At 64.4% G+C, this 43,364-nt stretch carries 37 protein-coding genes and 1 pseudogene; 19 read left to right on the top strand and 19 right to left on the bottom strand.

The window, feature by feature from the left end; genetic code table 11:
- Positions 1–218 precede the first annotated feature (218 nt).
- The 4 genes and pseudogenes from LGM89_RS24600 to LGM89_RS24585 all read right to left on the bottom strand — a co-directional run.
- A complete protein-coding gene (locus LGM89_RS24600) occupies positions 219–935 on the bottom strand; it encodes an O-methyltransferase (protein WP_089498229.1) in 717 nt (238 codons plus the stop codon).
- Positions 936–1,041: 106 nt separating this feature from the next.
- Positions 1,042–1,344, bottom strand: coding sequence for a 4Fe-4S dicluster domain-containing protein (locus LGM89_RS24595; RefSeq protein ID WP_413226781.1), 303 nt, complete (start codon positions 1,342–1,344; stop codon positions 1,042–1,044).
- Positions 1,341–1,649: a hypothetical protein gene (locus tag LGM89_RS24590; protein ID WP_089498231.1), complete on the bottom strand. Its 309-nt coding sequence runs from the start codon at positions 1,647–1,649 to the stop codon at positions 1,341–1,343. The genes LGM89_RS24595 and LGM89_RS24590 overlap by 4 nt, the downstream gene beginning before the upstream one ends.
- 21 nt (positions 1,650–1,670) lie before the next feature.
- Positions 1,671–2,246, bottom strand: a pseudogene (locus LGM89_RS24585) (RNA polymerase sigma factor); the annotation flags it as partial.
- 537 nt (positions 2,247–2,783) lie between these two features.
- Here LGM89_RS24585 and LGM89_RS24580 point away from each other — a divergent pair.
- Positions 2,784–4,613, top strand: a complete 1,830-nt coding sequence (locus LGM89_RS24580) for a methyl-accepting chemotaxis protein (protein ID WP_089459776.1) — start codon at positions 2,784–2,786, stop codon at positions 4,611–4,613.
- A 49-nt stretch (positions 4,614–4,662) separates the two neighbouring features.
- On the opposite strand, the gene LGM89_RS24575 is transcribed toward LGM89_RS24580, so the two are convergent.
- The 4 genes from LGM89_RS24575 to LGM89_RS24560 all read right to left on the bottom strand — a co-directional run bounded on the left by LGM89_RS24575 (position 4,663) and on the right by LGM89_RS24560 (position 6,575).
- Positions 4,663–5,127: a GNAT family N-acetyltransferase gene (locus LGM89_RS24575; protein WP_226274185.1), complete on the bottom strand. Its 465-nt coding sequence runs from the start codon at positions 5,125–5,127 to the stop codon at positions 4,663–4,665.
- A 109-nt stretch (positions 5,128–5,236) separates the two neighbouring features.
- Entirely contained in the window at positions 5,237–5,608 is a 372-nt protein-coding gene (locus LGM89_RS24570; protein WP_226274184.1) for a nuclear transport factor 2 family protein, read from the bottom strand.
- A 75-nt stretch (positions 5,609–5,683) separates the two neighbouring features.
- On the bottom strand, positions 5,684–6,283 hold the full coding sequence (locus LGM89_RS24565) for a hypothetical protein (RefSeq protein ID WP_226274182.1): 600 nt from the start codon (positions 6,281–6,283) through the stop codon (positions 5,684–5,686).
- Positions 6,284–6,371: 88 nt separating this feature from the next.
- Positions 6,372–6,575: a hypothetical protein gene (locus LGM89_RS24560; protein ID WP_226205864.1), complete on the bottom strand. Its 204-nt coding sequence runs from the start codon at positions 6,573–6,575 to the stop codon at positions 6,372–6,374.
- A gap of 92 nt (positions 6,576–6,667) precedes the next feature.
- On the opposite strand from LGM89_RS24560, the gene LGM89_RS24555 reads away from it, so the two are divergent.
- From LGM89_RS24555 to LGM89_RS24545, 3 genes are all read left to right on the top strand, one after another.
- Positions 6,668–8,173 carry an aldehyde dehydrogenase gene (locus LGM89_RS24555; protein ID WP_226274181.1) on the top strand — a complete coding sequence of 502 codons (1,506 nt, stop codon included), beginning with the start codon at positions 6,668–6,670 and terminating at the stop codon, positions 8,171–8,173.
- A gap of 81 nt (positions 8,174–8,254) precedes the next feature.
- Positions 8,255–9,646, top strand: a complete 1,392-nt coding sequence (locus LGM89_RS24550; protein WP_226274180.1) for an aspartate aminotransferase family protein — start codon at positions 8,255–8,257, stop codon at positions 9,644–9,646.
- Positions 9,647–9,929: 283 nt separating this feature from the next.
- Positions 9,930–11,315 (top strand): purine-cytosine permease family protein, encoded by a 1,386-nt coding sequence (locus tag LGM89_RS24545; RefSeq protein ID WP_226274179.1) that lies wholly within the window; start codon positions 9,930–9,932, stop codon positions 11,313–11,315.
- A 48-nt stretch (positions 11,316–11,363) separates the two neighbouring features.
- Here LGM89_RS24545 and LGM89_RS24540 read toward each other — a convergent pair whose 3' ends face one another.
- Positions 11,364–12,383 (bottom strand): AraC family transcriptional regulator, encoded by a 1,020-nt coding sequence (locus LGM89_RS24540; RefSeq protein ID WP_089498239.1) that lies wholly within the window; start codon positions 12,381–12,383, stop codon positions 11,364–11,366.
- Between the two features lie 144 nt (positions 12,384–12,527).
- On the opposite strand from LGM89_RS24540, the gene LGM89_RS24535 reads away from it, so the two are divergent.
- The 3 genes from LGM89_RS24535 to LGM89_RS24525 are packed head-to-tail and all read left to right on the top strand — an operon-like array spanning position 12,528 to position 16,194.
- Positions 12,528–14,195: an acyl-CoA synthetase gene (locus LGM89_RS24535; protein WP_226274174.1), complete on the top strand. Its 1,668-nt coding sequence runs from the start codon at positions 12,528–12,530 to the stop codon at positions 14,193–14,195.
- A gap of 22 nt (positions 14,196–14,217) precedes the next feature.
- Positions 14,218–14,985: a 3-hydroxyacyl-CoA dehydrogenase gene (locus LGM89_RS24530; RefSeq protein ID WP_089498241.1), complete on the top strand. Its 768-nt coding sequence runs from the start codon at positions 14,218–14,220 to the stop codon at positions 14,983–14,985.
- An 18-nt stretch (positions 14,986–15,003) separates the two neighbouring features.
- Positions 15,004–16,194, top strand: coding sequence for an acetyl-CoA C-acetyltransferase (locus LGM89_RS24525; protein WP_226274172.1), 1,191 nt, complete (start codon positions 15,004–15,006; stop codon positions 16,192–16,194).
- Positions 16,195–16,295: 101 nt separating this feature from the next.
- Here LGM89_RS24525 and LGM89_RS24520 read toward each other — a convergent pair whose 3' ends face one another.
- Entirely contained in the window at positions 16,296–16,988 is a 693-nt protein-coding gene (locus tag LGM89_RS24520) for a TetR/AcrR family transcriptional regulator (protein ID WP_226274169.1), read from the bottom strand.
- Between the two features lie 356 nt (positions 16,989–17,344).
- Between LGM89_RS24520 and LGM89_RS24515 the strand changes: the two genes are divergently transcribed.
- From LGM89_RS24515 to LGM89_RS24480, 8 genes are all read left to right on the top strand, one after another.
- Positions 17,345–18,625 carry a Zn-dependent hydrolase gene (locus tag LGM89_RS24515; RefSeq protein WP_226274167.1) on the top strand — a complete coding sequence of 427 codons (1,281 nt, stop codon included), beginning with the start codon at positions 17,345–17,347 and terminating at the stop codon, positions 18,623–18,625.
- A gap of 135 nt (positions 18,626–18,760) precedes the next feature.
- Positions 18,761–20,098, top strand: a complete 1,338-nt coding sequence (locus LGM89_RS24510; RefSeq protein ID WP_226274166.1) for an NAD(P)-dependent oxidoreductase — start codon at positions 18,761–18,763, stop codon at positions 20,096–20,098.
- A gap of 64 nt (positions 20,099–20,162) precedes the next feature.
- Positions 20,163–21,479 (top strand): NAD-dependent dihydropyrimidine dehydrogenase subunit PreA, encoded by a 1,317-nt coding sequence (gene preA, locus LGM89_RS24505; RefSeq protein ID WP_089498253.1) that lies wholly within the window; start codon positions 20,163–20,165, stop codon positions 21,477–21,479.
- A 100-nt stretch (positions 21,480–21,579) separates the two neighbouring features.
- Positions 21,580–23,088 (top strand): NCS1 family nucleobase:cation symporter-1, encoded by a 1,509-nt coding sequence (locus LGM89_RS24500; RefSeq protein WP_226274165.1) that lies wholly within the window; start codon positions 21,580–21,582, stop codon positions 23,086–23,088.
- Between the two features lie 34 nt (positions 23,089–23,122).
- Complete coding sequence (gene hydA / locus LGM89_RS24495) at positions 23,123–24,580, top strand: dihydropyrimidinase (protein WP_226274164.1); 1,458 nt, start codon at positions 23,123–23,125, stop codon at positions 24,578–24,580.
- A 339-nt stretch (positions 24,581–24,919) separates the two neighbouring features.
- The gene (locus LGM89_RS24490; RefSeq protein WP_089498255.1) at positions 24,920–26,194 is read left to right on the top strand and encodes a NupC/NupG family nucleoside CNT transporter; all 1,275 of its coding nucleotides are present in this window, start codon (positions 24,920–24,922) and stop codon (positions 26,192–26,194) included.
- Positions 26,195–26,232: 38 nt separating this feature from the next.
- Complete coding sequence (deoA, locus tag LGM89_RS24485) at positions 26,233–27,549, top strand: thymidine phosphorylase (RefSeq protein WP_226274158.1); 1,317 nt, start codon at positions 26,233–26,235, stop codon at positions 27,547–27,549.
- 115 nt (positions 27,550–27,664) lie between these two features.
- Positions 27,665–28,054, top strand: coding sequence for a cytidine deaminase (locus LGM89_RS24480; protein ID WP_089498257.1), 390 nt, complete (start codon positions 27,665–27,667; stop codon positions 28,052–28,054).
- A gap of 34 nt (positions 28,055–28,088) precedes the next feature.
- Here LGM89_RS24480 and LGM89_RS24475 read toward each other — a convergent pair whose 3' ends face one another.
- The 4 genes from LGM89_RS24475 to msrB all read right to left on the bottom strand — a co-directional run bounded on the left by LGM89_RS24475 (position 28,089) and on the right by msrB (position 32,708).
- Positions 28,089–29,204 carry an aromatic ring-hydroxylating oxygenase subunit alpha gene (locus LGM89_RS24475; RefSeq protein WP_089443805.1) on the bottom strand — a complete coding sequence of 372 codons (1,116 nt, stop codon included), beginning with the start codon at positions 29,202–29,204 and terminating at the stop codon, positions 28,089–28,091.
- Between the two features lie 239 nt (positions 29,205–29,443).
- The gene (gene msrA / locus LGM89_RS24470) at positions 29,444–30,139 is read right to left on the bottom strand and encodes a peptide-methionine (S)-S-oxide reductase MsrA (RefSeq protein ID WP_089476580.1); all 696 of its coding nucleotides are present in this window, start codon (positions 30,137–30,139) and stop codon (positions 29,444–29,446) included.
- A gap of 123 nt (positions 30,140–30,262) precedes the next feature.
- Positions 30,263–32,140 carry a cytochrome c biogenesis protein DipZ gene (locus LGM89_RS24465; RefSeq protein ID WP_226205890.1) on the bottom strand — a complete coding sequence of 626 codons (1,878 nt, stop codon included), beginning with the start codon at positions 32,138–32,140 and terminating at the stop codon, positions 30,263–30,265.
- A gap of 37 nt (positions 32,141–32,177) precedes the next feature.
- Positions 32,178–32,708 carry a peptide-methionine (R)-S-oxide reductase MsrB gene (msrB, locus tag LGM89_RS24460; protein WP_226274157.1) on the bottom strand — a complete coding sequence of 177 codons (531 nt, stop codon included), beginning with the start codon at positions 32,706–32,708 and terminating at the stop codon, positions 32,178–32,180.
- Between the two features lie 978 nt (positions 32,709–33,686).
- Here msrB and LGM89_RS24455 point away from each other — a divergent pair.
- The 3 genes from LGM89_RS24455 to LGM89_RS24445 all read left to right on the top strand — a co-directional run bounded on the left by LGM89_RS24455 (position 33,687) and on the right by LGM89_RS24445 (position 35,927).
- Positions 33,687–34,721 carry a PDDEXK nuclease domain-containing protein gene (locus LGM89_RS24455; RefSeq protein ID WP_089498260.1) on the top strand — a complete coding sequence of 345 codons (1,035 nt, stop codon included), beginning with the start codon at positions 33,687–33,689 and terminating at the stop codon, positions 34,719–34,721.
- A 259-nt stretch (positions 34,722–34,980) separates the two neighbouring features.
- A complete protein-coding gene (locus LGM89_RS24450) occupies positions 34,981–35,370 on the top strand; it encodes a patatin-like phospholipase family protein (protein ID WP_256990164.1) in 390 nt (129 codons plus the stop codon).
- A 116-nt stretch (positions 35,371–35,486) separates the two neighbouring features.
- Positions 35,487–35,927 carry a pyrophosphatase gene (locus tag LGM89_RS24445; RefSeq protein ID WP_226274156.1) on the top strand — a complete coding sequence of 147 codons (441 nt, stop codon included), beginning with the start codon at positions 35,487–35,489 and terminating at the stop codon, positions 35,925–35,927.
- 30 nt (positions 35,928–35,957) lie between these two features.
- Here LGM89_RS24445 and LGM89_RS24440 read toward each other — a convergent pair whose 3' ends face one another.
- Genes LGM89_RS24440 through LGM89_RS24425 form a run of 4 tightly spaced genes read right to left on the bottom strand, consistent with a single transcriptional unit; the run spans position 35,958 to position 40,982 of the window.
- Positions 35,958–36,854 carry a hypothetical protein gene (locus LGM89_RS24440; RefSeq protein ID WP_144023149.1) on the bottom strand — a complete coding sequence of 299 codons (897 nt, stop codon included), beginning with the start codon at positions 36,852–36,854 and terminating at the stop codon, positions 35,958–35,960.
- A complete protein-coding gene (locus LGM89_RS24435) occupies positions 36,854–38,788 on the bottom strand; it encodes a hypothetical protein (RefSeq protein ID WP_144023150.1) in 1,935 nt (644 codons plus the stop codon). Before LGM89_RS24435 ends, LGM89_RS24440 begins: the two co-directional genes overlap by 1 nt.
- A 26-nt stretch (positions 38,789–38,814) precedes the next feature.
- On the bottom strand, positions 38,815–39,708 hold the full coding sequence (locus LGM89_RS24430; protein WP_089498263.1) for a hypothetical protein: 894 nt from the start codon (positions 39,706–39,708) through the stop codon (positions 38,815–38,817).
- A gap of 8 nt (positions 39,709–39,716) precedes the next feature.
- The gene (locus tag LGM89_RS24425; RefSeq protein WP_179254954.1) at positions 39,717–40,982 is read right to left on the bottom strand and encodes a class I SAM-dependent DNA methyltransferase; all 1,266 of its coding nucleotides are present in this window, start codon (positions 40,980–40,982) and stop codon (positions 39,717–39,719) included.
- A 290-nt stretch (positions 40,983–41,272) separates the two neighbouring features.
- Between LGM89_RS24425 and LGM89_RS24420 the strand changes: the two genes are divergently transcribed.
- Entirely contained in the window at positions 41,273–42,175 is a 903-nt protein-coding gene (locus LGM89_RS24420) for a hypothetical protein (RefSeq protein ID WP_144023151.1), read from the top strand.
- 192 nt (positions 42,176–42,367) lie between these two features.
- On the opposite strand, the gene LGM89_RS24415 is transcribed toward LGM89_RS24420, so the two are convergent.
- Positions 42,368–43,123, bottom strand: coding sequence for a hypothetical protein (locus tag LGM89_RS24415; RefSeq protein WP_144023152.1), 756 nt, complete (start codon positions 43,121–43,123; stop codon positions 42,368–42,370).
- Positions 43,124–43,364: the final 241 nt, after the last annotated feature.

Raw genomic sequence — 43,364 nt, 5'->3', positions numbered from 1 at the left:
TCCCATCCCGAACAGGACCGTGAAACGACTCTACGCCGATGATAGTGCGGATTCCCGTGTGAAAGTAGGTAATCGTCAGGCTCCCTAAGCCAGAAACCCCCGCCCGAAAGGCGGGGGTTTTTGCATTGGCGCGGCAGAAATGCACAAGAAATCGGAGCGGGTGGCGGTGTTCTTTAGCCCGAGACCCCACGGAAGAATCGCTTCAACGGACTCCCCACTCAAGAAACGACGACCGTAAATTCAACCCCCGATTCAAAGTCCAGGGTCGTGGTGGAAAACCGCGGATCGTTGTCGAGGTAGTGCTTGTACGGTCGAACGGCGTCCTCGGCCGTGTACATGTTGTCGGCCAGTACGACCGATCCCGGGCGCAGCAGGCGCTCGATCTGCTTGAAGAGTCTCAGATAGGCGTCGGCCCATACGTCGATAAACACCATGTCGAACGTACCGTCCAGTTCGGCGACGGTCTCGAATACGTCGCCCTCCCGCATGTCGACATAGGCATCCAGCCCCGCCGTCCTGACGTGATCGCACAAGCGTGTGAACTTGAGCGCATCGCGTTCGGTCGCGACGACCACGCCACGGCCCAACGTGCGCAGCGCCTCGGCGAAATACAGCGTGGAGACGCCGCATGAACTGCCGAGCTCGAGGATTCTGGCCGGTCGTTGCGAGAGCACCATGTTGCGCAAGAATCCGCCCGTTTCCGGCGACACGGCCAACGATAGCGGACTGCCTTCGGGGGAATCGAAGTCGTCGCTGGACAGCCCGAGCGTTTCGAGAAATCGCCCCCGCAGACGGGGCGCGATCGCTTCGTATTCCTCGGTGAGCGACAGAAAATCCTCGTTCGATCCCTGGAACTGCGCGCGGGCGCGGGCGACGATTTCGGTCCGGCTTTCTTCGTGGAGCCGCTGCAGAAGAGCGATGGTGGGTGACGCCATGTGCGTTTCCTTGAAGAGATTGATTCGGTCGACGACGTATTCAGCGGCGGCATCTCTCATCAGAGATGCCGCGCCGTCGCTCGATATACGCGATACACGGAGGTTGCTATACCGTTCGGGCGAGCGTGATTGCGCGTTCGGGGCATGCCGTCACACACAGTCCGCATGACCGGCACGCGTGCGCATTCGGCGTATAGGCGACCTTCATTCCATGCACGCGCTGCTTCAGGCGATGCATCAGATCAAGGCCGAGGTAATCGACTTTGTCGATGCGCCGGATCTCGAACACGTGCTCGGGACAAACGGCGACACAATCCCCTTTGCCTTCGCAGCGCTTCAGATCGACGACCGGCGCAATCACCCCCGGCTCCTGTTTGCAGCCGCCCGTTGATTTGTCGGGCATGTTCATTCTCCCGTGGGCCGGTGGCTGCCGGATCGCCACGCGGTCCGGAAATGCTCGCGTTCGTCGGGTGTCATGGACTCCCACTTGCGCCAGTGGCGTCGGCCGCGCCAGCCGTGATGTCCGCGGAATCCGCCGAACAGGATGCGGCTCAACACGAGCAGGCCCAGCGCATGGGCGAAGTCGATCGTACGGGCGCCGACGAATAGCGCCGGCATGACCCAGTTCCATAACATCATGACGACCCATCCGAGCACGCCCATCGCGATCAACACGAGAAGCGCCTTGCCTGCACATCTGATTCGGAAATTCATCTGTCGATTCCTCCAGGTGTTATCCAGTTCGTCATAAATGGGCTGCAGTCGGGCACGCAAATGCAAGACCGCATAGCGTTTGCGTGCGAGCAGCGTATTGAGCGCGACACCGCTTTGTGCGGCCATTTCCTTGAAGGACAGGCCCTCCAGCTCGTGTGCGATAAATACCTCCCGCTGATTCGTCGGTAATTCGTCTAGCGCATCCTGCAAGGCCTTGAGCACCAGCGTGCGCGCGTAGCGTGCTTCGGGGCCGGCATCATGCGCCGGTAGCGCGAGGTCCAGGCGATACTCACCGTTTGTGTCATCGTCGACCTCGGACAGATCGGTCAGCGGCTGTTCCTTCTTCTTGCGAAAACGGTCAACGATGCGGTTGCGCGCGGCACGGAAAAGCCATGCACTCGCCTGCTCGATTGGCGCAGGAAGTCGATACGCCTGTACGAATTCGTGAAACACATCCTGCAGGATGTCCTCGGCGTCGTCCGGGTCGCGAATCCGACGCCGGATGAAATTCACTAGCCTCGATCGTTCACGCATCACTGTCGCAGTGATGTCGCGGTCTGGGTCGGTCATCGTGTGCGAAGTGGGTGGCGATTCCATGTGCCTGAAGACGTTTCAGGCGCGCGAATATTGTGGCCAAAGAAAGAAATCTGCTGCTGAACGTGTCGGCATTGCGTAATACCCGTTACCGCCGGCCACGCGCCAAGGGGACACACATCGTAGGCGACCTATCAAGCACGCTTGCCAGAAAGGAAATGGTTACCTCGTCTCGTCCTCTTGCTTCGGTGCGCTGAATCCGGTGCGCTCCCGCAGTTGCCCATGAGGCAGTCGACCGGATCGCGATGCAGATAGGCCTTCAACCCTTCGGCGAACCGGATCATCGCTACCTTCCGCGTTTCGGGACGACCGTTGCCAGTTCTTCAGGGCTCCCTGCTACACGCCCCGGTCAGTCCGCACGGTAGCCGCTCTTGTCGGCTCGGCCGGTCCGTCTTCCCGTCCACGGTGCTGCCGATCCCGTTGGCCACACTGGTCTGGCCAGTCAGGCCTTAAGTTCCCGCAGCCGCTGTCGTTAAACAGGACGTTGCCCGCTTTCGGCGACCCCATTCATATAACGCGGTAACGGAGATCGAAGTCATCATGTTGTCCTCGATTCGTGCACGGATACTCGCGACCTGCGTCGCCATCGTGGTAACGGCGTTGGCCGTGACAGGCGGCCTGGTCTATTACGTCGTCAAGCAACACAACGACGAGACAATCGACCAGAATCACAAGTCGATCCTCGCCGGGCACGCGCTGGCGATCAACGAATGGGTGGCCAGCAGAGGCCGGGAAACCCAGGCACTCGCGGACACGATCGCAATCGGCGAGGGCGACCCGCTGCCGGCGCTGAAGCTGCTTGGGAAGTCGGGCGGCTTCGAGGTGTTGACGCTCGGCCTGCCGGACAAGACCGCGTTCTCGAACGTGCCGCTCGCGCCCGGCTACGACCCGACAGCACGCCCGTGGTACAAGCAGGCCGTCAGCGCCGGCAGCCTGGTCGTGACGGCACTCTATCGTGACGCAACGACCGGCAAGCCGGCGGTTGCGTTCGCGGTACCCGTGGTGCGCGACGGCACGGTGAAGGGCGTGCTGGCCGCCAGCCTGTTCATGGAAAGTGTGAGCTCGATCGTGACCTCGGTACACCCGACACCTGCGAGCTTCGCATTTCTGGTGGACAAGAGCGGACGCGTGATTGCGTCGGCCAAGACCGACCTGATCATGAAGCCGGCCACCGGTCTTTCGCCGGCACTTGATGCCGACCACCTCGGCGCGCTGCAAACCGCGTCCGAGCCCGTCGCGGTCGACATCGACGGCGCCACCAAGCTGCTGCGGGCCCAGCCGATCGCCGGTACCGACTGGTCGCTCGTGCTCGCGCTCGACAAGGCCGACGTGACGGCCGGCATGCGCGCGGTCGCGACGACGACGCTGGCGGCGATCCTGATCGTGGCCGTGATCGCGGCCGCGCTCGTCGGCGCGATGACGAACGCGGCCTTCAAACGCATCCTGCTGGTTCGCGACGCGCTGACGGATGTCTCGACCGGCAGCGGCGACCTGACGAAACGCCTGCCTGCCGACGGCGCGGACGAAGCCGCGCAGATCGCGCATGCGTTCAACCTGTTCGCCGAAAAGATCAGTACGATCCTGCTGCAGATTCGCGAGTTCAGCGAATCCGTCAACCTCGCGAGCGCGGAGATCGCGCAGGGCAACCAGGATCTGTCCGGGCGGACCGAGCATGCTGCATCGAGCTTGCAGGAAACCGCCGCCGCGCTCGAGGAAATCGCCGGCACGGCCCGCAACTCGGCCGATGCCGCGAGCCAGGTGAGCCGTCTGGCGGAATCGGCGTCGGACGTCGCGGTGCGCGGCGGCACGGTCGTCAGCGAAGTCGTCTCGACGATGAACGAGATCACGCAGGCGTCGAGCGAGATCGCCAACATCGTCGGCGTGATCGACGGCATCGCGTTCCAGACCAACATTCTCGCGTTGAATGCTGCCGTCGAGGCCGCACGTGCGAACGAGCACGGCCGGGGCTTTGCGGTCGTCGCGGGCGAGGTGCGTGCGCTCGCGCAGCGCAGCGCGCAGGCCGCCAAGGAAATCAAGCAGTTGATTCACTCGTCGGTCGAGAAGATCGAGGGAGGCTCGGGACTCGTCCAGACGGCCGGCACGACGATGAACGAAATCGTCGAGGGCGTGCGCAGCATCACGAGCGTGATTGCGGAAATTACCGTTGCCGCCAAGGAGCAGAGCACGGGGATCGAGCAGGTGAATCAGGCGGTGTCGCATCTCGACAATGCGACGCAGCAGAACGCGGCGCTCGTCGAGCAGTCCGCGGCGGCCGCGACGTTGCTGCGCGAGCAGGCCGCCAGACTCGCGCAGACGGTCGGCGAGTTCAAGCTCGAGGACCGCCGTGCGATGACGTCGCAGCCAGCGTGAGAAGGGCGATACCGGGTACGTCCGGCGGCGGTGCCGACGGACGCTGCAATCAGATCGTGATCCTCAAGATCGGGAAGAACCTGCCCGGCACGACGCTCGATTCCTTTTCGCCGATTTTTTCAGCGCCGAGCGCCAGATAGAACGGAACCGCATTGGGGTCCGCTTCGATCACGAAGCTTCTGATCCCTCTCGCGGCGCTTTCCCTGCGGACCTCTTCCCACAATGCCCGGGCGACACCGCGGCCCATGTGGTCGGGATGGACGAACAGCCATCCGGGCGTCGGGCGATCGGATTCCGATGACGCCCGGACCCAGAACCCGATGATTGCCGCGCCGGATTCCGCAACGTATCCGATCGACCCGTCGATCGTCTCCGGCGCAATCGTGAGATCGCTCTGCCACAAGTCGAGCCAGTCCTGCGGATAGCCCCAGTGTGCCTTCGAAATGCGAGCCAGTCGCGTGAGCGCGTCCGCGTCCGCGGTACGGGCAGCGCGTACGGTGAATGCTTGGTGCATCTCGTCTCCTGTGATGGCCGCCCCCTTAGTTGAGGTATCGCCCGGCTTGCATCGACTCAACGCCGGCTTCGCAGCTTGCCGACTCGAAGGAAGGCCAGGCTCGGCGCGGCTACGCGACCTGCGATGCATGCCCGGCGACGACGCGCCAGCCGGCGGATGATCGGTGCCAGAGCCGAGTATAGGCAAACATGCCGTCGAACGCCGTGCCGTCGAAATGGCCGGCGAGTCTCGCCTTCGTCGTGGTCAGGATCATTTCGCCGATCGCGTATGCGTGTGTTTCCTGCACATCGAGCCTGTCGAGGCGCAGCAGCTTCGCGCGATGCGCGGCCAGGTCGTCCTCCTTCGAGATGACCTGGCCGGTCGGAACGGTGAACACCAGGTCGTCGTCCAGCAACGCATCGAGCGCTTCGACATCGTTGGCCAGCATCGCGGCACGAAGCGCGATTTCGCGGGGTTCGATCGCTGTACGGATTGCATCCATTTCAGGGCCTCCCTCGTCTCTGAAGGTTTGTGGTTCAACTCATAACCGGCGAGCAACAGCAGCAACGAATACCGTCTATCGCGCGTTCGACAGCGATTGACGCCGGACGAGCATCACCACGCAGATGCCGATCGATGCGATGACGTTGACGGCCGGATAGAACGCGACCGCGACGCTCCATGTGCTCAATGCCAGCAAGGCCAGCACGTACTTGAGCACGCACAGCGTGAAATACGCGAGGCTCTCGCTCCACGGATCGCGGATCGTCTTGCGGACGGTCGGGCCGAGGCCGGCCAGCTCGATCAGCGTGACCAGACAGATCGAGAGCGTCGGGTCGTCGGTCAGCATCCACAGCGGAATGGCCGACAGGGCCGTGACCAGGAAAAACCAGTCGACGCGTGTCCAGCCGCGTTCGCCCCGAAAGAGGCTCGCCACCAGCGTCAGAAAGCAGGTGACGGCAATGGCCGCCGTGCACCACGCGGACGGCCCGGCACCCGCGACGAGCTGGCCGGCCGCCGCGATCGCCGTGACGACCGACCACACGAGCCAAGTGAACAGATGCGGGCGAACCGTGCGCCGGTAGATGGCGAGCGCATACGGAATCGCCGCCAGCAAAGACACCGCCGTTCCGATCACGCCAAAGATCGAAGCGGCGCCCTGATCGACACTCATCATCGACGCATCCTCGTTCGCGCAGGCCGACCAGTATGTGGTCGGATGGGCCGGGGCGCAATGTCGTACCGGCCAGATGTCGCAGCAGGTGTCACATCGCATCGCGCTGGAACGCCGACGCGATCACACGCAAACAAACGGCACCGGGATTGCGGCGTGGCAGGAAAACCCACTGCACGACCGCAGAATGAATAGAAATAACCTCTTCAATGAGAAGAAAAACTGTTCTTTCAAATCTCTTTTTGACGACCGACAGTTTGCCAACCGGACGACTGCGGCGATGCGCGGCGGTCATGGGCATCGGTCGTGCCCGCTGGCGTCTTTCGTCGGGTCGAGTTCAGGCGCAGAACAACGCATAAACGCCTGGTCGTCAAAACGGAGTCTCGAATGAACCCAACTTCAGCAGAAAACCATCAGCACGCGGACTGGAGACGTCTCGCGGCGCAAGTGGTCCCGAGAACGCTCGCGCATATCGGCGGGCGCGGCGTGCCGGCTCGAAGCGGCCGGACGTTCGCCGCGATCAATCCGGCGACGGAGGCCGTCATCGCGGAAGTCGCGTCGTGCGATGCACCGGACGTCGACGACGCGGTGCGTGCCGCGCGTCACGCGTTCGAATCCGGCGTCTGGTCACGTTGCGCGCCAGCCGAGCGCAAGCGCGTGCTGTGCCGGCTGGGCGAACTCATCGCGTTGCACGGTACGGAGCTCGCGCTGCTCGACTCGCTCAACATGGGCAAGCGCGTGGCCGACGCGTTCAGCATCGATGTGCCGGCCGCAGGCGCTCTGTTCAGCTGGTACGGTGAAGCCGTCGACAAGCTGCATGGCGAAGTCGCGTCGACCGACCCCGGCAACCTCGCGGTCGTCACGCGCGAACCGTTGGGCGTGGTCGGCGCCGTGGTGCCGTGGAATTTTCCGCTCGACATGGTCGCGTGGAAGGTGGCGCCGGCGCTGGCGGCCGGCAACAGCGTCGTGCTGAAGCCGGCGGAGCAATCACCGCTGTCCGCGTTGCGGCTCGCGGAACTGGCGCTCGAGGCCGGCCTGCCGCCGGGCGTGCTGAACGTCGTGCCGGGTTACGGCGAAACAGCAGGGCGTGCGCTCGGGCTGCATCCCGACGTGGACGTGCTCGCCTTCACCGGATCGACGGCCGTCGGCAAGAAATTCCTCGAATACGCCGCGCAGTCGAACATGAAGCAGGTGTGGCTCGAGTGCGGCGGCAAGAGCCCGAACCTGGTCTTCGACGATACGGACGATCTCGACCTGGCCGCCCGCAAGGCGTGCTTCGGCATCTTCTTCAACCAGGGCGAGGTGTGTTCCGCCAACTCGCGGCTGCTGGTCCAGCGTTCGATTCACGATGCGTTCGTCGACCGGCTGATTGCGCATGCCGCCGCGTTCATGCCGGGCGATCCACTCGATCCGGCGAGCGGGATAGGCGCCATCGTCGACGAGCAGCAGCATCGGCGCGTGCGCGAGTGGATCGTACGCGGCCGCCATAGCGCGACGCTCGCGATCGGCGGAGGCGCGCCGCGCGTCGACGGCAAGGGCTACTTCATCGAGCCGACGATCTTCATCGACGTGAAGCACGACGACGCCATCGCACGCGAGGAGATCTTCGGGCCGGTGCTGTCGGTGATGGCGTTCGACACCGAGGACGAGGCCGTCCGGCTCGCGAACGACTCGATCTATGGGCTGGCCGCATCGCTCTGGACCGGCAGCCTGTCGCGTGCGCACCGTGTATCGGGCCGGCTGCGTGCCGGCACGGTGTCCGTCAACACGGTCGATGCGCTGAGCGCGCAGACGCCGTTCGGCGGGTTCCGCCAGTCGGGCTTCGGCCGCGATCTTTCGTTGCATGCGATCGACAAGTACACGGGCCTCAAGACAACCTGGATCAGTTACTGATTCGACGCGGCAGGCTGCACGCGGTTGCGCCGCGCAACACGACAACGCTTTTCATCCACACAACGAACCGGAGACTCGCCCATGAATGCGCCCCACTTTCCGCATCGTACGACGCAGGACTATCAACGCAGCGACGCCGCCCACCACCTGCATGCGTTCGTCGACCAGAAGGCGCTGAACGAGGAAGGCGCGCGCGTGATGGTGCGCGGCGAAGGTATCCATCTATGGGACAACGACGGCAACCGCTACCTGGACGGCATGTCCGGGCTGTGGTGCACCAACGTCGGCTATGGCCGGCCGGAGCTGGTCGACGCCGCCGCGCGGCAGATGAAGGAACTGTCCTACTACAACATGTTCTTTCATACGACGCACCCGTCGGTGATCGAACTGTCGGAGCGGCTGTTCGCGCTGCTCGGCAATCGCTTCAGTCATGTGGTGTATACCAATTCGGGATCCGAATCGAATGAAGTGCTGATTCGCACCGTGCGGCGGTTCTGGGACGTGATGGGCAAGCCGCAGAAGAAGGTGCTGATCGGCCGCGTGAACGGCTATCACGGGTCGACGGTGGGCAGCGCATCGCTGGGCGGGATGGCGTTCATGCACGAAATGGGCGACCTGCCGATTCCGAACATCACGCACGTGGACGAACCGTACTGGTACGCGAATGGCGGCGACCTGAGCCCCGAGGCATTCGGCAGGCAGGCGGCGCTGTCGCTCGAGCGCAAGATCCTGGAGATCGGCGCGGAGCGCGTGGCCGCGTTCGTCGCGGAGCCGTTCCAGGGCGCGGGCGGGATGATTTTTCCGCCGGACGGCTACTGGCAGGAGATCGAGCGCATCTGCCGCCAGTACGACGTGCTGCTCTGTGCGGATGAAGTGATCGGCGGTTTCGGCCGCACCGGTGAGTGGTTCGCGCACCGTCACTTCGGCTTCGAACCGGACCTGATCTGCATGGCCAAGGGGCTGACCTCGGGCTACGTGCCGATGGGCGGGCTGATCATGAGCCGGCGCGTCGGCGATGCGCTGGTCGACAAGGGCGGTGTCTATGCGCACGGGCTGACCTATTCGGGGCACCCGGTCGCGGCCGCCGTCGCACTGGCCAACCTCGACGTGCTCGAGCGCGAAGGCCTCGTCGAGCGGACGAAGACGGATACCGGGCCGTACCTGCAGAACGCGCTGCGCGATGCGTTCGGCAATCATCCGCTCGTCGGCGAGATCCAGGGGGTGGGCGCGGTCGGCGCGATCCAGTTCGCGAAGAACAAGGCGACGCGCGAGCGCTTTGCGAACGAGGCCGACCTGACCTGGCACAGCCGGACGGTCGGGTTCGAACTCGGCGCGATCGTGCGTTCGACGAACGGCCGACTGATCGTGGCGCCGCCGCTGGTGATCGATCACGCGCAAATCGATGAACTGGTCGACACGATGCGCAAGGCCGTGGATGCCACCGCGCGCGAAGTGCTCGGGATCGACTGCTGATCGTTGAGCGACGCGCTTCCGTCCGATGAAAGTCGGGCGGGGCGGATCGAACCACGGGGACCGCTGCGTGCAGCCGCCGCGGCGGCTATTCGACAAGTTGAAAACTGGGCGTCGTGGCCGGTGGTCGCGATAGGGCGATGTGCCGCTGACTGCGTATTGGTAAGGAATGCAAATGGTATAGCCGGGGTATTCGAAGCACGCACGTTTTTGAGCCGGCCACGTATTCCCTGTCACCCTTCAGCCCCCGAATCCACGAACATCACAACAGAAACAAGGAGACGAAATGAGTCAGGGCGAGTCCATTGCTCATCTCGAGGAAAGCACCATCCAGCCGATTCCGCTGACCGAGCGGCACGGCAGCGCGAAGGACCTGTTCACGATCTGGTTCGGGTCGAACATCATGATGCTGACGATCGTCACCGGATCGCTCGCGACCACGGTGTTCAAGCAGCCATTCTGGTGGGCGGCGCTGGCCACGCTGGTCGGCAGCCTGATCGGCGCGGTGTTCATGGCGTTGCATTCCGCGCAGGGGCCGCAGCTCGGTGTGCCGCAGATGATCCAGACCCGCGGGCAGTTCGGGTCGTTCGGCGCGCTGCTCGTGGTCGGGCTGGTGGTCGTGATGTACGTGGGCTTCTTCGCGTCGAACTGCGTGTTCGGCGGGCAGGCGCTGCACAGCCTGAGTGCCGACATTCCGCTCGATGCGGGCGTCGTGGTGATCGGCCTGATCAGCCTGCTCGGATCGATCTACGGCTACACGCTGATCCACGCGTATGCGCGGCTGTTGAGCTGGTGCTCGGGCAGTGTGCTCGTGCTGGCGTTCGTGTGGATCATCTTCGTGCACGGACTGCCCGCCGATACGTTCTCGAAGCATTCGCTGAACCTGTCAGGCTTCCTGGGCGCGATGTCGGTCGCCGCGCTGTGGCAGATCGCCTATGCGCCTTACGTGTCGGACTATTCGCGCTACCTGCCGCCCGATACCGGGCCGCGCACGGCGTTCTGGTCGAGTTACTGGGGCTGCGTGCTCGGCTCTTTCTTCCCGATGCTGCTCGGTTGCCTGGTGGGACTCGCGACGCCCGACGGCAATGTCGTGAGCGGCCTCACGGGCCTCACGCAAGGGATCAGCGTGCTCGTGATCGTCGTGCTGTCGTTCGGCATCGCGGCCAGCAATGCGATGGAACTGTATTGCGGCGCGCTGTCGGCCATCACCGTGCTGCAGACGCTCTTTCCGTCGTGGTCGGGCAAGGCGCGTGCGCGGGCGATGACCGCGATCGTCCTGTGCGGCATCGCGCTCGCGATCGCGCTGTTCGGGCAGGACAATTTCCTCGCCGGCTACACGAACTTCATCCTGCTGCTGCTGTACGTGCTCGTACCGTGGACCGCGATCAACCTCGTCGACTATTACCTGGTGTGTCACGGCGAGTACGACGTCGATTCGTTCTTCCGGCAGGACGGCGGCATCTACGGGCGCTTCAATACGATCGCCGTCGGCTCGTATTTCATCGGCATCGTCGCGCAGGCGCCGTTCATGGCGACCGATCTCTATACCGGAGAACTGGCGAGCCGGCTCGGCGGCGCGGACGTGTCGTGGATCGTCGGTTTGTCGCTGACGTCGCTCGTCTACTACGCGGGGTGCAAGCTGTTCTCGCGGCCGCTGCAGCGCGTCGCGTGAGCGTTTCCGTGTCGGCCGGGCATTCAGTGTCGACGGCTACGTGCCGCATCATCCGCTCGCCACGCCCGGCTCTCCCTCCGCCGCATGCACGTCCCGCCGGAACGCACCCGGGCTCGTGCCCGTCCACTTACGGAATGCGCGATGAAACGCGCTCGGCTCGGTGAAGCCGAGCTCGGCCGCGATCTCCGCGACGCTGAGCGCATTGCCGCGCAGCAGCGACTGGGCCAGCGCGCCGCGCAGCTCGTCCTTGATTGCCGCGAAGCTTTGCCCTTCGCTGCGCAGCCGCCGCCGCAGCGTCGCGGGCGTCGTGCCGAGGCGCACGGCCAGCGTATCGAAGTCGGGCCACTCCGCGGCCGGTCGCGCCTTCAACTGCGCGCGCGTCTTCGCGACCCAGCCCGTATCGTGCCGGTAGCGGACGAGCAGATTGCCGGGCGCGCCGCGCAGGAAGGTCTTCAGCGCCTGCTCGGAGCGGATCGTCGGCAGCGCGAGGTATGCGGCGTTGAATGCGAGCCGGCTGTCGGGCCGGTCGAAATGCACGGGTACGCCGAAGAACTGGTGATAGTCGCTGCGCTGGTCGGGGCTCGGGCATGCGAAGTCGATGCGCTGCAGCGGGATGCGCCGGCCGATCAGCCAGCACGCGACGCCGAGCAGGATCAGCCAGAACGTCCGGTATGCGAACGCCGGGTAGGGCGCGCCCGTCTGCGTCAGCACGATCTGCGCCTGCCCGTCGGCCACGATGAGCTCGCCATGCGGCTCGTCCAGCACCACGCGCAGGAACTGCAGCGTGCGCCGCAGCGCCTTGTCGAGCGTGCCGGCGTGCAGCACCGCATGGCACAGCAGCGTGAAGCTGCCGCGCCGCATCGGGCGCGCGGCGAGCCCGAAGAATTCGTCGTCGAGCGCAGCGGCGATCGCGAGCCACAGCCGGCCGTACTGCTGCGGCGTGACGGGCTCGCGCACGGCGGCCGGCAGGCCGGCGGCGCGTAGTACGGCCTCCGTCGGAAGGCCTTGCCGGCGCAGGCATGCGAGCGCGTCGTCGACGAAATCCGGCGAAATCATCTGCGGCCCCATTTTCCTGCATCCTCCCGACATGGCAAAAGCGATCACGATTCTAGATTCGGTTTGTCATTGATTGCAATGTACGGGCTGTCTACTATCGAACTATCCCCGTCGCGCCCCTGGCTCGCCGGCGGCCATAACGCACAGGAGACACGCATGTCTGATGGAGCTACCGCCCGCGCGGTGCCGGCCTACGCCGACGCCGTGGCCCGGTTCAGTATCGAGACCGCCGCGCAGCAACTGCACGGCGACCTGGAGCGCGGCCTGAACGCGTGCGTGGAATGCTGCGATCGCCACGCATCGGCGGACGCGATCGCGCTCGACTGGATCGACGCCGGCGGCCAGCACCATCGCTACACGTTTGCGCAGATGAAGGCGCTGTCGGCCCGCGTCGCGAACCTGCTGGTCGCGCAGGGCGTGAAGCCGGGCGACGTGGTGGCGGGCCTGTTGCCGCGCACGCCCGAACTCGTCGCGACGATCCTCGGCACGTGGCGCGCGGGCGCCGTCTATCAGCCGCTGTTCACCGCATTCGGCCCGAAAGCGATCGAGCACCGGCTGCGCATGAGCGATGCACGCCTGGTCGTGACCAACGTCGCGAATCGCGCGAAGCTCGACGAGATTGCCAATTGTCCGGCCGTTGCGACGGTGCGCGAGCCGGGCGAAGCGCTGCCGGAAAACGACATCGATTTCCGCGCGGCGCTCGATGCGCAGTCCGACGCGTTCGAGCCGGTGCTGCGCAAGGGCACGGACCTGTTCATGATGATGTCGACGTCGGGTACGACGGGTTTGCCGAAGGGCGTGCCGGTGCCGCTGCGCGCGCTGCTCGCGTTCGGCGCATACATGCGCGACGCGGTGGACCTGCGTGCCGGCGACCGGTTCTGGAACATCGCCGATCCGGGCTGGGCGTACGGCCTCTATTACGCGATCACGGGCCCGCTGCTGCTCGGCCACGCGACGACGCTCTACGAAGGCGGTTTCACGGTCGACAGCACGTACGACGTGATCGAACGCCTCGGGATCACGAGCCTCGCCGGCTCGCCGACGGCCTACCGGATGCTGATGGCGGCCGGCACGGAAGCGGCGGCGCGGCTGAAGGGCAAGCTGCGCGTGGTCAGCAGCGCGGGCGAACCGTTGAATCCGGAAGTCGTGCGCTGGTTCGACGCGGCGCTCGGCGCGCCGATCTACGATCACTACGGCCAGACCGAGCTCGGGATGGTCGTGAACAACCACCACGGCCTCGCGCATGTGGTCCACGCCGGGTCGGCCGGCTTGGCGATGCCCGGCTACCGCGTCGCGGTGCTCGACGACGCGAGCCGCGAGCTCGGCCCCGGCGAGCCGGGCAACCTCGCGATCGACATCGCACGCTCGCCGCTGCTGTGGTTTCACGGCTACTGGCAGCAGGACACGCCGGCGATCGCGGGCGGCTATTACCGGACCGGCGACAACGTCGAGCTGGAGCCGGACGGCACCGTGAGCTTCATCGGCCGCGCGGACGACGTGATCACGTCGTCCGGCTACCGGATCGGCCCGTTCGACGTGGAAAGTGCGCTGATCGAGCATCCGGCCGTGAGCGAGGCCGCCGTCATCGGCGTGCCCGACGCGGAGCGCACGGAGATCGTCAAGGCGTTCGTCGTGCTGTCGAAAGACTACGACGGCACGCCGGCGCTGGCGGAGGAACTGAGCCTGCACGTGAAGCGGCGGCTGTCCGCTCACGCCTATCCGCGCGCGATCGACTTCGTCGACGCGCTGCCTAAAACCCCGAGCGGCAAGATCCAGCGCTTCGTGTTGCGCAAGATGGAAGCCGAGAAGGCCGCTCAACCCTGAACACAACCTGTACGGACTGCGAATGGATATCAAGGATCGCGTTTTTCTGATCACGGGCGCCGGTTCCGGCCTCGGCGCCGCGGTGGCGCGCATGGTGGTCGCGGAAGGCGGCAAGACCGTGCTGCTGGACGTCAACGAAGAAGCAGGCGCGGGCCTCGCGCACGAACTCGGTGGGGCCGCACGCTTCGTGAAGACCGACGTGACGAGCGAAGCCGATGGGCAGGCGGCCGTCGCCGCCGCGCGTGACGCGTTCGGCCGCATCGACGCGCTCGTCAACTGCGCGGGCGTCGCGCCGGGCGAGAAGGTGGTGGGCCGCGAGGGCCCGCATTCGCTCGACCGCTTCGCACGCGCGGTGTCGATCAATCTGGTCGGCACGTTCAACATGATCCGGCTGGCCGCCGACGCGATGTCGAAGCAGGAGCCCAATGCGGAAGGCGAGCGCGGCGTGATCGTCAACACCGCGTCGGTCGCGGCGTTCGACGGGCAGATCGGACAGGCCGCGTATGCGGCGTCGAAGAGCGGCGTGGTGGGCATGACGCTGCCGATCGCGCGCGAACTCGCGCGGTTCGGCATTCGCGTCGTGACGGTCGCGCCGGGCATCTTCGCGACGCCGATGATGGCCGGCATGCCGCAGGACGTGCAGGACGCGCTCGGCAAGAGCGTGCCGTTCCCGCCGCGGCTCGGCCGCCCGGAAGAATTTGCGGCGCTGGTGCGCCACATCGCCGAGAACACGATGCTGAACGGCGAAGTCATCCGTCTCGATGGCGCGTTGCGCATGGCACCGCGCTGACACTGGAGGAAACGAATCATGACGACTCAGGATCCGATCGTAATCGTGGGTATGGCGCGTACGCCGATGGGTGGTTTTCAGGGCGACCTGGCGGCCGCCAGCGCGAGCGACCTCGGCGCGGTAGCGATCCGCGCGGCGCTCGAGCGTGCGAACGTGCCGGCCGAGCGCATCGATGAAATCGTGTTCGGCTGCGTGCTGCCGGCGGGCCAGGGCCAGGCGCCGGCGCGGCAGGCCGCGCTGAAGGCCGGGCTGCCGCTCGCGGCGGGCGCGACCACGGTCAACAAGATGTGCGGCTCGGGGATGAAGGCCGCGATGTTCGCGCACGACCTGCTGCTGGCTGGCTCGGCAGGCGTGGCCGTCGCGGGCGGGATGGAGAGCATGACGAATGCGCCGTACCTGCTGCCGAAGGCGCGCGCGGGGATGCGCATGGGTCACGGGCAGGTGCTCGATCACATGTTCCTCGACGGGCTCGAGGACGCCTACGAGAAGGGCCGCCTGATGGGCACGTTCGCCGAGGATTGTGCGCAGGCGTACCAGTTCACGCGCGAGGCGCAGGATGCGTTCGCGATCGCATCGCTGACGCGCGCGCAACGGGCGATCGCCGACGGGCATTTCGTATCGGAGATCGCGCCGGTGACCGTGAAGGCCGGCAAGACCGAAACGGTCGTGTCGATCGACGAACAGCCGGGCAAGGCGAAGCTCGACAAGATCCCGACGCTGAAGCCGGCGTTCCGCGACGGCGGCACGGTGACGGCCGCGAATGCGTCGTCGATCTCGGACGGCGCGGCCGCGCTCGTGATGATGCGCCGCTCGGAAGCCGAGCGCCTCGGCCTCACGCCGAAGGCCGTGATCGTCGGGCATTCGACCTACGCGGACAAGCCTGGCCTGTTCGCGACCGCGCCGATCGGCGCGCTGCGCAAGCTGTCGAAGAAAACCGGCTGGAACCTGCGCGACGTCGACCTGTTCGAGATCAACGAAGCATTCGCGGTGGTGCCGATGGCCGCGATGCGCGATCTCGACCTGCCGCACGAGAAGGTCAACGTGCATGGCGGCGCGTGCGCGCTCGGGCATCCGATCGGGGCATCGGGTGCGCGCGTGATGGTGACGTTGCTGGCCGCGCTCGAAACGTATGGGATGAAGCGCGGCGTCGCGTCGCTGTGCATCGGCGGCGGCGAGGCGACGGCGATCGCGATCGAGCGCGTCGTGTAACGTATCAAGCGTAGTTCGCACGCTGCGACGCGGGCGACGGGTATCGTGCGGGAATTACCGGTGCGATACCCGTTTTGCTTTTGGCGGATCGCGTTTTCTCGCTACGCCTTCGCCTCCGGCGACACCGCCCCGCACGCGCGAATCACGAGCTGCACGACCTGTTCGGTCTTCTCGTCGTACGCCTTCTGCGTGAACGTGCGCTTGCCGCTCAGCGCGCGGATCTGCGCATCGAAATCCGCGTAGTGCTGCGTGGTGGCCCAGATCAGGTACATCAGCGCATGCGCATCGATCGGCGCGAGCAGCCCGCGCGCGATCCAGCCGTCGATGACCTTCACGCGCGTATCGAACCACGGCTTCACGCGTTCCGACAGGATGTCCTGCATGTGCTCCGCACCGTGGATGATCTCGTTGGCCCAGACCTTCGAGCCGAGCGGGCGCCGCCGCGACAGCGCCATCTTCGCGCGCACGTACGCACCGATCGCTTCGACGGGATCGTCGTCGGCCTCGAATGTCCCGGCCGCGCGATGCCAGTCCTCGAACAGGTCGTCGAGCACGCGGCGGTACAGCGCAAGCTTCGTCGGGAAGTAGTAATGCAGGTTGGCTTTCGGCAGGCCGGCGCGCTCCGCGATCATCGCGGTGCTTGCACCGTCGAGCCCGCGTTCCGCGAACACGGCCTCCGCGCAGGCGAGCAGATGCGCTTCGTTGGACTCGCGGATGTGCGCCTTGCGTCGCCGCAAAGGCGCGGGCGTTTCGTCGCTGTCGGTAGCTTCGGTTGTCGCCTCGTCATGTCTCATCGTTACCCTCGCGCGGCGGGCGTGCCGCGTTGGGCTTCATTCTAGCCGCTGATTCGCATCGAACGCACGCGCACGGATCTCGCGCATCCCTCGTCATGCTGCGTTGCGATGGCACGTTTCTCGCTCCATTCATTCACGCAAGAAAGAGATTGATTTGGTGATTTTGATCGTCTAAAACCTGTCCAATCGGACAGGATTCGGCGAGCGGCGGAAACCTTTCGACCCGATTCGTCGGACGATCTTCGCGTATGACCAGGGCATGCACCGCGCTTGGGCGGCGTTGCCCCGAAACAGGCATGACACGCACCGGCACAGACCGGGCCGACGACATCACCGACCCCACAGGAGCGATACGAATGAGCGCGGTATCGGAAACAGTGAAGCGGGCAACTTTCGACACGTCGATCAAGGTCGACGGCAAGCGGTTGTGGGACAGCCTGATGGAAGTCGCGAAGATCGGCGAGACGCCGAAGGGCGGCGTGTGCCGCCTCGCGCTGACCGATCTCGACAAGGCCGGCCGCGACCTGATCGTCGGCTGGGCGAAGGCCGCCGGCTGCACGGTGACGGTCGATACGATGGGCAACGTGTTCATTCGCCGCGCGGGCCGGGTGGCCGATGCGGCGCCGGTCGTCACGGGCTCGCACGCGGATTCGCAGCCGACCGGCGGCCGCTTCGACGGCATCTACGGCGTGCTCGGCGGCCTCGAGGTGATTCGCAGTCTCAACGATCATGGCATCGAGACCGAGCATCCGGTCGAGGTCGTGATCTGGACCAATGAGGAAGGCTCGCGCTTCGCGCCCGCGATGGTCGCCTCCGGCGTGTTCGCGGGCGTGTTTTCGCTCGAATACGGGCTGTCGCGCAAGGACGTGGACGGCAAGACGATCGGCGAGGAACTGGCGCGGATCGGCTATGCAGGCGACGTGCCGTGCGGCGGACGCAAGCTGCACGCGGCGTTCGAACTGCATATCGAGCAGGGGCCGATTCTCGAAGCGGAATGCAAGACGATCGGCGTGGTGACCGACGCGCAGGGGCAGCGCTGGTACGAGATTACGTTCACCGGCCAGGAGGCGCATGCGGGGCCGACGCCGATGCCGCGGCGGCGCGATGCGCTACTCGGCGCGTCGCGCGTGGTCGATCTCGTCAACCGGATCGGCCTCGATCATGCGCCGTTCGGCTGCGCGACGGTCGGCATGATGCAGGTCTACCCGAACTCGCGCAACGTGATTCCGGGCCGTGTGTTCTTTACCGTCGATTTCCGTCATCCGGACGACGCCGTGCTCGCGAAGATGGATGCCGCGTTGCGCGAGGGCGTCGCGCGCATCGCGGGCGAGATCGGGCTCGAAACCCAGCTCGAGCAGATCTTCTATTACAAGCCGGTCGCGTTCGACGCGGCCTGCGTGGAAGCGGTGCGCAGTGCCGCCGACCGCTTCGGCTTCTCGCATCGCGACATCGTGTCCGGTGCCGGCCACGACGCGTGCTACCTCGCGCAGGTCGCGCCGACGTCGATGGTGTTCGTGCCGTGTGTCGACGGCATCAGCCACAACGAGATCGAGGACGCGACGCCCGCCTGGATCGAGGCCGGCGCGAACGTGCTGCTGCACGCGATGTTGTCGCGCGCATGCGAGCCGGTTTCATGACGCAAGGGCCGTAGCAACCGGCAGGCTGCTCGACGCCTGACAGCCTGACCGTAGCATTCCTAACAACGACCGCCCCGACTGTGCATTCACAGCCGGCGGGGATGGCTTTGTCTCCACCCAGTCGAAGGAACGCGTATGACCACCCAGCCAACCGGCGATATCGCCGCACATCGCCTGTCGTCCACGCAACTCTCGTGCGAATTCGCCGACATCGTGCCGCTGCTCGATCCGACTGCCGCGGCGGCCGCCGCCAGCCGCTGCCACTACTGTTACGACGCGCCGTGTGTGCAAGCCTGCCCGACGCAGATCGACATCCCGAGCTTCATCCGCAAGATCGGCAACGGCAACCTGAAGGGCGCCGCGACCGACATCCTGTCGGCGAATCCGCTCGGCGGGATGTGCGCCCGCGTGTGTCCGACCGAGATCCTGTGCGAAGGCGCATGCGTGCGCAACCATCAGGATGCGCAGCCCGTTGCAATCGGCGCGCTGCAGCGGCATGCGACCGACTGGGCGATGGAGACCGGCGCGGTGCGCTTCACGCGCGCGCCCGACACGGGGCGCCAGGTCGCGGTGGTCGGCGCGGGGCCGGCCGGGCTCGCATGCGCGCACCGGCTCGCGATTGCCGGGCACCGTGTCACGCTGTTCGACGCGCGCCCGAAGGGCGGCGGCCTCAACGAATACGGAATCGCCGCGTACAAGACCGTCGACGATTTCGCGCAGCGTGAAGTCGAGTGGCTGCTGTCGGTGGGCGGCATCTCGTTGCAAACCGGCGTCGCGCTGGGCCGCGACATCACGCTCGACGCGCTGCGCGAGCAGCACGACGCGGTGTTTCTCGCGATCGGGCTCGGCGGCGTGCGTGCGCTGTCGATCGACGGCGAGCAACTGAACGGCGTGATGAACGCGGTCGATTTCATCGTGCAGGTGCGGCAGGCCGATGCGCTGGAGAACGTGCCGGTCGGGCGGCGCGTGGTGGTGATCGGCGGCGGCAATACGGCCATCGATGCGGCGGTGCAGAGCCGCAAGCTCGGCGCCGAGCGCGTGACGATGGTGTACCGGCGCGGCGTGGAGGCGATGAGCGCGACGTGGGCCGAGCGCGAGTTCGCGCAGAAGAGCGGCGTCACGCTCGTCACGCACGCGAAGCCGGTGTGCATCGCGGGTGAGAACGGGCAGGTGACGGGTGTCGAGTTCGAGGCGGCATCGGGCGAGCGCTTCACCGTCGAAGCGGACATGGTGCTGAAGGCGATCGGCCAGACGCTGGTGCCGGACGCCATCGACGCCGCGTTGCTGACCGCGGACGGCGCGCGCATCGCGGTGGACGCCGACGGGCGCACCGCATGGCCCGACGTGTGGGCCGGCGGCGACTGCGCGGCGACGGGCGGCGTCGACCTCACGGTGCAGGCCGTGCAGGACGGCAAGCGCGCGGCCGCGTCGATCGACGCGACGCTCGCGCAGCGCGACGCGAAGGCCGCGTGAGCGCACCACGCGCGTCACCCACCCCGAGCACAACGAACACGACCCCACTCTCACGGAGCCGACCATGGCCGACCTTCGCTGCACCATCGCGGGCATCACTTCGCCGAACCCCTTCTGGCTGGCGTCCGCGCCGCCGACCGACAAGGCCTACAACGTGAACCGCGCGTTCGAGGCGGGCTGGGGCGGCGTCGTGTGGAAGACGCTCGGGCTCGATCCGCACGTCGTCAACGTCAGTTCGCGCTATGGCGCGGTGCAGTGGAACGGCCAGCGCATCGCGGGGCTGAACAACATCGAGCTGATCACCGACCGTCCGCTCGACGTGAACCTGAGAGAGATCGCGCAGGTGAAGCGCGACTGGCCGGACCGCGCGCTGATCGTGTCGCTGATGGTGCCGTGCAACGAGCGCGACTGGAAATGGATCCTGCCGCTCGTCGAGGACACGGGCGCCGACGCGGTCGAGCTGAACTTCGGATGTCCGCACGGGATGAGCGAGCGCGGGATGGGTGCGGCGGTCGGGCAGGTCCCCGAATATGTGGAGATGGTCACGCGCTGGGTGAAGGAGGGCACGAAGCTGCCGTGCCTCGTGAAGCTCACGCCGAACATCAGCGACATCCGGATGGGGTCGCGCGCCGCGTACAAGGGCGGCGCGGACGGTGTGTCGCTGATCAACACGATCAACTCGATCGTCGCGGTCGATCTCGACCACATGGCGCCGATGCCGATGGTCGACGGCAAGGGCACGCACGGCGGCTATTGCGGCCCGGCGGTCAAGCCGATCGCGTTGAACATGGTCGCGGAGATCGCACGCGACCCGGAAACGCCGAACCTGCCGATCTCGGGCATCGGCGGCATCTCGTCATGGCGCGACGCGGCGGAGTTCATGGTGCTCGGCGCCGGCAGCGTGCAGGTGTGCACCGCCGCGATGCATTACGGATTCCGGATCGTGTCGGACCTGGCCGACGGATTGTCGAACTGGATGGACGAGAAGGGCTACGCAGCGCTCGACGACATCCGCGGCCGCGCGGTGCCGAACGTGACCGACTGGAAATACCTGAACCTGAAGTACGACATCAAGGCGCGCATCGACCAGGACCGCTGCATCCAGTGCGGGCTGTGCCATATCGCGTGCGAGGACACGTCGCACCAGGCGATCACCGCGACGAAGGACGGCGTGCGCCACTTCGAAGTGGTCGATTCGGAATGCGTCGGGTGCAATCTTTGCATGCATGTGTGTCCGGTCGAGCAATGCATCACGATGGAGCGTGTCGATTCGGGCGACTACGCGAACTGGACCACGCATCCGAACAATCCGGCAAGCGCGGAGGCGGGGGCGAGTGCAGGCGCGGCGGCCCCCGAGAAGCACGCGAAGAAGGCTGCTTGACGGCGTCCGGCGAGGCGGGTCATCCTGCATCGCCGCCTTTCGTTCCACCCGGGCCGGCATCGGTTGATGCCGGCGCTGACGTTTTAGTGGAGTGCGTTCGATGAATCACGCAGCGAATCCCGCCGATCCCGACAGCGCCGCGGCGCAGGGCGGCAGCCTGTACAACGACGACCTCGCGCCGACGACGCCGGCGCAGCGCACGTGGAAGTGGTATCACTTCGCGGCGCTGTGGGTCGGGATGGTGATGAACATCGCGTCGTACATGCTGGCGGCCGGGTTGATCCAGGAAGGCATGTCGCCGTGGCAGGCGGTGATGACCGTGCTGCTCGGCAACCTGATCGTGCTCGTGCCGATGCTGCTGATCGGCCATGCGGGCGCGAAGCACGGGATTCCATACGCGGTGCTCGTGCGCGCGTCGTTCGGCACGCAGGGCGCGAAGCTGCCGGCGCTGCTGCGGGCAATCGTCGCGTGCGGCTGGTACGGGATCCAGACCTGGCTCGGCGGCAGTGCGATCTATACCTTGCTGAACATCCTGACCGGCAACGCGCTGCATGGCGCGGCGCTGCCGGTCATCGGCATCGGGTTCGGGCAGCTCGCGTGCTTCCTCGTGTTCTGGGCGCTGCAGCTCTACTTCATCTGGCACGGCACCGATTCGATCCGCTGGCTCGAGAGCTGGTCCGCGCCGATCAAGGTCGTGATGTGCGTGGCGCTCGTATGGTGGGCGACGTCGAAGGCGGGCGGCTTCGGCACGATGCTGTCGGCGCCGTCGCAGTTCGCCGCGGGCGGCAAGAAGGCCGGGTTGTTCTGGGCGACCTTCTGGCCGGGGCTGACCGCGATGGTCGGCTTCTGGGCGACGCTCGCGCTGAACATCCCCGACTTCACGCGCTTCGCGTATTCACAGCGCGACCAGATGATCGGGCAGTCGATCGGGCTGCCGTTGCCGATGGCGCTGCTGTCGGTGGTGTCGGTCGTCGTGACGTCGGCGACCGTCGTGATCTACGGCAACGCGATCTGGGATCCGATCGACCTGACGAGCCGGATGACGGGCATCGGCGTGGGCATCGCGCTCGTGATCCTCACGCTCGACACGATGTGCTGCAACCTCGCCGCGAATCTCGTCGGCCCGGCCTACGACTTCTCGAGCCTGTGGCCGAAGGCGATCTCGTACCGCACCGGCGGGATGATCACCGCGACGATCGCGATCGTGATGATGCCGTGGAAGATCCTCGCGACGACGGACGGCTACATCTTCACCTGGCTCGTCGGCTATTCGGCGCTGCTCGGGCCGGTGGCGGGGATTTTGATGGTCGACTACTTCCTGATTCGCGGCACGCGGCTCGACACGCGCGAACTGTTCGACGAGCGCGGCGGCTTCAGCTACGCGCGCGGCTGGAACCGGGCCGCGCTGGCCGCGCTCGCGGTCGGCGTGCTGCCGAACCTGCCCGGCTTCCTGCATACGGCCTTTCCGGCGTCGTTTCCGAACGTGCCGGCGTTCTTCAACACGCTCTACACGTACGCGTGGTTCGTCGGCCTCGTGCTGGCGTCATGCGTGTACGGCACCTGGATGAAATGGCGCGCCGGACAGCACGCGCAGGTCGCGCGCGCCTGATGCGGCACCCGACAGTCAACGAGGAGGCAACCCCATGGCAATCCTGATTCGTGGCGGCACCGTGGTCGATGCGGACCGTTCCTACCGCGCGGACGTGCTCTGCGCAGCCCCGGAGGACGGCGGCACGATCCTGCAGATCGCCGAGCAGATCGACGCGCCGGCCGGCGCGACCGTCGTCGATGCGCACGGCCAGTACGTGATGCCGGGCGGCATCGATCCGCATACGCACATGGAACTGCCGTTCATGGGCACGACCGCGAGCGACGATTTCTACTCGGGCACGGCCGCCGGGCTCGCGGGCGGCACGACGAGCATCATCGACTTCGTGATCCCGAGCCCGAAGCAGCCGTTGATGGATGCGTTCCATGCCTGGCGCGGCTGGGCCGAGAAGGCGTCGGCCGACTACGGCTTCCACGTGGCCGTGACGTGGTGGGACGAGAGCGTGCACCGCGACATGGGCACGCTCGTGCGCGAACACGGCGTGTCGAGCTTCAAGCACTTCATGGCGTACAAGAACGCGATCATGGCCGACGACGAGGTGCTCGTAAACAGCTTCTCGCGTGCGCTCGAACTCGGCGCGTTGCCGACCGTGCACGCGGAAAACGGCGAGCTCGTGTTCCAGTTGCAGAAGGCGCTGCTCGCGCGCGGGATGACGGGGCCGGAGGCGCATCCGCTGTCGCGGCCGCCGGAGGTGGAAGGCGAGGCCGCGAACCGCGCGATCCGCATTGCGCAGGTGCTCGGCGTGCCGGTGTATATCGTGCATGTGTCCGCGAAGGACGCGGTCGATGCGATCACCAAAGCGCGCAGCGAAGGGCTGCGCGTGTTCGGCGAGGTGCTGCCGGGCCACCTGGTGATCGACGAGGCCGTCTATCGCGATCCGGACTGGACGCGTGCGGCCGCGCACGTGATGAGCCCGCCGTTCCGCTCGGCCGAGCATCGCGAGGCGCTGTGGCGCGGGCTGCAGGCGGGGCAACTGCATACGACGGCAACCGACCACTGCGTGTTCTGCGCATCGCAGAAGGCGATGGGTCGCGACGACTTCACGAAGATCCCGAACGGCTGCGGCGGGGTCGAGGATCGCATGTCGGTGCTGTGGCATCACGGCGTGAATCATGGCCGCATCACGCCGAACGAGTTCGTGCGGATCACGTCGACGAACGCCGCGCAGATCTTCAACCTGTATCCGCGCAAGGGCGCCGTGCAGGTGGGCGCCGATGCCGATCTCGTCGTGTGGGACCCGGCCGCGACGAAGACGATCTCGGTGAAGACCCATCATCAGCAGGTCGACTTCAACGTGTTCGAGGGGATGACGGTGCAGGGCGTCGCGACGCACACGCTCACGCGCGGCGCCCTCGCGTGGGCCGACGGCGATCTGCGCGCCGTGCGCGGCGCGGGCCGCTACCTGAAGCGGCCGCCGGCGGCCAGTTACTACGAGGCCGCGCGGATCGCGAACCGGTTGCGCGAGCCGCATCCGGTCGAGCGCGCCGGCTGAGCGTTGCGTGTCGCGCGGGGCGTGTCGGTTGGAACGACACGCCCCGCGCATGTTTGAGCGCGCGTCTCCGTTTGTGCCGGCACCGCGCATGCCGCCTCCCCGCATCACGCCAATGCGCTCAATATTTGGGACGAGTGAAGCGTTGATCGCGCCTTTCCAATCTCCAGGTACATAGAACAACTGAGCAAGTCGACGCAACACGCGATGTCGCGCAAATGCGACCATTTTGTTTGCGTTGTCGGCGTGCATACCGGCGAGTAATATCCACCGACGGCGTTGCGCAGGCGTGCCGGGCCGCCCGCCGAACAGTCCAACAACATTGAGAGCAAGGAGTACGAGGTGGATATTCTGCGCAGTCTCCTGGGTATGCTGTTCCTGCTGCTGGTTGCCTATCTGCTGTCGAACAACCGGCGCGCGGTGAGCGGCCGGACCCTGATCGCCGCGCTGTGCACGCAGCTGGCGATCGGTGCGCTGGTGCTGTTCGTGCCGGCGGGCCGCACGGCGCTGGCGGGGGCCGCGAACGGCGTCAATCGCGTGCTCGACATGGGCAATCACGGCATCGCGTTCGTGTTCGGCGGGCTCGTCGACAGCCGGATGTTCCAGCTGTTCGGCGACGGTGGGTTCGTGTTCGGCCTGCGCGTGCTGCCGATGATCATCTTCGTGACCGCGCTGATCGCGGTGCTGTACTACATCGGCGTGATGAAGTGGATCGTCGCGATCCTCGGCGCGGCGCTCGCGAAAGTGCTCGGCGTGAGCCGCATCGAGGCATGCTCGGCCGTGGCGACGATCTTTCTCGGGCAAAGCGAGATGCCCGCGCTCGTGAAGCCGTTCGTGCGGAACATGACGAGCGCCGAGATCTTCACGGTGATGGCGAGCGGCATGGCGTCGGTCGCGGGTTCGGTGCTGGTCGGCTACGCGGGCCTCGGCGTGCGGATGGAATACCTGCTCGCCGCGTCGTTCATGGCGGTGCCGGGCGGGCTGCTGTTCGGCAAGCTGCTGTATCCGACGGTCGAGCCGAGCCGCGTCGTGGTCGACGGGCTCGACTTCGACGACAAGCGGGCCGCCAACGTGATCGAGGCGGCGGCGTCCGGCGCGTCGGTCGGGATGCGAATCGCGATCAACGTCGGTGCGATGCTGATCGCGTTCGTGGGGCTCATCGCGCTGATGAACCTGATCGTCGGCGGCGTGGCCGCGTTCGCGGGCTTTCCGCAGATCACGCTGGTGGGTATCATCGGCCACCTGTTCGCGCCGCTCGCGTGGATCATCGGCGTGCCGTGGCACGACGCGGCGCTGGCCGGCAACTTCATCGGCGAGAAGCTGATCTTCAACGAGTTCGTCGCGTATGGCGACCTGTCGCCGTACCTGAAGGGCGGCGAGCACGTCGCGGCCGCTGGCCTGCAGGTGCTCGACCCGAAGACACTCGCGATCGTGTCGTTCGCGCTGTGCGGTTTCGCGAACTTCTCGTCGATCGCGATTCTCGCAGGCGGCTTCAGCGCGGTCGCGCCCGAGCGCCGCTCGGAAGTCGCGCGGCACGGCCTGCGCGCATTGACGGCCGCGACGCTGTCGAACCTGATGAGCGCCGCGATCGCCGGCCTGTTCTTTTCCCTGCACTGAGCCCGCAGCGGCCGTCGACCGATCGAGGAGAGGCAACGATGTTCTTACCGCAGGAATTCATTCGCCGGAAGCGCGACGGGCAGCCGCTCGATCGCGACGGGATCGCCGCGTTCGTGCGCGGCGTGACCGACGGCAGCGTGACCGAGGGCCAGGTGGCCGCGTTCGCGATGGCCGTGTATTTCAACGACCTGAGCACCGACGAACGCGTCGCGCTGACGCTCGCGCAGCGCGACTCGGGCGACGTGCTCGACTGGCGCGCGCTGGCGCTCGACGGGCCGGTGATCGACAAGCATTCGACCGGCGGTGTCGGCGATGTCGTATCGCTGATGCTCGGGCCGATGGTGGCCGCGTGCGGCGGCTACGTGCCGATGATCTCGGGGCGCGGGCTCGGACACACCGGCGGCACGCTCGACAAGCTGAGCGCGATTCCCGGCTACAACGTGGCGCCCGACACGGACGCGTTTCGCCGCACGGTGCGCGACGTCGGCGTCGCGATCATCGGGCAGACCGCGCGGCTGGCGCCGGCCGACATGCGCATCTATGCGATTCGCGACGTGACGGCGACCGTCGAGTCGGTCGCGATGATCACCGCGTCGATCCTGTCGAAGAAGCTCGCGGCCGGGCTCGGCGGGCTCGTGATGGACGTCAAGGTCGGCTCCGGCGCCTTCATGCCGACCGCGGAGAAATCGGCGGAACTGGCGCGCAGCATCGTCGACGTCGGCAACGGCGCCGGCATGAAGACGACCGCGATCCTCACCGACATGAACCAGTCGCTCGCGCCGTGCGCGGGCAATGCACTCGAAGTGGTGTGCGCGATCGACTATTTGACGGGCAAGTCGCGCCCGGCGCGCCTGCATGAGGTCACGATGGCGCTTTCCGCTGAGCTGCTCGTCACCGGCGGGCTGGCACGCGATGTCGCAGACGCGCGCGCGAAGTTGCAGCAGGCGCTCGATACGGGGGCGGCCGCGGAACGCTTCGCGAGGATGGTCACGGCGCTCGGTGGCCCCGCGGATCTGATCGACGCACCCGCACGTCATCTCGCGCGGGCGGAGGTGATCGTGCCGGTTCCGGCGCGCACGAGCGGCGTGGTGCAGCGCGTCGATTGCCGCGCGCTCGGGCTGGCGGTCGTCGCGCTCGGCGGCGGCCGCACGCGCGCGGCGGATGCGATCGACTACAGTGTCGGCCTGATGGCGCTCGCGGAGATCGGGCAGCGTGTCGAGGCCGGTGAGCCGCTCGGCTACGTGCATGCCCGCGATGCCGCATCAGCCGCGCACGCGGTGGACGCGATCCAGCGCAGCTACGTGCTGGGCGAAACCGGTGACGCGCCGCCGACCATTTATCAGCAGATCGGCTGATCGATCGTCAGGCGCGGGCATCGGCGATCACTTCACTTCACGTCACGGGTGTATCGCGACGGTCAGGGGTTGGCCGCGCCGATACCTCCCCGCACACAATCGAGGCTACGACGAGATGGAACGACACGAACTGATCGACGCGGCGAAGGCGGCGCGCGAACGCGCGTATGCGCCGTATTCGCGCTTCAAGGTCGGCGCGGCGCTGCAGGCGCGCGACGGGACGATCTTTCATGGCTGCAACGTCGAGAACGCGTCCTACGGACTCTGCAATTGTGCGGAACGCACGGCGCTGTTTTCGGCCATCGCCGCCGGTTATCGTCCGGGGGATTTCACGCGGCTCGCGGTGGTGGGCGACACGGACGGCCCAATCGCGCCGTGCGGCGCGTGCCGTCAGGTGATCATCGAGATCGGCACGCCCGACATCGAAGTGATCCTGGCCAACCTGAAAGGGGCCGTCGAGGTCACGACGGCCCATGCATTGCTGCCGGGCGCATTCCGGTTGTAACGGCGCGCGCTTCTCCAGTCACGCGCCGCACGCGTCACGCGCCGTCGCGCGCGTCGCGGATCGGGATCACCGTGCGCGCGCCGCACTGGCGCAGCAGGTCGCGCAGCTCGTTGATGACCGGAAACACCTCGTGGTTCCAGTCGGCGCCCTGGGCGTCGTGCGCTTCCTGCTCGCGCTCGACGATCCAGCGATCCTCGCGGAAGATCCGCTCGGTGAACCAGACGAGCAGCGGCCACGCGAGATCGAGCGCGAACGGAATGCCGGGCTTGTGGATCGACAGCAGTCCGAACGTGCGGTTGGTGCGCTGCTCGGCGTCGAGCGGCACGTAGACGATCCACAGGTCCATCACGAGCGTGCCTTCGCTCGAACGGATCTGCAGCGTCTGGTACGGGTAGCCGGTGCGCACCGTCATCACGCTCTTGTCGGACTGGTCGGCCGGCTTCTTGCTGGCGCCGAACACGAGCGCTTCGCCCACCGGCTGCTTGCCTTCCATCCGCGCGAACGTGTAGTCGACCTCGACCCAGTCGTCGCCGCGGCGCCGGCCCACCGAGCGCGCGCGCATCTGCCCCATCTGCTTGCGATGCAGGAACTGATGGTTCATGTCCATCAGGTTCTCGTGCATGAACGAGTAGTGGCACTTGACCTCGCGGCCGAAGCGGCGCGTCTTGTATGCGCGGTTGTCCGCCGATTCGAGCGCGGGGAACGGCCGGGTGTCGGCGAGCGTCGCATCGCCCGGGAAGACGAAGATCAGCCCGTGCGCTTCGCGGCACGGATACGCGCGCACGCCGTTGGGCAGCCGCTCGCGGCCGAGGTACGGCACGTCGACGCAGCGGCCGCTGTCGCACGCGTAGGTCCAGCCGTGATAGCAGCAGCGCAGTGTCTCGCCGCTCACGACGCCCGCGTGCAGCGGCACCTGGCGGTGCGCGCAACGATCCTCGAGCGCGTACACGGCGCCGGATTCGGTGCGCACGAGCACGATCGGATCGCCGGCGAAGCGCACGCCGAGCGTCTTGCCGCGTTTCAGCTCGCGCGACCACGCGAGCGGGTACCAGTGATCGGGATGAATCGGCACGCGGCGCAGGTCGCGCACGGCCGCGCCGGAAGAGGGTTCTCCAAGGATGCCGCTGTCAGGAATGGGCACTGCGCGCATGCGTGACGTCTCCGGGCTGAACGGGGATTCCGGGCGCCGCATGATGCGGCGGGGATCTGGAGAAGTCTACGCGAAGTTGCCGGTCGCGGCGGACGCGATGCGGGTTTGCCCCGGCACGGCGGCCGCGGTTTCGTTGATGCAGCGCAATCCGGGTCGAAGGCGGCGCGCGCTGGCCGTGCGTGGCCGCACGGATCTCGGCCGCGCGGCGGGCGTCACCCCGTCACGCGGCCGCTTGGCGGTCACGAGCGCGCATCGCGCCACAGTACCGCGTCGGTGCGGTACAGCGCCGGGAAGTGCTGCTTCAGCCCGGTGATCTTCGGCATGTCGTTGTACGCGATGTACGGCGCGTCGGGGTGCAGTTCGAGGTAGTTCTGGTGATAGGCCTCGGCCGGGTAGAACCCCTTGTAGTCCTCGACGCGCGTGACGACGGGCGCCGGAAACACGTGCGCGGTGCCGAGCTGCGCGATGTAAGCGGTCGCGACCGCGCGTTGCTGTGCGGTGGTCGGGAAGATCGCCGACCGGTATTGCGAGCCTTCGTCGGGGCCCTGCCGGTTGAGCTCGGTCGGATCGTGCGCGACCGAGAAGAACACCTGCAGCAGCCGGCCGTACGTGATCTGCGTCGGGTCGTAGACGATGCGAACCGATTCCGCGTGCCCGGTCAGCCCCGAGCCGACGAGCGCGTAGTGCGCGGTTTCGGACGCGCCGCCCGCATAGCCGGCCGTGACCTGCTTCACGCCCTTCACGTGCTCGAACACGCCCTGCACGCCCCAGAAGCAGCCGCCGGCGAGCACGGCCGTCTCGTCGTGCGACGCGCCCGGTGTTTCGTCGAGCGTCGGGGCGGGCACCGTGCGCATCGGTTCGGCGGAATTGACGATGCGCTGGTAGCCGAACACGGCGGCGGCCGCGACGGCGATCGCGCCGATGCGGCGCAGCATCGCCGTGCGCCGTTGCGGTGCTGGGCCGCGGGGAGAAGTGGTGTTCACGGTGTGCTCCTTCGAAAGGCGGTACGGGAAGCGGGTGGCCCGGACGCGGCGCCGGTGCGCCGCGTCCGGCCGGGATCAGCCGAACGTGAACGCATACGCATTCACGCCGGGATCGAGAAACTCGATCGAGAACGTGCGGTCGGCGATCGCGCCGGGCTGCCGGACCAGCTGGTACAGGCGCTGCCCGGTCACGGTGCCGTAGCCTTGCGCATCGACGTCGCTGCCGTGCGCGGCACCGGGCGCCGCGCCGTCGAGCGTCACGCGAAAGCGCACCGGCTTGCCGTCCTCGCCGGGGCCGAGCACCAGGTGCAGGTCGCGTGCATGGAAGCGGTAGACGATGCGGCCGGCCGGCGCCGCGAGCGTCGCGCGTTCGGCGCCGACCTGCCACATGCCGGCGAGGCCCCAGTCGTTGAGATCGGGACGGGCCGGCTCGGCGTAGTGGTACGCCGCGTCGCGCACCACGCCGCCCGGCGACATGAAAGCCTCGGCGCGTGCGTAGCCGACGTAGGTCTCGGGCGAGCGGACGTCCGCGCTGTCGGCCGCGGCCAGCGCCCCCTTCGCGGGCGCACCGGCGAGCCCGATCGGCACGTTCAGCGCTTCCGGATGGCCGGCCTCGGCGAGCAGCGACTGGATCGCGCGCTCCGATTCCGCGTATTCGCCTTCGCCGAAGTGGTGGCGGCGCACGCGCCCCTGCGCGTCGACGAAGTAGTGCGCGGGCCAGTATTCGTTGTTGAACGCGCGCCAGATCGTGAAGCGGTTGTCGATCGCGACCGGGAAGTCGATGCCGAGGTCGTGCACGGCCTTCTTCACGTTGCCGATGTCGCGCTCGAACGCGAACTCGGGTGCGTGCACGCCGATCACGACGAGCCCGTACGGCGCGTACTTGCGTGCCCAGGCGGTCGTGTACGGCAGCGTGCGCAGGCAGTTGATGCACGAATACGTCCAGAAATCGACCAGCACGACCTTGCCGCGCAGGCTGGCCGCCGTCAGCGGCGGCGAGTTCAGCCACTGCACCGCGCCGTCGAGCGACGGCAGCGTGCCTTCGACGGGCAGCGCGGCCGGCGCATGCGTCGTATCCACCGCGCGCATCATCGCGCCGCCGGCGATCACCCCGCCGTTGGCCTGGGTGCGATCGGCCGCCGCGGCCATCATCGCGCCGCCATTCGTGTCGTCGGCGGCGTTGCCGGTCGCGGCCATCGCCGCCGGTGCGCCCGGTGCGCCGTTCGAACGCCCGCCGAGCCGGTCGACGAGCTTCGTCTCGAGGCCGCCCGTCGTGACGGTCGACAGCTGCGCGAGCGCACCCGTATCGAGGCCGAGCGCGATCGCGCCGACGCCGGCCAGCAGCGCCACGCCGATCCCGCGCTTGATCCATTCGCCGGCGCCGAGCGAGCGCTTCATCGCGGCGAACACCTTGCCGCCGATCACGAGCGCGACCCCGAGCGACGTCGCCGCGCCGGCCGCATACGCGACCAGCAGCAGCGTCGTGCCGACGCTGGCGCCGCGCAGCGCCGCCCCGGTCAGCACGAGCCCGAGGATCGGGCCCGCGCACGGCGCCCACAGCAGGCCGGTCGCGACGCCGAGCAGCAGCGACGACGCGGGGCCGGCCGGGCGGCCGTCGCGTTGCGCGAAGCCGGTGAGCCGGTTGCCGGCGGCGACGAGCGGGCGCGTCAGGTGCTCCGCGAGGCGCGGCATCAGCAGGGTCAGGCCGAAGATCGCGAGCAGCACGATCGCCACCCAGCGGCCGGCCTGGTTGGCCTGCGCGACCCAGCCGCCGCCCACGGCGGCGAGCGTCGCGACGACGGCGAACGTGAGCGCCATGCCGACGAGCAGCGGCAGGCCGCTGCGGACGAACGGCTGGTCGGCGCGCGCGAACACGAACGGCAGCACGGGCAGGATGCACGGGCTCAGGATCGTGAGCACGCCGCCGAGGTAGGCAAGGACGATGAGCAGCATGGTGCGTTCTCCAGTCGGTCGGGAGTTCGGGGCCGGATCAGGCGGCGGCGGGGTGGAAGGTGAGCGCGAGGCCGTTCATGCAGTAGCGCAGGCCGGTCGGTTGCGGGCCGTCGTCGAACACGTGGCCGAGATGGCCGCCGCAGCGGCGGCAGTGCACTTCCGTGCGGATCATCCCGAACGATGCGTCGGTGTTCGTGGCGACCGCGTGGTCGAGCGGTTTCCAGAAGCTCGGCCAGCCGGTATGGCTGTCGAACTTGGTGGCCGACGAGAACAGCGCGAGGGCGCAGCCGGCGCACGCGAACGTGCCTTGCCGGTGCTCGTCGTTCAGCGGGCTGGTGTACGGCCGCTCGGTGCCGGCTTCGCGCAGGACCGAGTACTGGGCGGGCGTGAGCCGGCGATGCCATTCGGCATCGCTGAGGATGACTTCAAACGGGGCGGCCGTCTGCGGGGTGGCCGGCGATGCGGCGAACGCACGGCCGACCAGCGCGCGGCGCCCGACGGACGACAGGGTCGCGAGCACGGCGAGGCCGGTGGCGCCGGCGAACAGCAGATGTCTGCGGGTGGGCATGATGGGCTCCTGGCGGCAGGTCCTGAAAATATGCGCCCATCGTAGTCAGCGGCCGGTGTCGAAGTCCTCACGGAAAGTTAAATGAATTGTGATGTCTCAGGTGTTCCGTCGGAGTGTGCTGGAATCCGTCGAAGCTCCAATCGGCAAGGGCCTTTGAGTGGGCGAGCCGCCGATATTTACCGAGTACCGGTTCGAGCCGCGTTTTTTAGTGTTTTTTTAGTGTTCGTAGCGTTGCGCGGTGAATCCGGACTTTGGCTTGCCAGATCAAATCGGACTGGGGAATGAACGTTGTTTGACTGCGGTCGTGAATCACGCCGAGCGTCTGATGCGCATTGATAGGCGGATGAGTTTGCAAGCTAGTGCGACCGACCTGTGGTGCGCGTGTGGGCGCGGCAGTTTGACAGTTTTTACGTAGAAACTTCAGGGGGGCGACTTAGGACGTGAGCGGTTGCCCAGTGAAAGAGGGGCACGATGCGGCTCCGCCGAAGTGGTCCTTGTCGAAGCAGGATCCGGCGGAATGAAGGGGGACATAGTAAGGGCTATGTTGCCCTTCATTTCGGGGCATGGACGAGGCCCCGGCGTGCGCGGCACTCCCTGTAGGGAATTGCGCGCTCCCACCGCGGCGATCGAAAAAGCGGTGCCGTCACCGTTTCGGCGCCCTTGGATTTCTGGCGCGGGCGACGACGTGCCGTGGGCGGGTTCATTGGGCATTGCGTTACACGCGAGCCAGGAAGTTCTTCGATCCGGGCAGGGCGGCTGGAGAGGCGGCTTCGTCTCAGGCGGTGCTGAAGCTCAATTGCGAGCGCCCACATTTAGCGCGGTGAGAGGCGAGGGTCCCAGCTGGCAGGTGGCTGAATTCTCTCCGCGGTGCGGAGAGAATTGGGGGAGCGCCCAGCAGGGTTCCACCGTGGCTGAGATTACGGTAACGTGGCCCCTATTGGCGCGCGCCGGCCCGCTGAGCCCTCCATTCCTGACAAGATGACCGAACTCGTCCCCGCATCCCTATTGACCGACATCCGCCGCATGATTGATTCGGCGCGCGTCCGAGCGGCGGCGGCCGTCAATGCTGAACTGACCCTACTTTATTGGCAAGTTGGTTGTCGCATTCGGGATGATGTGCTGGGCGGTGAGCGCGCGGGCTATGGACAACAGATCCTCCCCGCGCTCGCTCGGCAACTGAGAGCCGAATACGGCCGGGGTTGGAGCGAGCAGCAATTGCGTCACTGCATTCGCGCGGCCGAGGTGTTTTCGGACGAGTCAATTCTCTCCGCACTGCGGAGAGAATTGAGCTGGACCCATCTGAAGATGTTGATGTACGTCGAAGACTCGCTCAAGCGCGACTTCTACATTGAACTCTGTCGCCTGGAGCGCTGGTCGTCGCGGCAGTTGCAGGAGCGGATGCAGTCGATGCTGTTCGAGCGCAGTGCGCTGTCGCGGCAACCCGAAGAAGTGATCCGGCGCGAAGTGGCGCACCTGCGCGACGCGCAGCAGATGACGCCTGATCTCGTGCTGAAAGATCCATACATACTCGATTTTCTCGGCCTCAATGATCACTATCTGGAACGCGATCTCGAGGATGCGATCCTGCGCGAGATGGAACAGTTCCTACTGGAGCTCGGCGCGGGCTTCACGTTTGTTGCGCGCCAGAAACGGCTTCCTATCGACGATGACGACTTCTATCTCGACCTGTTGTTCTACAACCGCAAGCTCAAGCGTCTTGTCGCCATCGAACTGAAGCTCGGTTCCTTCAAGGCCGAGTACAAGAGTCAGATGGAGCTGTACTTGCGCTGGCTCGCGAAGCACGAGCAGGAGCCGGATGAAGCGCCGCCGATCGGCATCATCCTATGTGCGGGAAAAAAGCAAGAACAGATTGAATTGCTTGAACTCGGCAAAAGTGGGATCCACGTGGCAGAGTACCTGACCGTGCTGCCGCCGCGTGAGACGCTGCAGGCGAAGTTGCACCAATCGATCGCGGCGGCACGCGCCCGACTTGATGATAAACGCGAGTCTTGATGACAGTGTCTTGTCGACGAGATTTCGCGCATAGCGAAGGCTAACGCGCATCGAGATTAACTCGGCACCCCGCGCCAACGCATGCGATGCAGACTGCCGAAACGGCAGCGCACCGTATTGCTGCTGTTACGCTGGCGCGGTAACAGGGGGTGTTACATGAACGAGACAAACGCAGGACGCGACGCGCCGGCGGCGGCCAGAAGGCCTTGCAGGACTTTCACTGGACGGCGGCGACGCCAAGGGTTTTTATACGCTGGGAGTGCTGCGTGAGACCAAGGCGACGGCGGGGCCGCTGCTGTGCGAGTGCTTCGATCTGATCTTCGGTACAAGCACTGGCTCCATCACCGCCAGCCTGCTCGCCCTGGGCTACAAGGTCGAGGCGATCCACGCGCTCTTTCAGCGGCATGTGCCGACGGTCACCCTTCGCGACTATTTGACGAGAAAATTCGGCGGGAAGCCGGCGGAGGTTTGGCTCCCCCCAGCACGAAGCCGAATATCTGACTGGATCAGTCGGCGACTAGGGGTAGACGTTTCTAAGATAGTTCGAGCAACTGGACGCGTTGCTCGTAAACCTGTTCTACTGCTTGCTACAACAACAGCGGGCCTGGACGTCGCTGGCGAAGCGCATGTGAGGCTTGGGCGGTGCTGATTTGGTAGAGCCGTGCGCTGTTCTGTTGCATTACACCGGAGATACGCCCGAAAAAATGACTTTGGGCGCGCGGGTATTACACTGCCCAGATGCCCAATCGTTGTTGGAGAAGAAGATTGACTGAACCGACCTTTGCCGACCGTATCGCTGCGATGAACGAGATGTACAAGTTGCCGGTGCAGCCAAGCCCGGTGTTGCCGGCCGCGCCGGCTGACAGGTTGCGAAAATTCAAGGCGACCCTGCTTGACGAGGTCAATGAGATTGACGAGATCGTCACTGCCGCCGAACGACAGGTGGATCCCTTGGATGTCCTCGTGGCAATGGCAGATCTTCTTGGCGACGTGATCGTCTATTGCCGATCCGAAGCGCTAAAATACGGTATTCCGCTCGAAGAGGTTTTGTCCATAATTATGGATAGCAACGAGAGTAAGCTCGGCGCGGACGGCAAGCCAATTTACGACGACAACGGCAAGTTCCTGAAGGGACCAAATTACTGGAAGCCTGAACCGAAGATTAGGGAGCTCCTGCAAGCCGCTATTACCACCGCCAAGACATGAATTGTCGCAGGTGGTTGCGGCAGACGCCGATTAGTCGCTACGCTCGACCGTCACAGTGAATCGATGCCAAAGGTCAACGCCTGAGGAGCGCTTCTTTTTGCGGCGGGGATGGTCAAACAGAAGGCCAACTTGCTCGGGATAGACACTCGCGAAGATCGCGGAAGCGATGCCGCATGGCTTCGGGCCGATGGGCGCAACGAACATTCGTCTCTCGGCCCCAAGTGTGTCGCGTGTGCGTTCGAGGCTTTCGAACGCAGCCTCAGGGTCATTTGCTGAGCAATAGTCGAGCTGCAGTTTGTGACGTTCCAGGGCCGGGAGGTGTGGAATGATGGCGTCAAGCTCCCAGCCAGGGTGGTATGCCGGGATCCCGAATACCACCTTCACATACTTCGACGCGATCATCTGATATTCCTCAAGTGCACGATCCAGCCGTTCTGGCTCGAACCCCAGGAAAAAGACGCCGGCTTCGACCTCTTCACTAGCTAAGTCGACGATAGCGTTTGGAATTGCTACGTAACCGCGGGTCGGCTCCGACAACGCGAACAACTCAGCGCCCTTACCATCGCGTGTGTACTCGGCAGGCTCGACGTAAATAATGCTGATCGAGCTGGCACCGCAGGTTAGCAGCGCGTTGACGGCACAAAACAGCTCGGCAAACCCGAGCGTCGTTGCTTCTAAAACCACCTTGCGCCAGTCGTACGCGCTTAACAGCTCGATGGCCGAGTCGCTGGACTTCGTCTGCGTACCGACGGTCAGCGACATGTCGTCGACACCGAAGGTCAGCTGGACTCGCCTGCTTTCAGGCGCGCTTCGGCAGGCCGATTCCCCTCGATCATCCAACTCCTCGCCGTGCAGCAGGATCATGTCCTCGGGAAGTTGAAGGTCTGCAGCGCTTTTGCCGGAGACTGAGAAAAACCTTGTCTTCATCATAACTGCAAGCCGAGTTGTTGGGCGTCGATCTCTGATAGTTGCCGCGCGAGACCGCGTGCCAGTTCCTTGTATTCGTTCTCGTTGCCCATCACCAGCGTGTGGAACTGCTCCACGGAGATTTCGAGCTTACGCTTGCGTCTGTAGCTGATCTGGAAGTAGGGCGCGTAGATAGGGTTCAACTGGTAGTCGACGATGTCCTGGCCAACACCAGATTTCGATTTGGTTTCCAATTGTTCGACCAAGATGCCGTAGCGCTGCGCTTCTGCGATGAAGTCCAGCTCGGACTTGTCGAGAGAGCGACCGCCGGAATTGATTGTGAACTGGTTTTGCTCCGGCTCACTCATGGTCGGGCTGGCTTGCAATGCGCGAAAGATATTGCCTAGCCTCAGCACGAACATACGTAGCGGCTCACCAAACCGCCCGAACGTCCTGATTTCCTTGATCAATTGTTCCGATGCGTCGTATGCTGCGCGGCACTGGATAGACACAGCGTACGGCGGGTCTGGCTGGTCCCGCAACTCTGCAACTTCGAGGGTCTTATAACAAAGGATAAGGAAATTCCGTAAGTTGTTGTTCGACATCGTGCAAAGGGTATCGAAGCCGCTATACAGCGGGCATTCGCGCCCGAATGGTCGATACAACTCCAGCAAGGCTCCGAACAGGTTGTTGTGCACCCAACTGCTGCTGAATTGACCTTTCTGATCGACAGAAAATCTTTTCAGCTCGGCTAGCACCTTGTCAGGGTGAAGTGTCTCTCGGTTCAGTAACGCAGGTAGCGTAACGACTGCCTCAGCCGGGGCGCCATCGAACAGGAAGTCATCGACGGTCAGGCTACTTCTACGGTCTTTCAGGGCCTTGCTGATTCGCTCCTGGATGCTCTTGCGTAACGGTGCCTGCTGAAGAGCGTGGATGGCGATCTGCTTGTCCGCCATGTCTGGGAACCGTGTGCGCATGTCCGCCAGCACGGCTTTCTGATATGTGGGCGTCTGACGTTCAGCCAGCCGATCGTGCGACCTTACGATATCCAGCCGCTCGCTTTCCGGTTGACTAGCGGCGATGTCCAGGTTGCCGAGGAACACTTCCGCGAAAAAAATCATCGCCGTGCCGCTGAGAGCCAACAAGTAGTCAAGATCTACCAGTCGGTAGTCGTGGGTTGCATTGATTGATTCGGAGCCGGACGTGTCGTTGTCGGATGGATGTTCCTTCGACGTGAAGCTTACGATCATTGGGCGCTGGCTATGCTTCAGGAAGGAGTTGAGCACGCGGCGCTGGTATGGCACCAGGTTCTCGACCTCATCAACGTAGATAAAGACAGCGAGCGTTGAAAGGGCTAGGTTGGCTTGCATGTCCGCGATCAAGGACAAGATGAACTCCCGGCCCGGGGGCAGAATTGGGCAGTCCATCGCTTTGACATTGGAGACCCAAGTCGTGAATCTGCGCCGCAGCGATTCAAGGTACTTGGTCAGATCGCGTACGTTAGTGGGTGCATCGGCGAGGTAGTCCGCAGCGCTGGGCAGGCTTAGCGCTACCAGGTCCTCGCGGTTGAAGCCCGAGAAGGCGCTATCGGCAATGGTCTCAACTGCATGTAGGAGTTCGGTGGCGATCACTAAGCCGAAGTAGCTCTCAAACACCACGCTCCATTCGTCGTCTGCGATTCCGCGGTGATTCAGCGAACTACAGAACTGAGTATCGACCCGCCAGTAGATACCGACATGGTTGATTGCATCGACCGGGATCTCCTTGCGCCGCTTGGAGAATGCGGTGTGGTAATCAAAGTACTTCAGCAGCATGGTCTTGCCGCAGCCGCGCTTGCCGGTGATGTAGACCGAGCGCGTGGCCGACGTGAGAGCCAACCGATCAAAGTAGGGGGGGATGAAGAACTCACCCCAGACGTCGGCGCTATGTTCCTCTGCGCGGGTACGCGCGAGCATGGAGGCGTCAATATGCATAATCAAGCCTATCGTTCGACGAGAGGTTTCCAGTTTTCGGAAACGCCCCACAGCAATTGAATCGAGTCGTCCGGCACGCCATGGCTGAACGCGACTAACGCCCCGATGTCGCCATAGCCATTTCCTCCGCTTCCTTCCTTGAATGGCTGGGCGCGCTTGTGGACTTCAGCGTAGACCTCAAGTGGCGATTTGTCGTACTGCCATTGTTGCGTCTCGATCCACTTTTGGGTCAGTGAAGCGAAGCAGGTTTCCTGCGTTAGCAACTCTCCATGGAATAGCGGCACGTCAGGAAACTGGTCACTTAGGTGATCGCAAGCCGTTTGATGTGCCAAGCCGACAGCGATTGCAATGCGCCCGCTGGTATAGTCTCGGTCCCAACTCTGAAGAAAGTTGCTAAGTTGTGTGCCAGTATAGGTGCCATCGTCCACGACAATGAATCGCTCATTTTCGCGTAGCTCGGTGACGTCGGAGGGGAACAGCTTCGCAATTCCGTACCGTTGATTGATCGCCCTGGCGATCAAGTCGCCACTCTTACCGGGCTCAGCCATGCCGTAGACCACGAGCGACGACGGGCCGCAGTAAAAGTCCAGGCCAGCGGCGCCTTTCAGGGCATCAGTCCAGGCTACGGTTTCCCGCTGGCCGCTCTCGTCGAGAAAGTGCAAAGCGGCTTGCTTCAAGGCTTGGCGCATCGACGACAGTAGCTGTTCGTTGGTTCGAAAAATCAGATTGCGCAGGATCAGCCAAGCAAGTGTTTTTTCCTCTTCCGACACGAACTGCTTGACCCACACCTTGATGCGTTCAACGGACAGGGGGTTGCGGACGTTTACGCGGCTAAGGGCGTGGACCGCACGCTCCACTGCAAGTCGATCGAAGCCACTGAGTTGAGGTATCTGTGACATCATCCGGCTGTTCAGAATTGGATTTCGACGAGATTGGTCTTTGATAAGAACCTAGCCGCGACGCCATGGGCCGACGTCGCGAGGGCAAGCCGGCCGGCTTCGCTATCAAAGAAACGGTAAAGCCTCTCCCGGTGCTCGTCGGTCGTGCGCAAAGCAAAGACGCAGTCGCTAATGACGCATGGGCCGTGGACCACGATCGCGAGTTGGCGCTCGAGTCTCCGGCCTATCCGCGCCAGAAGAATATCGCCGGGTAGTGCCAAGCGTGCGTCCTGCGATGCGATCGTGGCGGATCGTCTTCCGAGAGCGAAGCGTTTGGGGACGACTCGAACAGTCTGCTCGACTGTAGACTCAGCAAAATCGCTAAGATGGAACACCGGCGCCGGGAATGTCGCGATCGCTGACGAGCAAATCGTCCCGCGCACGACATGTGTAGCGGCCGTGCCCACGGAGATCGGCTGAAGGGCGCCGCTGTGCGTTTGAAAGTTCGGCCGCGCATGGAATGTGTAGTCGAGCCGCTTGGCCGCGAGATCCTGTGGGACCTCGATAGCTTCGCTCAGACGCCCGTCGTGCCCCATCTGCCGCAGTATCACATGTTCGGTCTCTCCAGCCATCTTGGAGAGCACGGCTAGGTAGGTCTGGGCTTCAGTGTTCTTGAACACCCCGCGCGGAAGCTGAACAACTTGCTCAACGTTATGTTGGCGCACGAGAGCTTGCCGCACGCCGCTGAAACGCTCGGCGGTGATCAGCCCATCCGGCAAAATCAATCCGAGCTTGCCATTGCGCCGTAACAGCCGCAGATTCTGTGCCAAGAAAAGTAGGTCCGCGCCGGCGTCCCGAATCGAGGCGAGAGTGCCTGAAAGGCCCGCGTCCTCAAGGATCTTGCCGAAGTCGGATCGCCACCGAGGCCGGATGTAAGGCGGGTTGCAGACCGCGACGTCCACGGTACCCGGGCAAAGTCCGATTTTGTCCGAGAGCGCTTCGTCAAGCGCATCATGCACAAAGTGAATATGCTTTGAGTCTTCAGCAGCTAGTTGCTTCGGAGCCTGATGATCAACATCGACAGTGACCAGTTGTGCGTCGCGCCATCGGCTCGCGGCAGCCGAACACAGAGATCCTGAGCCTGAACCCAGTTCAAGCACCAGCTTGGGCTCGCGTGCCTTGATGCGCTCGATTAGCGAGCGACTGACTTCAGCAGAGGTATAGTACCGCCCCCATGGATCGGAGTACTGGCCCGACCGGGTCAGGTGCTGTATAAGACTACTTGATGACGTCGTCATCTCATCCCCTTGCGCGACTTGGTATTTTAAAGCGGTAGTTGGCCCCATGTCTCGATCGCTTCGTCTCAAGAGTCTAACTGAAATGGAGGCCTCGGCGACTGCAGCGAGCGATCCAACAACGGTCGTCGCAATTTCAGTGATCATGGCGTCCGGCTTTACCCATGTGCCGGAGCCAGCAAAGCCCATTTCGCTAGTCTATTCACGTCTATAGCTTTCCACCAGTCGAGGGGCGGCGTTGATCATTGTGGTACTCGATTGTTGAGGTCAGTTTCGACTTTACGGTGATAAACTTGGATCTTTCAAATTCCCTCGGTTATGCCGCGTTTGTTGTTTCTGCACTCACGGCATTCTATGCAAAAAAGCAGATCGATTTGGCAAAATCGACTCTGGGAAACGCATACCGTACTCAGGTATCAGACCAACACGCAAGATATCGCGACGCTTTGAGTGAGATAAAGCGAAAGCATAAGGAGGAGATCCTGATGCTAAGCCGAACCGCTGGCGATGCGTTGCTTGATATCATCAATCGTGTAGACGGGTATGATGCGGATCGCCATGCGGGGCGTCCGCTGCGGCACTTGCTTCATGAAAGTTCAGAGATGGTTTTCTATGCTTTTAAGGGGCAACTGGCGTGGCAATATGCGGAAAATATCAATTTCAGATTGCATCGATTCGTACATATTGAAGATGAACTCAAGCCGTCCGTTGACCACTACGCGCAGGATGGAGGTAGTGGTCGGCTCTTTGAGAGAAAATACTTCAATGATGTGAATTCATATATTGAAGAGACGTTGGAAGTGGATCGACATTTCTGTCGACTGGTGTCAGAAATGAAATCTCGAATAGATCGATCGAGATCCGCTGATCTGCTTGTTGGAATTCAAGAAGATTTAGGGAAATTTCGTAAGAATCATGCAGAGGTTGCACCTGGGTTAATCGAAAGTTCGACTCATCTCGCGGATCTAATTGATCAGGATAAATTTGGACATTTCCCCCTCAGTGAATCACCTCGACTCTTCGACGCAATGCGTCGCCAGAAGACGATCTTGGATACTATGGGGAAGTTGTGGATTCCCCATGTGGCTCCTGACGACGCGCATCTATACTTGAACTGCGTTTCGATTGGCGTACATGCGTGTGCTGTACTCCATGCGTTCCAAGGCGTTCATTCGTGGGGGTGGACTTACGAGTAGAGGCGAGCATCACAAGCTCATTGCAGAGGGCAACAATGAGCTGCGAGAATGTGAGTCGGGCATGACACCGTGGTACAAGTAGGGGCAGTGACATTGATGCAACGGTCCCACCGGTAGAGTGGTTCGCGATTCAGTTGCTGTTAAGTTTGTTGAAAAATAAATTGCGCTGTGATCTGATGATTTTTTATCGCTTTATCTACTCGTCATCGCTTTATTGAATTCTCGTAGTTCTCTTGGAATGCTAAAATTACCGAATCCAATGGAAAATGAAATAATCAGAAGAATTTCGCCGGGCAACATCAAACCCAGCGCGAGTAATGATTTGGGATCAAACGTGAGGTTTAAGCGGTATGCAGCCCAAGCTCCGGTGAAAAAAGTGATAACGGCAAGACTGGGAGCCCAGCGACGGAAAGTCCGCCGCCTCCTTGACAAGAAGGATCCGATGTCGATTCGACCGAGTGCTTGGATTGGCTGTAGACCGTCGATCGAACCGGTGATTTTGGGTACGACTCGAGTAGACGTATGTAGAGCCTCGAGGACGACACCGTGCTTGGCTTCCCAGTGATCAAATTCGATGAGCCAGGCGCCATCATCAAGTTGTACCGTACGAAAACCGATTGCTCCCTCGCTTGGATGAAGCAAGGCCAGGTTCAGCAGCTGTGCCTCGGGATAGATCACCTTCAGCGGATTGGCGGTGATCACGTCGCTTGGTCGAATTGCCTTTCTTCCGGCATTCCAAAGCCACACGTGAGATCTGGTCAGCCGCTCGATCTCATTCCCATTATGCTTAATGTCCAATCCTTTAACGGTGTCGCGCATCTCCATTACCGTAATCCCGTCCGCTGCGTACTTCAAACGGCGACGATCAAGGTGGCGTACCAATAACGTTGACGAAACACTGCCGCCTGCGAACGAAAGCAGGGATGTAATGATCGGTAGAAGGTTCATCTGTGGTGCGAGATCGCACTCGCAAGTTGTTGTTAATCTATTATTCTAACTGGGTAGCGCTGTAGGGAGGAGCGACGCGACGGTCGTGAGCGTGATTTACTGTTTTGTCGTCGTACGAAGTCGATGTTGGTGGTTCACAATTGCCGCTGGCCGTGCGCAGCAGCATGCTGCACGCGATGGGTGCGTAATTCAGGGGGGCGCGGATGTGCATGTGGCACAACGTCGCGACCGTTATTACTGT

The organism is Burkholderia sp. AU31624, from assembly GCF_020420065.1.
GTDB lineage: Bacteria > Pseudomonadota > Gammaproteobacteria > Burkholderiales > Burkholderiaceae > Burkholderia.
The sequence above is the reverse complement of the archived record's forward strand: the minus strand, read 5'-3'. Positions and strand labels throughout refer to the sequence as shown.

Coding starts and splice junctions, on each gene's coding strand:
- LGM89_RS24600 (WP_089498229.1), bottom strand. CDS start 935: ATGGCGTCACCCACCATCGCTCTTCTGCAGCGGCTCCACGAAGAAAGC.
- LGM89_RS24595 (WP_413226781.1), bottom strand. CDS start 1,344: ATGAACATGCCCGACAAATCAACGGGCGGCTGCAAACAGGAGCCGGGG.
- LGM89_RS24590 (WP_089498231.1), bottom strand. CDS start 1,649: ATGAATTTCCGAATCAGATGTGCAGGCAAGGCGCTTCTCGTGTTGATC.
- LGM89_RS24580 (WP_089459776.1), top strand. CDS start 2,784: ATGTTGTCCTCGATTCGTGCACGGATACTCGCGACCTGCGTCGCCATC.
- LGM89_RS24575 (WP_226274185.1), bottom strand. CDS start 5,127: ATGCACCAAGCATTCACCGTACGCGCTGCCCGTACCGCGGACGCGGAC.
- LGM89_RS24570 (WP_226274184.1), bottom strand. CDS start 5,608: ATGGATGCAATCCGTACAGCGATCGAACCCCGCGAAATCGCGCTTCGT.
- LGM89_RS24565 (WP_226274182.1), bottom strand. CDS start 6,283: ATGATGAGTGTCGATCAGGGCGCCGCTTCGATCTTTGGCGTGATCGGA.
- LGM89_RS24560 (WP_226205864.1), bottom strand. CDS start 6,575: ATGACCGCCGCGCATCGCCGCAGTCGTCCGGTTGGCAAACTGTCGGTC.
- LGM89_RS24555 (WP_226274181.1), top strand. CDS start 6,668: ATGAACCCAACTTCAGCAGAAAACCATCAGCACGCGGACTGGAGACGT.
- LGM89_RS24550 (WP_226274180.1), top strand. CDS start 8,255: ATGAATGCGCCCCACTTTCCGCATCGTACGACGCAGGACTATCAACGC.
- LGM89_RS24545 (WP_226274179.1), top strand. CDS start 9,930: ATGAGTCAGGGCGAGTCCATTGCTCATCTCGAGGAAAGCACCATCCAG.
- LGM89_RS24540 (WP_089498239.1), bottom strand. CDS start 12,383: ATGGGGCCGCAGATGATTTCGCCGGATTTCGTCGACGACGCGCTCGCA.
- LGM89_RS24535 (WP_226274174.1), top strand. CDS start 12,528: ATGTCTGATGGAGCTACCGCCCGCGCGGTGCCGGCCTACGCCGACGCC.
- LGM89_RS24530 (WP_089498241.1), top strand. CDS start 14,218: ATGGATATCAAGGATCGCGTTTTTCTGATCACGGGCGCCGGTTCCGGC.
- LGM89_RS24525 (WP_226274172.1), top strand. CDS start 15,004: ATGACGACTCAGGATCCGATCGTAATCGTGGGTATGGCGCGTACGCCG.
- LGM89_RS24520 (WP_226274169.1), bottom strand. CDS start 16,988: ATGAGACATGACGAGGCGACAACCGAAGCTACCGACAGCGACGAAACG.
- LGM89_RS24515 (WP_226274167.1), top strand. CDS start 17,345: ATGAGCGCGGTATCGGAAACAGTGAAGCGGGCAACTTTCGACACGTCG.
- LGM89_RS24510 (WP_226274166.1), top strand. CDS start 18,761: ATGACCACCCAGCCAACCGGCGATATCGCCGCACATCGCCTGTCGTCC.
- preA (WP_089498253.1), top strand. CDS start 20,163: ATGGCCGACCTTCGCTGCACCATCGCGGGCATCACTTCGCCGAACCCC.
- LGM89_RS24500 (WP_226274165.1), top strand. CDS start 21,580: ATGAATCACGCAGCGAATCCCGCCGATCCCGACAGCGCCGCGGCGCAG.
- hydA (WP_226274164.1), top strand. CDS start 23,123: ATGGCAATCCTGATTCGTGGCGGCACCGTGGTCGATGCGGACCGTTCC.
- deoA (WP_226274158.1), top strand. CDS start 26,233: ATGTTCTTACCGCAGGAATTCATTCGCCGGAAGCGCGACGGGCAGCCG.
- LGM89_RS24480 (WP_089498257.1), top strand. CDS start 27,665: ATGGAACGACACGAACTGATCGACGCGGCGAAGGCGGCGCGCGAACGC.
- LGM89_RS24475 (WP_089443805.1), bottom strand. CDS start 29,204: ATGCGCGCAGTGCCCATTCCTGACAGCGGCATCCTTGGAGAACCCTCT.
- msrA (WP_089476580.1), bottom strand. CDS start 30,139: ATGCTGCGCCGCATCGGCGCGATCGCCGTCGCGGCCGCCGCCGTGTTC.
- LGM89_RS24465 (WP_226205890.1), bottom strand. CDS start 32,140: ATGCTGCTCATCGTCCTTGCCTACCTCGGCGGCGTGCTCACGATCCTG.
- msrB (WP_226274157.1), bottom strand. CDS start 32,708: ATGCCCACCCGCAGACATCTGCTGTTCGCCGGCGCCACCGGCCTCGCC.
- LGM89_RS24455 (WP_089498260.1), top strand. CDS start 33,687: ATGACCGAACTCGTCCCCGCATCCCTATTGACCGACATCCGCCGCATG.
- LGM89_RS24440 (WP_144023149.1), bottom strand. CDS start 36,854: ATGAAGACAAGGTTTTTCTCAGTCTCCGGCAAAAGCGCTGCAGACCTT.
- LGM89_RS24435 (WP_144023150.1), bottom strand. CDS start 38,788: ATGCTCGCGCGTACCCGCGCAGAGGAACATAGCGCCGACGTCTGGGGT.
- LGM89_RS24430 (WP_089498263.1), bottom strand. CDS start 39,708: ATGATGTCACAGATACCTCAACTCAGTGGCTTCGATCGACTTGCAGTG.
- LGM89_RS24425 (WP_179254954.1), bottom strand. CDS start 40,982: ATGACGACGTCATCAAGTAGTCTTATACAGCACCTGACCCGGTCGGGC.
- LGM89_RS24415 (WP_144023152.1), bottom strand. CDS start 43,123: ATGAACCTTCTACCGATCATTACATCCCTGCTTTCGTTCGCAGGCGGC.